The sequence below is a fragment of the Dactylosporangium sp. NPDC051485 genome (genome assembly GCF_040682015.1).
Classification (GTDB): Bacteria; Actinomycetota; Actinomycetes; order Mycobacteriales; family Micromonosporaceae; genus Dactylosporangium.
In genome coordinates, this window is the sequence record NZ_JBFAZW010000006.1 from 35,489 (window position 1) to 93,159 (window position 57,671).

Consider the following 57,671-nt stretch of genomic DNA (forward strand, 5'->3'; position numbering starts at 1 on the left):
GGAGGACACCGGCGCCTGGTTCACCAGCCCCGAGAAGACCGTGACGGTCACGGACTTCGTGGCGCTGACCCGCCCGTCACGCGCCGGTGTAGGCGAACGCGGCCCAGTATCGGGGGGCGGCGTACGGGTTCGTCGTCGCCGGGTGGGCGGACGAATCCCCGAACAAGGTCCGAAGTCACCGACGAAGCCACGCCGGGGCATCGGCGGGGCATCGGCGGTGACCGGTCATGCCCTGGTGCTCGGCGCCGGTGCTGTGACACAACTGTAGGGTCGCAGCGATGTCACCGATCTGGAGGGGCCGTGATGTCACCGGCAGAGGACCAGCCACGGGTGCGGTACGCCAAGGATGGTCACGTCGCGACCGTCACCCTCGACCGGCCGCACGTGCTGAACGCGATGGACACGCGGATGCACCGCGAGCTGGCCGACATCTGGGACGATGTCGAACACGACGACGATGTGCGGGTCGTGGTGCTGACCGGCGCTGGCGGGCGCGCGTTCTCGGTCGGGCAGGACCTCAAGGAACTCGCCGGGCAGCTTGAAGCGGGCACCGCCGCACCCACCAGCTTTGGCAGCCGCGGACGGCCCGGGTGGCCCCGGCTGACGGAACGGTTCGAATTCAGCAAGCCTGTAGTGGCACAGGTGGACGGGTATGCGCTCGGCGGCGGTTTTGAGCTGGCGTTGGCGTGTGACGTGATCGTGGCGTCCGACCGCGCGCAGTTCGGTCTGCCTGAGGCCCGGCTGGGGCTCATCCCCGGAGCGGGTGGGGTGTTCCGGCTGTGCAGGCAGGTGCCGTCCCGGGCGGCACTGGGGCATCTGATCACCGGCCGGTCGATGAGCGCCGCGCGCGCCTACGAGCTCGGGCTGGTCAACGAGGTGGTGCCGGCGCAGAAGCTGGCGGCCTGCGTCGACGGCTGGGTGCAGGACATCCTGCGCTGCGCGCCGCTGTCGGTCCGGGCGATCAAGGAAGCCGCCGCCGAGGCGGGCACCACATCGCTGGCAGAGGCGTTCTCGGCCGCGTACACGTGGGAGGAGCGGCGTATGCGCAGTGCGGACGCCCGGGAAGGTCCGAGGGCGTTCGCGGAGGGACGGCCACCACGATGGACCGGGCGGTGACGGGACCTCACCGCCGCATGTTGGCCAGGTGTGCGCTCACGACGCCCCAAAGGGTGCCGATCGTCTCGAACGTCTCCACCGTCAGCGCCTCGTCGGGCAGGTCGGTGCCGAGCGCCTCCTCCAGGTGCACAACCAGCTGCACCAGCTGCAGCGAGTCGGTCAGCCCGTAGTCGGCCAGGCGGTCGGTCGGGTGCAGCGGCGGCGCCGCCGCGGGGAGTGCGTGCAGGAGTGCCCGCTCGAACTGCTCGAACCGATTTGCCGTCATGACATGCTGTCCTCTCGGTGTCGCCGGGCAGGCGCCGGCACGGGCGCGGGGCCCGCCAGGCCCCGGGCGGCCAGCGCGCCACGGTCGATCTTGCCGTTCTCCGTGAGCGGCAGCGCGGCGATGGCCTCGATGCGGCCCGGAACCATTGCCGACGGCAGCCGATCTCGCAGCCGCGCTTGGACAGCCGAGGCCAGGAGGGCGGGGTCCGCGCGGCTCTCCACGAACAGATGCAGCACTGGCGTGCCGCCGGACTGGTGCACCACGGCGACGGCGGTCCGCACACCGGCGACCGTACTGGCGACGGTTTCGATCTCGCCGAGCTCCACCCGATGCCCGTTGATCTTGACTTGCGTGTCGGTCCGCCGCCGGTACTCCAGTTCGCCGTCGATGAGCCGGGCGATGTCACCGGTCGCGTACATCGTCGCGCCGGCGGCACCGGCGAACGGGTCCGGGACGAAACGCTCGGCGGTGAGCCGGCCGCGGCCCCGGTAGCCGTGCGCCACCGCCGGTCCACCGATGTAGATCTCGCCCTCCTCCCCCGGTGGTACGGGGCGCAGGTCGCCGTCGAGCAGGTACACCCCGGCGTGCCCGAGTGGCCCGCCGATGCGCGGCGCGCCCGGGCGGACCGGCCACGCCGTCGCCCAGATCGTCGCTTCGGTCGGGCCGTAGACGTTGAACACGGTCGCGGGCAGTGCGGCGAGGCGGTCGGCCAGCGGCCGGGAGAGCACGTCGCCGCCGCACAGCACGGTCTGCGCGGCGGTGAAGCGCGCACCAGCGTCGAGCAGCAGCTGCAGCCCGACCGGGGTCGCCTGGACCAGTGACGGCGCGGCCTCATTGATCTGGCGGGCGACCCGCCGGGCACCGAGGACCCCCGTCTCCGGCGCGACCACACAGGTGCCTGCGCTGGTCAGCGGCAGCAGATACTCAAGAGTGGCGATGTCGAAGGACAGCCGGGTGCTGAACAGCACCCGGCTTGCCGCGGTCGCGGGCAGCAGGCCGGTCATCGCTTCCAGGAAGGCAAGAAGGCTGCGGTGGGCCACCTCGACGCCCTTCGGGTGCCCGGTTGAGCCCGACGTGTACATCACGTAGGCGATGTCGTCGGCAGCCGCCACCGGGCCGTGCCGGTGCGGAGGGTGCTCCTGCAACTGCTGCGGGGTGGTCACCGCGGTACCCGCCGCGGCCACTACGGCGACGTGCCGCGGCGTCGACACGACCAGTTCGGCGCGTGCGTCCCGAATCATGTACTCCAGCCGCAAGGGCGGGTGGCGGGGGTCGACCGGGACGTATGCGGCGCCGGCGCCGAGCAGGGCGAGCAGGACGACAATGAGGTCCGGCCCACGCTCGATGCTCACCGCGACGGTGCTGCCGCGCCGGACGCCGAGGCGGTGCAGTCCCGTCCGGGCCCGCGCAACCGCGTCGGCGAGTGCACGGTAGGTGAGCGGTGCCGCCGCGGCCTGTACCGCGACCCGATCCGGGGCGGCGTCCACGGCGGCGGCGAACAGTTCCGCCACGGACGCGGACCGCTGTCCCGGCCATGCGGCGATACTCGGCGCCGGACCCGGCCGGAGGACGGGATCGGGCTGCCCGGCGAGGTCCAGCGCGGCCGAGCGGTCACCGGCGGTGCCGAGGCGGTGCCAGCCGGCCGGCGGCGCTGTGTCGGCCGGCCACACCGACCGTCGGCCGTGCTCGTTGCGCACGGCCGTCCACCGCGCGGCGGACGGCCGGTTGGTCATGGCTGCGTCGGTCATGAGGTCGTCCCGGCGAACAGCGCCTCAATGCGTTCCTGTGCGCGCCAGACGTCGGTGATGCAGGCGGCGGCGAGGCAGTAGCGGACCGAGCCGTTGCTTGTGTTGTAGGGCGTCACCAGCACGGCGCCGAGTCCGGTTGCGGACGAGTAGGCCAGGCCGGACCGGTCGAGCGCGGCGACGGCCTCGGCGAACGACGGCACAGGCCATCCGTCGCGGTCGAAGAGAACCCGGTCGCGGCTGTACTGCGGCCCGATGACCTGTTCGCCGAATACTGCATATACGGGAGTCGACCCGGTGATTCGGCCGTTGTACTCGGTGAACAGGATCTGACCATCGTTAGTGAGGATGGCGTCGGCGCTGAGCGTCCCGCGGTAGCCCATCGCGTGCAGTGGCTCGCTCAGCGCGCGACCGCCGTCGAGCAGCGCCGTGACCGCAGCGTCGGCGACGTCGGGGGCGGGGATGATCTCCGCGGCCGCGAGTGGGGCGGAGATCAACTCGCCCTGCCCGCCGAAGTCGACGCCTTTGTCGGTGATCGAGTATTCGGCGAACAGCGCCCGGCTGCCCGGGTGGTAGCGCTCCACGACCAGCGGCGACTGCCCGTTGCTCGTGAGCCAGGACCAGCGCCGCTCGACATAGGCCTCGAACTCGGCGCGACTGCGCACGGTCACGGCACGCTGGGCGCCGACGGGGGTGATGCCCTCGTACGGCGTGACGATTTCATTGCCGCGGCCGCCGGCGCGGAACTCGTGCTTCAGGATGACGGGCAGGTCCCGGTCCAGCAGACGCCCGGCCGTCTCGACGAGCTGTGCCGGGGTCGTGCTGACACCACCCTCCGGGATCGCGACGCCGGCGCCTGCGGCGATCGCGCGGAAGGCGGCCTTGCTGTTGACCAGCCGGCCGCCCGCCTGGCTCAGGAAACTGTGTCCGGCTAGCGCGTGCTGCGCGCCGAGAGCGGTGGAGAGTTCCGCGATCGACGTGTCGGGGTGCAGGCTGATGACGGCGTCCGGGTGCCGACCGTGCAGCGCCGCCCGCAGCTCGGCCAGCAGTGCGGGCGCGGCGAGCCGGTCGGCGGTCAGGACCCCGACGCCGAGGCCGCCCGGCGGGGGCACCACGATCCTCAGCGTCGCGTGATCGGTGCCGGTCACACCGGTCACGTGCCGCAGGAACTCCTCATCGGGTGCGACGGCCATGACGAGGATGTCATCGTTGCGGGCGAACCACGCGAGCCGCTGGGTCCACCATGCGGTCTTCTTCTGCTTGGCGTCGATGATCCCGGCCCGGTCCTCGTTGAACTCGTTGCCGATCAGGATCCTGACCATTGCCGTGCTCCTCTGCATCCAGACCGGCGAAGTGTGCTTCGGCTGCGGCCAGCCAGTCGCCCGGCGCCTCCTCGTGCGGCGCGTGCGCCGTGCCGGGTACGGTGCGCACCACCGCCCGCGGCAGGAGCCGGGCGAGGTCGCCGGCCCGCCGGCGCGCCGCGGCGTTGTCCGCGGCGCAGATGACCGACGTTGCGACGTCGAGGGTGGACAGCGCCGCATCGATCGACGGCAGTGCCTGCAGCGCGGCGGTGAACCCGACGAACGCGGCCGGGTCCATCCGCGCAACGCCGTCGCGGAAGCGCGCCCGCTGCCGGGCCGAGCGCGTGCGCGGTGCGAAGTCGGCGAGGCGGTCCAGCAGTCCGGCGAGCCCGGCCATGCCGTGGGAGGCGACAGTCGCCAACAGCCGGTCGGAGACCGCCTGCGACACATCGTCGGGCGGCGCGGTGACCGGGTCGATGAGGATCAGCGAACTGACCCTCCCGGCGTGGGCGGCGGCGAACCGCAGCGCCACGGCACCGCCTAACGAGTGCCCGGCGACGTGTGCCCGGGTGAGGCCGTGGGCGGTGAGGAAATCGGCAAGGTCGGTGACCAGCGCATCGATGGTGTAGGCGGGACCGTGTCCGAGGTGCGGGCTCTCGCCGTGCCCACGGTGATCGTAGGCGTAGACCGCCCGCCGCCCGGCCAGCTCCGGTATGACGTCGTGCCAGACGGCCCTGGTGTTGGCGATGCCGTGCAGCAGCACCAGCGGCGGGGTGCCGTGTCCGTGCCGCTCGTAGGCCAGCCGTGGAGCCGGTCGATGATCCGGATCGGCGCGGGCGGCGGGCGAGCTCATGCCACGGTGCCCACGACGAGCCCGTGCTCATACGGCAGGCCGGTGAACGCCTTCACGCTCGCCACGCCCGCCTGCCACAGCCAGCGTTCGTAGTCGGCGGCCGGGTGGGCCAGACCGCCGGCCGCGACGAGCACGTTAAGGTACAACGATAGCCGGGCGGCGAGCAGGCCGCCGTCCTCATCGTCGAGTGCCGTGAGCCCGTAGGTGAAGATGCGGCCGCCGGACGGCAACGCCCGGACCGCTTTGCTGAGCAGTTCGACGTTGCTCTGCTCGTCGAACGGCTCCAGGACGTGGCTGAAGAGCACGGCGTCCACGTCGGTGGGGAACTCGTCCTTGAACAGGTCGCCCGGCCTGAGCCGGATTCGGCCGGTCAGGTCGTCCGGCACGATCAGCTCGGCCCGCTCCGCGACGGCCGGCATGTCGAAGATGGTGACCTCGGCCTCCGGGAACCGCCGCGCGAACCTGATCGCCGTGGTGCCGTCACCTCCGCCGACATCCAGCAGGTGCCGCACCGTGGACAGCTCCGGGTTGTCCAGCAGCCCGGTGACGAACAGATGCGTGAACGGGCCGATCGAGTCGTGGTAGGCGGCGACCAGGCGCGGGTCGTGGGCGAGCCGGGCATACAGGGTGTCACCCGGTCCTTCGTAGGCGTCAAGAGCGACGTTTCGGCCGGCCCGCAGCGCGTCGGTGGCGTAGGGGAACGCCGGGTACTGGAACCGCCGCCAGCCGATGAGGGTCTCCCGCCAGCTGTCGGGCCGGTCCTCGGCGAGGGCGTCATCGGCGACCGCGGAGTTGGTGTAGCGACCGTCCTTTTTGGATACCAGCTCGGTCGCGGTCAGCGCCAGCAGGAGCACCCGCAGGGAGTGCCGGGGCAGGCCGGTGAATGTGTGCAGGTCCTCGAAGCCGGCGCCCGGATGCTCCCGCAGGTACCGGAAGACGTCGAGCTCCAGGCCGGCCACGATGGCGTTGAACAGCGCCGGTCCGTTGACGATGAGCTGAAAGCGTTCGTAGACACGGTCGATCGATGATTCGGTCACTGTAGATCGTGCCCTTCCCTCGGAACGGTCGGCACAGCACAGCCACGACAGATCTGGGGCCTTCGATGGATAGGCCCGCCATCGCATCCTGACAGAGCACCGCCGCCTTGTCATGGCTGGGCAAGGCAGGTCCGGCAGCACGCACGGGGCGGCGTTTCCGTTGTGTGCCTTGACCTTCTCGCCTCTGCCGACAGATGTGGCTTAGCCTGCCCTGAACGCGCAGAGGCCGCACGGCCCGGCGCTGTCGTCACGACCGTGTCGCCGCCAGCCGGCACACGATGTCATTCGCGTCGCAGGCTCGCCACAGGTTCGCCGCAGATGTGGCTCCTCACCGGTTCGCACACCGGCGTGCCCGCGCGCATGTCGCGAGGGGAAACGATGACCTTCAACGCACATGGCGATCAGCAGTCCACGGTCTTCGTGGTCCAGCAGGGCGTATGGGACATGCCGCTGGAGTCGATGCCGCTCGCCGCCGGCTACCTCAAGGCCACGGCACTGGCCGACGACCGCATCCGGGCAAGCACCGACATCGTCATCCACAACTTCCGCGGCGGGGTGACCCACGTGGCGATGGCCAACGCGATGTTCACCGACGGCGCGCCGGACGTGCTGGCGTTCTCGGTGATGGGCTGGAACTTCCGGTCGTTCGGCTCGCTCGCGGCCACCTTCAAGCAGCTCAACCCACAGGGCTGGGTCGTGTTCGGCGGCCCCCATGTTGCGAACCAGGCCGAGCGGGTGTTCCGGCTGTTTCCCGAGATCGACGTCGTGGTGAACGGCGAAGGCGAGTTCACCTTCCGCGACCTGCTGCTGGCCAGGCTCGACGGGGCGACACCCGACGGCCTGCGCGAGGTCGCCGGCATCTCGTTCCGCGACCCGACCGGCGACGTGGTGACCACGCCGGAGCGCCCGCGGATCAGCAACCTCGACGAGATCCCGTCACCGTTTCTCACCAGCGCCCTGCAGCTGACGGACGCCGACGGCATCTTCCGTTACGACGTGGCACTGATGGAGACCAACCGGGGCTGCCCCTACAAGTGCGCGTTCTGCTACTGGGGCGGCGCGGTCGGACAGAAGGTCCGGGCGTTCTCCATTGAGCGGCTGCGCGCCGAACTCGACATCTTCGGCCGGCTGCAGGTGCACACCGTCGTGGCCTGCGACGCGAACTTCGGGCTGCTGCCCGGTGACGTCGAGTTCATCGAGGCGTTCATCGAGACCCGGGAGCGATGGGGCTTCCCGCGTGCGCTGGAAACGTCCTGGGCCAAAAACAAGTCGAAGACGTTCTACCGCATCGTGAAAATGATGAAGGACGCCGGGATGCGCAGCTCCTTCACACTGGCACTGCAGACGTTGAGCGATGCCGCGCTGGACAACATGCACCGGCGCAACATGAAGGTCAACGATTGGGAGGATCTCGCCGCCTGGCTGGATCGGGAGGGCCTGGACTGCTACGCCGAGCTGATCTGGGGCGCGCCGGGTGAGACCGTGGCATCGTTCATGGATGGCTACGACCGGCTGTCCCGGCGGGTCTCGCGCATCGCCGTGTATCCGATGCTGCTGCTGCCGAACACCGAGTATATGGAGAAGAAGGACCAGTTCGGCATCAGGTCCGTCCGGGGTGACAGCGACGACTTCGAGTACGTCCTGGCCCACGACAGCATGACCTTCGCCGAGAACCAGCAGATGCAGCGGTTCCTGTTCTGGGCCCGGGTGGTCGCGGAGAACGCCGTGCTGCGGTTCACCTGGCTGCCGCTTCGGGCACTGGGTGGCGTCACCCAGTCACAGGCGTTGCTCAACCTCGACCGGTGGGTCGCGCTGGTCGACGACCCGGCCGCGGAGCGCCTGCGCTCCTACGTGGACGGCGCCGCCGGCGGAACCGACGCGTACGGGGCCGCGATCGCCTACCTGTACACCGACCCGGACGCCAAGGGGCTGCTGCGGCGGTGGTGGACCGAGTCGGTGCGGCCGCTGGTGCCGCAGGAGGCCGCGGCGCTGCTGGACGAGGTGTTCCGCTACGACCTGCTGACGCAGCCGGCGTACCGCCCGGAGCAGTCTGACGATCCGCTGCCGGTCGTCGAGGTGGGTGGCGACGAGTACTACCTGCGGGCCGGGGTCGAGCTCAGCCATGACGTGCCGGCCATCGTAACGCGCCTGCGCAAGGATCTCCCGGTGGAGCTCGCTCCCGACCGGCAGGTGGTGGACCTCTACTACCGGGTCGGATCCGACTCCGCCGTGACCTCCACCAACCACGAGATCGTCATGCATTTCATGGGGCTGACGAGGTCGCAGATCGGGGGCCGCGGCGCCGCGGCGGAGCGGGACACCGAACCGGCGGACCCGGCCGATGAGCCGGCACCGCTCGCCCCGGCCGCGGGTCAGCCCGCGCTGCTGCAGATCGTGTCGCTGATCCCCGAACCGTAGGGCCCGGCCAGGGAGGTCATCCGCTCGTGCGGCGGCGTCCCGGGCCGGCGCCGTCGAGCTTGGCGAGCACGTCGGCGCTGTACAGCCGCTCGGCCTGTACGACGGCGAACTCGGACAGATAGCGGCGCAGCAGGTCGAAGGGCTCCTCGGCGAGGTGCAGCATCCGCCGGTTGGCCAGCACCGCCGCGGCGTCCAGGTTCCGCGCTGCCGAGGCGACCGCCGCGTCCATCGCGTCGGCGGGGACGACCGTGTCGATCAGCAGCGCCGCCGCCGGCTCGATGGCCGCGATCCGGCGCCCGGATAGCAGCAGCTGCCGGGCCAGCCGCGTGCCGACCGCGCGGGTCAGCCGCAGGTTGGCCACTCCCGGCACGATCCCTTCCTGCGCGGCCGGCAGGCTGAGGTAGGCGTTGTCCGCGGCGATCACATGGTCGAATACCAGCAGCAGCTGCGCGCCGCCGCCGATGGCGAATGAGTCCACCGCGGCGACCCACGGCTTCTGCACCGTCGTGGCCGCCCCGGTCCGCAGCCCATGCATGATCTTGCACAGGTAGGTCAGCTCGCGCCGCAACAGGAACCCGACGAGCGTGATCCGGCCCTCGCGCAGATCGACGAGGTTGAGCCCGGCGCTGAACACCCTGCGTCCCCGGTACCGCGGATGGTGCATCGGTGCGCCCCGCAGCACCCCGACCCGGCTGGCGTCGTCCAGGAGCACCAGGTCGACGGCCGTCTCCATGTCGTGCACGAGCGCCTCGTCCTCGGCGTTGAGACAGTGCTGATTATGGACGGTGAGTTCGGTAACGCCGTCGCGGCGGGCGAGCGACACGGTGGACAACTCGCCGACACCGGTGGCGCGGAAGCCGTCCAGCAGCCGCAGCGCGTGCGGGCTCGGGGCCCGCATCGTGTCCAGCAGGTGCCCGCCCGCCACGGCGTCGCCCAATATGGCACCGAAGAACAGCCCGAGGTCGATCTCCCATCCATCACGGACGCCCAGGGGCAGGCGCCGGTCGGCGTCCAGCGCCTGTTCGCTCGGCACCAGGCCGGGGAGGTCCCGCTGAGCGGCGCCGACCAGCTCGTCCAGCCGCGGCCGGAGGGTGCGCCCGGCCGTGAGCGTGGCGTAGAGCGTCCCGGCATGCCGGTCCAGCAGCAGCCGCCGGCTCGTGCCCAGCGCCGCCAGGGCGTCTCGTGCCGCGCGGTCCTGCTCGGCGGTGCGCGACGCCCGCGCCGGCAGGCTCAGGACCCGCCGCTCGACGTCCTCGGCAAGGCGGCGCAGCGCCGCCACGCCGGTCCCCAGGTCCGGCGCGGCGGTCGCGACGGCGCCCATGTCACTGCCCGCCCGCAGCGGAGCGCAGCCGGCGCAGCTCCCGGTCGCAGGCGGCCAGATGGGCACCCAGCGCGTCGTCGTGGCCGGTGTGCCCGGCGTCGTGCAGCAGCGCTCGGCGGACCGCCAGCTCCGGCGCGGCGGTCCGGCCGAGCCACACCACGGCCACCGCGGCCGCGTCGTCCAGGTCGGCCGCGATCTCGTCGACGAGCCCGTCGCGCAGCGCCGTCTCCGCGGTCAGGTCGGTGCCCCACAGCACGAGCTGCCGGGCCCGCGCGAGGCCCAGCTGCTGCGCGAGGCGGTGCAGCGCCATACCGGGCCACATCTGCCCGTCGTTGACCGGCAGCAGCAGTCGCAGGTCCGCGGCGCAGATACGGTAGTCGGCGACCAGCAGTAGGTCGAGGGCGGGACCGACGCAGGTGCCGCCGGCGACCGCGAGACTCACCGCGCCGCAGCGCTCCAGGCCGCGCAGCGCCCGCTCCCAGCGATTGATGTCCTGGATGCCGACGGGGCCGGGCCAGCCGCGCCCGGACTGGCCCGTGGTGTTCAGCCGCAGCGTAAGCACCGGCGCGGCGGTCTGCTGCTCGGCGCGGCGGCGCAGGTCGTTCACCGCGGTGGTGAGGGCCGGCAAGGACTGTCCGCCGGCGACGGTGAGCTGCAGGCCGAGTGCGCCCGGTTCCGTACCGGGACGAAGTTCGGTGTCCATGATGTCTTCCTTCGGTGCGGTGTGCTGTGGTGCCGCTGTCGTGTGCCGCCTCATGACGAGGACTCCCGCGGGAACACGATTCCCGCGGCGGAATCCAAGATCACCTCCTCGCCGTACGGGACTGTCCACGATGGACTGAGGTGGCTGATGTCGGCATTGACAACCACCGGGTAGCCGGCGTCGGGAATGAGCTCGTCGAGCAGGTCACCGACGGTGGCGGCCCATTGGACCGGTGCGATCCTGGGGTGTGCCCCCACGATCATGCCGGCCAGCCGGGTCAGGTCCACGTGGCCGGCGAGCCGGTACAGCGACTCATACGGCTGCGACCCGTTGAACGCGTTGTGCCAGAACAACACCGCCGCGTCCAGGTTCAGGTCGAAGTCGCCGATGAGCTGCGGCAACAGGGTGATCTCCCCGCCGAGCAGCCGGCCGCGCGCCCGGCCGGGTGAGACCCACGTCCAGCCGCCGCGCACTCCCCGGTATCTGGGTGCGCCGGTGTCGTCCGCCGCGTACCAGTTGACCCGTTCGCCGGTCCGGGTCGGCACCGGGTCGCAGACCAGCCGACGGGTACTGTCCAACGCCTCGCCGAGGTACCGCGACGTCTCCGGGAAGGCGTCGTGCGGCTCACCGAGCGACGGGATCAGCGCGCAGCCGTACAGGGAGCTCAGCCCGCCGGCGGAGGCGAGGAACTGGTTGATGAACACGTTGTCGCAGAAGCCCACGAACGGCTTCGGGTGGCGCCGGAACACCGCCGGGTCAAGATGTGCGACCAGATCACGGCTGAACGCGCCGGCGTCGGCAGCGAGCACGGCATCGACCGCCGGGTCCTCGAAAGCCTCGGTGAGGTCGGCGGCCCGGCGCCGGGGATCACCGGCCCGGGTGCCGTCGTCAGGGATGTCACGGGCGTAACGCCCGTAGGTGACGGTGTAGCCGAGGGCTCGCAGCGCCTCCTCGCCGCGGCGGGCGCGCTGCGGCAGATCGACGACGCTGGGCCCGGTCGGGCTCACCACCCGGATCGTCCCACCGGGACGCACGGGCGCGGGGACGCGAAGTCGGATGCCGGACATCGCTCACCTCGATCCCTTCGCGGTGGCCGCCGCCAGATGGCCGGTGAGACTGGCGATTGTCGAGTGGGCGTAAAGGTCGTCGATGCGCACCTCGACCCCGGCGATCCGCCGCCGCAGCAGGGCGCGGATCTCGAGCAGGTGCAGTGACGTGCCACCGACATCGAAGAACTCCTCCTCGGCGTCGAAGTCGGCGTGGCCGAGCACGGTCTGCCAGATGGATCGCACGATCTGCTCGATGCCGGCCGCGCGCGACGGCGCAACGGGCACTGATGTGGTGGGTGCCGCGGACCTGTCTCGGTGCCGCGCGAGTCGCCGAACCGGGTCCGTGGCGGTGGCGAGGTCGACCAGCCGGCGGGCATCGACCGGCCCGCCCGCGGTGCGGGGCACCTCGGCGAGCGCCACCCACAGGGCGGGCACCGCGCCGGCTGGCAGCCGCTCCGCGGCGAACGCGCGCACGGCGCCGATGTCGTGGGGGTCGTCGCCGTCCGCGAGAACGACCCCGGCCAGCAGCCGATCACCTGGTGCGCTCACCACGGCGGCCGCCCGCACCAGCGGGTGCCGCCGCAGCACATCGGCGACGTGCTCGGTGTCCACGATCACGTCCTGGACCACGACCCGGCTGCGATGGTGTTCCTGGTTTGCCTGCTCCGGTTCGGCCGGGCGCGGATCGGTAACCTCCGCGACGTCGTGCAGGTGGCTGACCGTCAGTTCCGCGGCGGGCTCGTCGAGGCCATACACCGTGGTCACGCACAGCTGCGGTGCCTCTCGCAGCAGCCGGCGAACCACCTCCGCGGCGATTGGGACACCTCCGGTGAACACCTGCACAGCACCCCGCAGGGCGGCCGGCTGGAATTCGGCGGTCTGCCGGAACACCCCGGGTGCCAGCCACAGCGCGGTGATGCCACGCTGCTCGATGATCGCCGCGAGGGCATCCGGCGTGCCGGCCGTGGCGGGGAGCACCTCGACGACGCCGCCGGCCAGCAGCGCTGCGAAGATCTCCGCGGCGGTGAACGGCTCGGCCAGCCCGCCGATCCGCGCCACCCGCCGCGCGGCGGCCGGATGGGCCAGGGCGGCAAGCCGGACGAGCGTTCCCCGGCTGACAGGGATCGCCTCGACCGGGCCGGCCGCCCCGGACGTGCAGATGACGTAGGCGGCGGCCGAGTCGTCCGGCTCGGCCGGCGGCGGGGCCGCGGCGATGGGGTCCGGGCCGGGGACAACGGCCGGGATCACCAGCCGGCCCCGGACCGCGTCGGTAAACGCGGCCAGCCGGCCGGCGTCGCCGAGCACCACGCCGACCCCGGACCGCTCGAGGGTCTCGGCCGCCAGTAGCGGTGGCGTCTGCGGATCCAGGCCGGTGAACGCGGCGCCGAGGCGAAGGACGGCGAGGACCGCCACGATCTCGCGCGGTGACCGGCGCATCGTCACGGCCACGACGTCCCCGGCGGTGACCCCGGCGGCGGCGAGGGCCGCGGACTGCGCGGCGGCGGCGTCGAACAGCGCCCGGTATGTCAGTGTGCGGGCGGGGTCAGTGTCCCGGACGGCCACCGCGTCCGGGTGGGTGTGCGCCGCCGTCTCCAGCAGCGACCACAGCCGGCCACTCATGCCGTCACCTCCGCTGCACTCCGGCGAGCCCGTGCGGGCACCCGAGCCCGCCACGCCGCGCGGATCCGGTCCAGGATCACGTGTGCTTCGTCGTCGGTCAGGATGTGTGACCCTTCGATGTGTTCGTTGGTGAACGCTGCAGTGGTATGACTGCGCCACATCGCGACACCGGCCGGATCGGTGAGCGTGTCGCCGCGGGAGGTGAACGCGGTGATCGGCACGTCCAGCGGCTCGCCCGGCACGGGTGTGTAGGTGTCGCAGACGCGCAGGTCCGCGCGGATGGCGGTGAGGACCAGCGCGGCCAGGTCCGGCTCGGCGCGCACCGCCGCGGGGAGCATGTCGTGCACCGTGAGGAATTGCGCCAGTGCGGCGTCATTCATGGACTCAACTCGAAGCGGTGTCCGCACGTGCGGCGCGACCTGACCGGACACGAACAGCTGCACCGGGCGGCATTTGCCGGCCCGGTGCAGGTGCACCGCCAGGGCGTGCGCGCACAACGCGCCCATGCTGTGACCGTAGAGCGCGAATGGCTGATCGAACACCGGCGCCAGCGCCTCGGCGACGTCGTCGATTAGGGGCTTCATGCTCGTGTACGCCGGTTCCCGGACCCGCCGGCCGCGTCCGGGCAGCGACACGACGTGCACGGACGGTCCGGTGGGCGGGGCCGGGGTCAAATACCAGGACCGCAGGCTCGAATACGGGGCGCCGGCGACCGGGAAGCAGATCAGCGCCGGGCCGGGTTCATGCTGTGGCGGGTGCAACCATCGCACATCGGACATCAATGGCTCCTGTGACCGAGTCGGATGCGCACGACCTCGGCGAGTTCGTCAAGGGTCGGTGCGCTGAACAGATCGAGCGGGTCGACCTCGACGCCGAGCCGGTCCTCGAGCAGGTGCTGGACCTGCGACAGGCGGACCGAGTCGCCGCCGAGGTCGAAGAAGTCGTCCTGCCCCGCGGGCGGGTCGACGCCTAGCACCTCCGACCAGATCAGCGCGATGTGGCGGGTGGTCGGGTCGTAGCCGGCGGGGCCGCGCTGCGCCGCGCCCGATCGGCCGTCCCGCTCGGACGCCGCGAGACGGTCGGCGACGAGCGCGGCGACACCCTCGCGGTCGATCTTGCCGGTGGTGGTTGTCGGGATCTCCGGGACCGCCTCGATATGCAACGGGACCATGGCGGCCGGCAGTTCGGCCGCGAGCTCCGCGCGCAATGCCATGCACCGGTGCACGACTTCGGCGCCGGGACGCGGGGTGAGCCGGACAGCGGCGACCAGCCGGGTGGCCGGGGTGTGCAGCACCGCGGCGGCCGCCGCCAGGACGTCGGGCCTGACCCGCAGGCGGGCGTCGACCTCGGCGAGCTCGATCCGGACACCGTGGATCTTCACCTGGGTGTCGCGGCGGCCGAGGTGCTCCACGGCCCCGTCGAGGTTGACGACGCCGAGGTCGCCGGTCCAGAACGGCTGGCCGGACTGCGCGTCCAGCACCGTAGTGCCGGGCGGGGGCAGGTATCCGTGCGCACGCAGCGGGGTCTCGATAACGATCTCACCGATCTCACCGGCGGCGCAGGTGCGTCCCCCCGCGCGCATGATCCGCGCGGCGGCGCCAGGAATCGGCCGGCCAACCGGGATCGGTCCGGACACGTCGCCGACGACCTGGAACAGCTTGGCCAGTGTCGTCTCCGAAGGACCGTAGAGGTTGACCACGCGGGCGTGCGGAGCCAGCTCGCGCCACTGGCGCACCACCGCGGCGGTGAGCTGCTCGCCGGCGAACAGGACCGCCCGCAACGCCGGCAGACGCCGCCGGTCGGCCGCCGCCCAGTGCGCGGCCCGTGACGGCACCGCGTGCAGGATGGTCACCGCGTGCCGGTCGAGGAGTTCCAGCACAGTGTCCGGCGGGTTGGCGGTGGTCTCCGGCAGGCAAAGGGTCGCACCGGCGGTCAGCGGCAGCAGCAGATCGCGGAACGCGACGTCGAAGTGCGGCGGGGTGAGCAGGGCGCACCGGTCATCGGGCCCCGCCTGCAGCAGACGTGCCTCCCAGTCGAGGAACGCGGCCAGGCCGCGGCCGCTGCCGAGGACCGCCTTGGGCCGGCCGGTGCTGCCGGACGTCGTGACGATGTACGCCGCGTCGCGGGCGGGCTCGCCCGTGAGCGTCAGCCCCTGTGCCATGGCCGCAGTCACCACCTGCCAGCCGTTGACGTCGACCGGCGGCCGCTTCCCCCACGATGTCAGCCACGCCGCCGCCCCACCGGTCGTGATCACATGGGTGGCGTGTGCCGTGCCGACCAGCTCGGCGAGCCTCGGGGAGGGAAGCGTCGCGTCTAGCGGCACGATGACCGCCTCCAGCCGCAGGACGGCCAGGAACATCGCCACCCATCCCGAGGTCGGACGCCCGAGGAGCACGACCCGCGAGCCTGCGCGTATCCCGGCTGCGGCAAGGCTCGCCGCGGCGTCGGTCACCTGCGCCGCCAGCTCGGCGTAGGTGACCCGGTTCCGGTCAGTGCGCACCGCCACGGACCCGGCGAACACCGTGCCGTTATGCAGGACGGTGTCCACGACCGGCCGATGTGCGACCGGTGGCAGCGCAGCGTCCAGCCGCACCCCGCGCCCCTCACCGACTCCCGCCACCGGATCGTTGCTCCCGGCCGCCGCCAGGTCGGCGACGAGCCCGGCCAGGAGGGCACCGATCAGCCGGGCTCGGCCCGGGCTGTGGCGGCCGGTCGAGTACTGCACGACGACGTGCGGCGTGGCGTCCAGTCGCGCATGCAGCACCAGCGCGGCGCCGACCGGTACCGATGCCACCCTGGTCGTGATGAGCACCGTGGCCGGGAGCACCGCTGCGGTCTGCGTCGCCGCACGGTGGCGGGCAACAGCGCGCAGCCACGCTTCGACGGTCTCGGCGCCGTCGACGGCAACGGTGGCGACCTGCGCGCCAGCCGCTGTGACGAGCCCGAATCGCACCGGGCTGCGCAGCGTGGTCCGGGCCAGCAGCAGCGCCCAGGCGGCCACCAAGAGGGTCTCAGCGTCCGCGCGGGGGCGGGTCCGTCGCTCGGTCAGCGCCGGCAGCGGCACGGTCAGTCGCGCCGACGGGCCGGTGCGGCTGTTCCGGTCGGACAGCGGCGCCTCACCGTCCAGCGCGGGGTTCACCGTGCTCACCTGCCGACGGTGTCGAGCTGGGCGACGGCCCGGCGGTCCACCTTGCCGCTCAGGGTCCGCGGCAGCTGGCCGGTCAGCACGACACGGGACGGCACGAGATACGCGGGCAGCGTGCCGCGCAGCGCCGCGAGCACATCCCGGCCACGCGTCTGCGGCCCGGCCGGCACCACGTACGCCTGCAGGTAGCGGGTCGCCGGGTCGTCACCCATGACGACCACGACGGACTCGAGCACATCCGGCAGAGCGTTCAGGTTCGCTTCGACCTCGCCGAGCTCGATCCGAAAGCCGCGGACCTTGACCTGGCTGTCCATTCTGCCGAGGAACTCTAGGTCGCCGTTTGCCCCGACCCTGCCCAGGTCGCCGGTGCGGTACGCGGGGACCTGGGGGGCGAGCGGATCGGGCAGGAACCCGGTGCCAGGGCGTCCGGCCGCGCCGAGGTATCCGCGGCCGACGCAGCTGCCGGTCACCCACAGCTCGCCGACCTCGCCGTCGGGCAGCATGCGGCCGTGCTCGTCCCGCACGGTCACGGCCGAGTCACGGATCGCGGTGCCTATCGATGGCAACAGCGGCCAGTCCGACACCCGCTCCGGCAGGGTGTTGCTGGTCGTCACGTGAGTCTCCGTCGTACCCCACTGGTTGACCAGACGGCATCGGTCGAGACGGTGGAACAGGCCGCGGATGTGCTCGCCGCACTGGACCTGCTCGCCGGCGGTGATGATCTCGCGTAGCGGATGCCGGTCCGGGGTGAGCTCCTCGGCGTACCGAGCCAGCGCTTGGATGGCGACGAACGGCATGTACAGCCGGTTGAGCCGTTCCCGGGCGATCACGTCCACGAGCAGCTCGGGGTCGAGCCGTTCGCCCTCCGTCAGGCACACCAGGGTGCCGCCCGCGCCGAGGGTGCTGAACACCTCCTGGAACACGATGTCGAACGACGCCGGGGAGAACTGGGCGGTCCTGGTGTCGTGCCCGCAGCCGCTGTCGGCGATCTGCCAGGTGATGAGGTTGGCGAGGTTGCGGTGCTCGTACATGACGCCTTTCGGCCGCCCGGTGGAGCCGGACGTGTAGACGATGTACGCGAGGCTGCCCGGGTCCAGCACCGCCGGCGCCGGTATGCGGACCGCACCGGTGTCGTGCCGGCTGACGGTCAGGGCGCCGATCTCGGCGACCGGTGCCGGAGCGCCGACCCGGTGCAGCAGCTCCGCGTGCCCGAGCCACACCCGAACGTCGGCGGTCGCGCACATGTACCGCAGCCGCTGCGCGGGGTAGCCGGCATCCAGCGGGACGCAGGCGGCTCCGGCGCGGAAGACGCCGAGGATACCCACGACCAGGTCCGTCGAGCGACGCGCGAGGAGACCGACGGTGTCCCCCGGCCCCACGCCCTGCTCGGCGAGCGTGGCGGCGACCGCGAGCGAGCGGGCCCGCAGCTGCGCGTATGTCGTCGACCCGCCGTCCCAGCGCACCGCGGTCCGGTCCGGACTCGCGGCGACCTGAGTGTCGAACAGGGCCAGCACGGTCCCTGTGACCTGAGGCTCGATCATCAGTTTCCCTTTCTCAGCCGGGTGCGATCACTTGTGCCACTCGACCGCGGTGGCGGTGTGGACCTCGATGCTGTCCGGTTGTTCCGCGCGCAGCAGTACCCTGCGCAGGTCGCGCCGGATGTCCTCGGCCGTGGGCGCGGTGCGGCCCGCGACGAACACTGACAGCGCGAACCGGGTGCCGTCCGCGGCGCGGTGCACCCTCGTCGTGGCGCGCACGACCCCCGGCAGGCGTTCCGCAGTCGCCCGGACCGATGGCAGGGCCACCTTCTCGCCGTGCACGACGATGAAGTCGGTCAGCCGGCCCCGGAAGTAGAGGTATTCGTCAGGGTCGATCTCGAACAGGTCGCCGGTGCGGATGCCGCCCGGCACGCGCTCACCGCGGTCGCTGCCGGTGCCCACCCGGCACAGCAACGCAGTGTCGGTGTCGATCACCAGCTCCCCGACTCGATCGCCGGGGTCCTCCCGGCGCAGCGAGACCTCGACGCCCGGCAGCGGTCGTCCGACGGAGGCGGCGCGGTCCGGTTCCTCATGCGCCGCGAGCGTCGAGACCCGGGGCCCGGCCTCGGTCAGCCCGTAGGTCAGGTACAGCTCAAGCCCGGGATTGTCCCGCAGGATCCGGGCGGTGTCCTCAGGTGGCAGCGCCTCACCGCCGACCGTGAGCGTCCGCAGCGTCGACGGCAGGCGCGGTCCGCCGTCAGTTCCAAGCGCCCGCACCAGTACGGGGGTCAGCGACGAGACCGTGACACCGTGCACGCGGACGGTGTCACGGTAGGCCGGGGCCGTGAACGGCGGGCCGCTCAGCACCAGCGTGGCGTCCTGCTGCAGCGCGGCGAACGCCTGGGCGACCAGCGCGTAAGAATAGTGCAGCGGCAGGTTGACCAGCACCCGGTCACCGGGGCGCTGCCCGATCGCGGCGGCGTGCCGGGCCGCGTTGCGCAGCAGCGAATCGACGACGTGCAGGCACCCGGTGGCGATCCCGGAGGTGCCGGAGGTCATGAGGATGAGCTGGCCGGGCTGGTAGCGGCCGGGGCGATCCAGCGCAGCGGGCAACGTGTGCAGGTGGACGCGCGGGCCGAGCGAGCGGCCGGACCTCGCGTAGGCCGCCGTCGTCGACCGGGGGACGGCGAGGGCGACGGCACCGATGCGGTGGGCGATGTCCTGGATGCGGGCCGGCGGCGCCGACGCCGAGATCGGGACGGGGACGGCACCGGCCTGCAGCGCCGCGAAGAGCACGGCGAGGAGATCCGCGCCGTTCGGCAGCGCGATGAGCACCGCACCGCCGGGCGGCAGGTGGCGCATCGCCCAGGCGAGGTCCGCGACCGGCGTGGGTACCGGGTGCGGCTGGGGCCCGGCATGCACCGCGTCGGCGAGGAGCCTGTCGACCCTGGCGAGGGCCAGCGGCCCGGCGTGGGTCATCACGCGGTGCTCCGCGGCGCGCGCACGACGGCGGCGGTGACGACGTGCACGCCGGCCTCAACGGTGTGCGCGGCGATGGCGGCGCGGTCGGCATGCCCGTCCTCCAGCCACGACCGGGCGACGATCAGCGCGACCGATAGCGCGTCGGACGGGCTCATCGACAGCGTGAGGCTCGGACCGCGGAAGCCCAGCAGCAGGCCGGGCAGGGCGCTGACCACACCCGGATTCGCGCCGGCGAAGCGCAGTGGCGACACCCGTCCCGCCTGGACCTCGGCGGCGAGAGTACGAATGGTGTCCAGGGTGCAGTGCTCGCTCATCGTGATCACGGCCACGGTGTCCCGCTGCGCGGGTGTGGCCAGGTCCCGCGTGCCGGCCTGCTCGGCGGCCTGCCCGATGGCGTCGGCGACCAGCCACGAGACCGGGTCAGCGTAGAACGACGGCCGACCCGGCCTTGAGCCCTGCTCGTCGCTGCGGGCCTGACCGCGGCCGAGAACCTCGACGCCGTCGACCTCGCCGAGGCTGTTCACCGGTCGGCCCCGGCGAATGCCAGACAGGTCGTGAAGCCGCCGAACCCGAGCGTCACGCTGAGGCCGAGGCCAGCACCGATCGGGGTCGGCGCGCCGACCGCGATCGGCAGCCGCAGCTGCGGCAGCACCCGGTCCAGTCCAGTGATCGGGGGGACCTGCCGATGCCGCAGTGCCTGGAGCGTGGCGATGGCTTCCAGCGCGCCGGTCGCGCCGAGGGTGTGACCGAACGCTCCCTTCGTGGCGAAGATGACCGGTCGGACCTCGGACTCGCCGAACAGCGCCGAGTATGTGGTGGCCTCGACCATGTCGTTGAGCGGCGTGCCGGAGCCGTGCGCATTGATCACGCTGACGTCGCGCGGGGTTGTGCCGTCGCCGCGCAGTGCACGGTGGACGGCGAGGCTCAGGCTGTGACCGGTCGGGTCTGGGGCGACGCCGCCGGCGGCCTCGTTCGCCGATCCCGCGCCGGTCAGGTAGCCGTGGATCCGGGCGTTGCGCCGGCGCGCCGACCCGGACGTTTCCAGCACGAGGAAGCCGGCCCCCTCGCCCAAGACGGTGCCGTTGTGGGAGATGTCGAATGCTCGTAGACCATCCGGGGAGATGGTGCCCAGCGCGGAGTGTCCGAGCCGTTTGCCGGTGGTCAGGATGTCGGCGCCGCCGCACAGACAGATCTCCGCAGCGCCGGCGCGGATAAGCGATCGGGCCAGCAGAATGGCGTCCGAACCGGAGGAGCAGGCGGTCGTCACCACCGTCGGCCGGTGCTGCAGGCCGGCCCAGGCCGTCGCGCGGGTCGCCCACGAGGACAGCTCCGCCGTGTCCGGCTCGTCGAGGTGGGCGCCGTAGCTGGTGCCGAGGACCGCTCGGATCCGTCTGTCGCCGGGGTCGAGACCGGCGTCCTGGAGGCAGGACACCATGGTCCGTGCGGTCAGGGCGATCTGACGGTCCGCCGGTGCCGAGTCCGCCGGCAGGTCGGGCACGACCGTGGCGAGGTCGCTGCGCAGGGTCCGGGTGGAGGGCACCGGCCGGACACCGGTGCCGCCCTCGGTGAGGCTGCGCCACACCGGCTCCTGCCCGCAGCCCAGACCGGTCGCCCAGGCGACACCGGTGACCGCGACGGCGTCGGTACTCACCACAACTGCCGGCCGAGGTCTTCGATCGCCATGCGCACCAGCGTCCCGCGGAAGTGGGCCACGTTCGCGCCTTCAACGCTGACGTTCGCCGAGAACGTAAAGAGGTTATGGCGCAGCGACTCAGCGGTGACGTTGAAGCGCACGACGTCGCCAGGCACGACGATCTTGACAAACCGGGACTGGATCGCGCCGATCAACGTCAATTCGTCCTCGGTCAGTGCCGTGGTGCTCAGTTGGAACAACACGATGCCTGACTGTGCGAACGCCTGCGTCAGGTGACTGGCCGGGAAGATCGCCCGCTCCGGAAAGTGGCCGGCGATCGCGTCGGTCTGTCCGGAGACGAGCAGCAGGCTGTGCAGGAACTCGCCGGGCTCATAGTCCAGCACCCGGTCCAGGTAGATCATCGGATGCCGGTGCCGAAGCCACTGCTTCAGATCGGTGAAGCCGAGCGTGCGTGGGGTTCGTTGCGGGGCGGTCAAGGTGACCGGCGCGCCGTTCGTGACGCTCATATCGAGAACCTCCATCGGATGTGACGGCGGTGAGGATCCTGCTGATCGGACCCGGCATCGGTGCGGGACGACGGTCCACAATGGACACCACCCCAACCACCAGGCTGACCTCGCTCAGTGCGATCGGTACCCCGCCGGTCGACTCGCGCGCCACCGTCCCCTCGATGTGGCTGCGGTAGACACCGACCCGCGGGATGCGTGCGGTAACGATGAGATCCTCGAGGAACCGGGCGGAGCCGAGGTAGCGGGCCGTCGCCTCGGTGCACACGAGGTCGACCCCGGCCGAGCGCAGCTCGGGCAGTCCCACGCCGATCACGGCCAGGCCGCGCAGCAGCGTGAACTCCACCAGCGTCTGGTACCGGCTGAAGTGCATCACGCCGGAGTCGTCCACGTCGACGTGCTGCACGATGTGCCTGTACAGAAACGGGTTGTGCGCGATAGTCGTCACAGGTCGGCCCGGGCCCGCCTCGAGCCGGCGACAATCCGCTCGACGATCTGCTCGACATCCTTCGGCCCCGCAATCAGCGGTGGGGTGAGGCGCAACGTCGGATGCACGTAGCGCCGGCCGTTGGACCGCCGGCCGGCACCGGCCATGAACTCGACGTAGACGCCGGCGCGGATGAGGTGGGCGCGTAGCAGGGGCAGCCGGGCGGCGGCCGCCTCGGTCAGTTCGACGCCGCGCAGCAGGCCGACGCCACGCGCCTGCCGGTACAGGTCGGGGAAGGCCTCGACCAGCTCATTGACCAAGAGTTCGTGCAGCACCCGGCCCGTGGACGAGGACTGTGCGAGCAGACCTTCGGTGACGATGTGCCGCAGCCCGTCGCCGATCACCGCACAGGTCAGCGGGCGGAGATCCGACGTCGAGATCGCGCCGGTCGGCCGGGGCGCCAAGCCTCGCCGGGCGATCACCAGTGCGGTCGACAGGACTCCCATGCCGAGACTCTTGCCGATCACCGTGACGTCGGTCGGGATCGGGCCGTCGTCGTCGACCATGGCGAAGAACCGCCCGGTTTTGGCGAAGGTCAGCACCTCGTCGGCCACGAGCAACGCACCACTGGCACGGGTGGCGCGGGCCAGGCAGCGCAGGTAGCCGTCATGGGGCACCTGGATGCCGGCGTCGCCCTGCACCGGCTCCACGATCACGGCCAGCAGCTGCTCGCCGTGTTCGGCGAGGTACCCGTCCAGCGCCTCGGCATCGGCGAAGGGGATGTGATCCACCCGCAGCCCGTACGGCCCGTCCGGGGCGGGACCGGGTAGCCCGAACCGATAGTGTCGCCGGTTGAGCAGTGGCACCAGGCCCGCGGTCCAGCCGTGCCAGGCACCCTCGAAGGCAAGAATCCGGTCGCGATGGCCGAGTTCCGGGGACGGCCGCAGCCGCCGCCGGTCGATCCGTGCCTCCAGCACCAGCCGTAGCGCCAGCTCCATCCCTTCGGAGCCGGAGTTGCGCCCGCTCACGTGGTACTCCCCGGCCGGGAAGTGCTCGGTGAACAGACCCCCGTCGTCGAACAGCTCGACGAGCAGCCTGGAGCGTTCCAGCGCGGCGAGCTCATCGGTGGCGTGACCGCAGGCGCGTACCGCACGGCGCAACGCGTGCTCGGCCACGTCATGGCCGGCGCCCAGGCTGGCACTGGCGTAACCGCCGCTCGCGTCCAGTACATCGAGCGCCCGGCCGCGGTTCGGGCCCTCGAGCTCGACGAACTGGTGAACCAGGTCGGCGGCGCCGGTGGCGGCGAACGGCAGTCCGGTCTCGCCGTAATGATTGAGGTGCAGCGCACGGCCCCGAAGCAGCAGGTCCAGCTCGTGCTCCGGCACGAGCGCACCGTCGATGTCCAACAGCTCCTCCATCGCGTCGAGTTGGCGTCCCGCAGGGCGCGACACCGGTTCAGGCGCCGGTGACCAGCGAGGCGGCGCGCAGCCGGTGCACGAGTCCTGCCAATCGGCCGACGGTTGCGAAGTTGTCCTGGGTGAAGTCGTCGGTGTCGATCGTCACGCCGAATCGGTTCTCGCATTGCACCCGCAGCTCCAGGAAGCCCAGCGAGTCCAGCCCGAGCACGTCCCGGAGGCTTGCGTCGGCCCCGATGTGCTGCTCCGGGACCTGGACGAAAAGGTCCGTCACCAGAAGCCTTTTGATCTCGGCTTCGACGTCCATGCGTGCCTCGCCTTCGAACGATTTCTCAAACGGCATTTGCCCAGCAACCGTCCTATGGAGACAGACCGGCGGTGGGAGGGACGTCGGCGAAATCGCTGGGCCGTAAGCCCTTCAACGTCGACATCGACGCTACTGCATCTGTTCGGCGAAGACGAGGCGCTGCCGCTGACCGGCTGGTCACCCGCGCACCAGCGCGGCCTGGACCGTCTCACCACCGCAGCAGTGCGGCCTCGATCGTCGAGCCTGGTCCCATCGTCATCGCCACGGCGTGCTCGCCGGGTTCGGGTGCCCGCTCGCGGACCAGGTTGCGGTACGAGAACAGAAAGGAGCCGCTGGAGAGGTTGCCGTAGTCGCGCAACACGTCGAGGGTGTGGCGCAGGTCGTGCCGGGTGAGGCCGAGGTTGACCCGGACCGCGTCGATGACCTTCCGGCCGCCGGAGTGCACCACCCAGTGCGCGATGTCGGAGCGGTGCAGTCCGGTGCCGTGCAGCAGTGCCTGGATAGCACCCTCGGCGTGGGCACCGATCACGTACGGGATGTCAGGATCGAGATAGAAGCTGAACCTGCCGAAGTGCTCGTCCCAGTCGTACCGCATCGCGTCCACCGCCTCCGGAATGATCCGGCTCGCGGACCGCAGCACAACCGGGCCGGCACCGTCCTCACCGGCGACCACGGCCAGCGCGGCCGCCCCGTCACCGAAAAGGCTGTTGACCACCGCCGAGCGCATCGTGCCGTCGAACACGTAGGTCGCCGAGCAGACCTCGACGCACAACATCACGGCCAGCGACCCCGGGTGCGTCCCGGTCCACCCGGCGACGGCAGCGAGGCCGTTGAGCCCCGCGTTGCACCCCATGCCGACGACGTCCAGGCGGGCACAATCGGTGGCCAGCCCGAGCTCCTTGATCAACAACGCACTGAGGCCCGGCGTGATGAAGCCGGTCGACGACACGCAGCACAGGTACCGAACGTCGGCGCGGGTGGCGCCGGCCTCGGCGAGGCACGCATCCAAGGCGGCCCGGCCGATCTCGACGCCGACCGCGACATGTTTGCGAAGCAGATCTCCCTGGCTTTCCGGACCGGGCCGGCCGTCCGCGCCGGCGGGGGCAAGGCTCAGGTGGCGGCGCCGGATCCCGCCGTTCATGAAGACACCGCGAACCTTCGCATCGGCGATGCCGAAGATGTCCAGCAGCCTGTCCTGCGTGTAGGAGACCGGCGGAACCGCGGTCCCGACGCCAATGAGCCGCGGCCGGACCGGGTCAGTCGATGACATGGCGCAGGTCCCGTCCCTTCCGGGTTTCAGTCGAGGTAGTCCTCGGGTCCGCCCTCGCGGACGGTGTCCAGGGTGAAGCAGTGAAACCCTCCGCCGAACAGTCGCCGGTGGCGGTGCCGGACCGGCACCACGGTGAACCGATGCTGTTCAAGCGTGCGGATCAGCTCCGGGCACGCCTCGTTGACCAGCACTGTGTCCGGGCTGACCGACAACACGTTGAGGTCGATGAAGAGACTGGTGAGCAGCAGGTCGTCCTGCCCGTACTGCGGGAAGTTGTTGCGTTCCGGCGGTGGCGGGACGATGAGGTCCCACTTGCGAAGCCCGGCCGGTAGCTGATCGAGCACCTTCGGCGACCGCACCAGCAACGTCCCCGGCCGCAGCGCGAGCACCATGCTGTCGATGTGGCTGTCACTGAGGCGGTGCACCCGGTGGATCCGGAATCGTCCCTCGAGGTGACGCTCGAGCCAGTCAACGGCCAGGGCATGGTTCTGCGTGGAGATGTTCACCACGAGGTCGCGGCCGAGACGCAGCACCTGTGCGCCGTCGAACAGCATTTCGAAGCCGACGTCGTACGGTGACTCCCGCGGCTCCTGGATGGGTTCGGTCGGTCCGCCGGCCGACGCCGAGGACCGGGCGTAGGACAGGTCGAACGACGCATCGGTCATGAACGGCCGCGGCATGACCGTCCACCGGGCGCCGCGGCGGAAGTACTCGGCGAACACCGGCTTCAGGAACTGCGTCTCGAAGTACCGCGACCGGATCATCGGTGGCGTCTCGATGATCTCGTCGCCGACGATGAGCGTGTTGTCACGGACGTTGAGCGGCGGCACGACCGAGGCACTCCAGGCCGGCGTGCGGACCTCGGCGGTGGACGCGTCGACGTCCAACGGCCGGTGCACCTTCACCGACAGCGACTCCAGCGTCTTGGCGATCCCGTCGACATCCTCGACGAGCTCGTCGACGTACCGCTGGTTGATCGGGGACCGGGTCAGATCGGCCGCGACTGGCGCCCCGGCCGTTGTCAGGCGCGGGTAGTACCACTCCGACCGGACCAGGTTGTCGTGGAAGAACAGCTCGAATGACAGCTCCCGTTCGTGCGACGTGTAGTTGACTGCCGAACCGACGATGACCTCTTTGAGGGGGCTCCACTCGTCATAGCTGTTCAAGCGCATTGCCGAACATTCCTCTCTGTCGATGTAGTCACGATTGCCAGGCCGGTGGTCGCTCACCACACGACGGGAAGCCGAGCGGCCCCGTACACCGCGCCGTGCCGGGTAATAGGCACCTCGTCGACCGGGACGGCAAGCCGTAGTGTGGGGAACCGCCGGAAGACGGCCGGATATCCGACGCTCAGTTCGAGGCGGGCCAGGTGCGCGCCGACACACTGGTGCACACCGAAGCCGAACGCCAGGTGCCCGGCGGTGCGCCGCTGCGGGTTGCAGACGGCTGGTTGCGGGAAGCGTGCGGCATCCCGATTCCCGGCGGGAAGGGAGATCGTGACGCTTTGCCCGGCGCGGATCAGCTTGCCGCCGACGGTCACGTCCTGCTGCGCCCCGCGCGGGACACCCAGGTGCAGGATCGACAGATGGCGCAGCAGTTCCTCGACGAAGGCACCGACGGTATCGGGGTGCAGGGCGTCGCGGAGTTCGGGGCGGTCAAGCAGGGTGAGGACACCGAGGCCGAGCATGCTCGCCACCGTCTCGTGCCCCGCGGTGAGCAGCAGCACGCCCGCACCCGCGGCCTCGTCGTGACGCAGGTTCGCCGCGAGAGCGCTGAGCACGTCATCGCCGGGGTGTCGGCGTTTGCGGGCGACGACGTCGGCGACGAGCTCCGTCAGCGCCCGCATCGCCGCTGTACCGTCGGCGGCCGAGGACTCCAGGCTGAACAGCGTGTTGCTGTGCCGGCGTAGCAGCTCGTGGCTCGAGTTGGGCACGCCGAGCACATGGCAGATCACGGCCAGCGGCACCGGGAAGGCGAACGCCTCCACCAGGTCGACCGGCTGCGGCAGACGAGCGATGGCGTCGAGGTGCTCCTCGACGACCCGTTCGACAACGGAGCGAAACCGCTCAATACGACGCATGGTGAACCAGGCCATGAGTGCGCGCCGGAACCTGGTGTGCTCTGGCGGGTCGAGGTCGATGAACCAGCCCGGCGGGGGCTGCTGCCCGATGAACGGCTCGGCACCGGGCCGGTGGACCGGCACCCGCTTGCTCTCGGCCCGGGAGCTGAACCGGGTGTCGGCCAGCACCGTCCGAGCCTCGGCGTAGCCGGTGACCAGCCAGCCGATGTGCCCGTCCGGATACCGGTACGCCCGGACCGGCTCGCCTGGCGTGTCACCGCCAATCCCCTCGGCGGGTGCGAACCGGTGACCCGTCCGGCCGCTCACGCCGACGCCTTGTCACGCTGTCGGATCACGTCGGCGACCCGCTGCCAGGCGACGGCGTAGCCGGCCGCGACGTCGGCGACCAGCCCGGCGCAGTGCGGTGGAACGGCCTCGATGAACGCCTGCGGTCCGGCGGCGATGACCGCGTGCGCTCCCAGCACCCGCAGTACGGCCCGTCCCGATTCCTTGAGGCGCAGCGACGGGTCCCGGCGAAGGCTTTCCAGCACAGACATGATCCGGGCCGACTGAACGCTGTCGAAGGGATGTTCGGCGGTCACGGCCCGCCGGCTGCCGCCGGCGCGCTGCCGGTTGGGTACCGGGTCCTCACCGCGGGCGAGGCGGTCACGGACGTCACGGGCGGTGCCGGGCGAGATGCCGGCGATCCGGGCGACTTGCCGCAGGGACGCGGACGGATCATCGCGCAGCACGTCACTGGCGATGCGCCGGCCATTGGTGCTGTCCAGCGGACGCACCCGGCCGTCGCGGCCGACGCGGGTGTGCAACTGGTCGGAGTCTCCATTTGCACGGCCCCTGATGTGCCCGACGGTCTGGTGGGACAACCCGGTCGCGACCGCGACGGCCCGGTCGGACCACTCCGGGTGCGAACCGATGATGCGCTCGGCGGAGGCCGTCCGGTCCGCCAGCGACAAGGGCAGCCCGTGCGCGACGTTGGCGTGGACGGCCAGCACGAAGGCGTCCTTCTCGGAGCCGGAGAAGTATCGCACCGGAATCTCCCGCCGGCCGATCAGGGCGGCCGCCCGTAGCCGGTGCATGCCGTCGATGACCCGCATCGTGGGCCTGTGCACCAGGATCGGCGGCAATTCGACCGCCGACTCGGCGAGTCCCCGCACATGTTCGTCGTTGACCCCGCCGAGACGCGGTGAGACGGAGTCGATCAGCTGGTCGATCGGCACCTGAAACGGGTCACCGTCGTCGAGGTCGAAGGTAAGAACAGCATCGAATCGGTCGGCGTCTCGCAGGTCATCGAACACCGCCATGCTCTCCCTCAATTCCGCGCCATCCTCGGCCGAATAACCAGCATTTCGTTGAAGGCCAGCCCTGCGCCAACAACCGGCCGCCAGGCGACAAACCAGGCCGACATTCCGGCGGCCACCGCAAGGCCATCACCGCTCTTCCGGCATGCAGAGCGTAGCTCCTGAACAGCTCAGGTGACCAGATTGATCGAGCACCGTCGAATAAACAATCGCCTAGAATAAGGCCTTGCCGCCACACCGGACCCGATTTCCGGTACGGCGGCAGGAATATGTACGCCGCCGCTTCGAAAAGCACGGATCGGCGACGGAACGAGCGATTGTCGAAACGCAGCAGCAGCCTCAGTCGATATATTCAGGCTCATCGGCGGTTGCCCGCGCCGCCCAGAGCTGTGGTGTCATGGCGGCGATCAACGCGACGGCGGCGAGACTGGTCAGCCCGCCGATGACCAGCGCCGCACCGCCCGAGGTCCCGGCGGCCAGCAGACCGGCACGGGCCCCGCCGAGCTGCGGTCCGGCGACGCCGACCACGTGCTCGACCGCGGAGATCCGGCCCCGGTGCGACTCCGGCGTCGCGGACTGCACCACGGTGCCGCGGCACACCACCGCCCAGGTGTCGGCGCCGCCGGCCACCGCGAGCGCCACCAGCACGATCAGCAACTGCGGCGCCGCCCCGGCGATCGCCAGCGCCACCGCCCAGGTCACACCGCAGACCAGCAGGACACGGCCCGGCCGGTCGAACCTCGTCACAACCCCGGAGAACGCCGAGGCGGCCACCCCACCGGCGGCGACCGCGGCGGTCAACAGCCCCAGCACCTGCGGCGACCCGCCGAACCGCTGATCGTTGATGACCGGGAACAGCGCCATCGGCATCGACAGCACCGTGGCAGCCAGATCGGCGAGCAGCGCACCCCGCACGGCCGGGGTCCGCGCGACGAACCGCAGTCCTTCCGCGACCGCCGCGATCCCGGGCCGGCTCGTCGTCGTCGCCCTACCAGTGGCCGGCAGACCGGCGATGCCGACCAGCGCGACGAGGAAGCTCACCACGTCGATCACGAAACACCACGTGATCCCCCATACCGCGGTCACCACACCCGCGAGCACCGGCCCGGCGAGCAGCGTCACCTGGAAGGAGAGGTGATTCAGGGCCAACCCGGCGGCCAGCCGCTCCGCGGGCAGCAATCCCGGCACGATGCTGCGCAGCACCGGGTTCCCGAGACCGGAACACGCGGAGGCGACCGCGGTGAGCGCGAGCATCACCCACACCCCGTCCCGGCTGGCGGTGGCCGCGACGAGCGCCATCAACGCGCTCGTGACGGCCTGAGCGCTCGTCACAAGCAGGGCGAGACGCCGGCGGTCGATGTGGTCGATGAAGGCACTGCCGAGCAGGGCAATGGAGATCAGCGGCACCGCCGCGAACAACCCGGACAGCCCGACGATCGCTGCGTTGTGCGTCTGCGTCCACAGGTAGTAGACGACGGCGAAGGACGTGAAGTGGCTGCCCAAACCCGATGCGGTCGACCCGAGCCACAGCCTGCGGAAGGCGGCAGATTCCCGGAGCGGACGAACGTCAACCAGCGACTTCAGCACCCGCTACCCCCGTTGGCTCCCAACGTACCGTCGCCGTTAAATCCTACTGTGTCGACGGGTTAGATGTACATTTACGTGCCTTGTTCTTCACGGATGGTTAACTAGCGGAACCCCGCACAACGGCTGCGCCCGCCCGTCCGGCGGGCGCAGCCCAACAACCACGGCTGGGCTGTCCATCCTGCACGGCGAGATCCTGGCCCGCCCCTGATCGGGTTCCGGTGTGCGCGGGCGTCCGCGCACACCGGCCGGGGTCAGGCGATTCGGCGCACGCGGCGGATCGCGAGCCAGACGAGCAGCGTGGCGGCCGCGACGAAGATGCCGGTCTCGATCCACTGGAAGGTCCAGAACCGGCCCGCGGGCTGATACACCTGGTAGTTGTAGGCCCCCGGGCGCAGGCCCATCTCCCGGGCCGCGGCGCACAGACCACCGTCGCCCTCCGGCCGGCAGAGCATCATGCCGCCGGTGACGCGGGTGCCGTCCGCCTGGCGTACCTCCGTCGACATCAGCCAGGTGCCGGTCATCAGGTCGATGTGGTCGTCGATCGCGAGGCTGCGGGTGAGCGGCGCCATGAAGCGGGGCGGGCGTACATGCCGACGGCGAGCCGCGCGGCGATGTAGGCCGGCAGGGTGACCGCCATCGCGGACATGACCTTCGGCAGCAGGGTGCCGGCGTACAGGCCGAGGGCGACCGCGAACAGCGTGTAGCCGACCGGGACGACGCCCTGGACGTCGAAGAAGACCTCGGTGAAGCGGCTCTCGCGGATCTGCAGGGGCGCGTACCACCACGAAATGCCCCAGCCGTAGCCGGCGGCGAGGACGGCGACCGCGCCGCCGAGGAGGCCGGTCTTGGTCCAGGCCCAGTGCCGGCGGCTGATGCCCTGGGTCCAGATCATGCGGTGGGTGTCCTGCTCGATCTCGCGGGCGACGAGCGGCGCGCCCCAGAACAGACCGAAGAGCAGCGGCACGGCCAGGAGCAGCACCGAAACGTGGAGCAGTGGGCTGTAGGTGTCGATGAACTGGTTGACGCCGCGGTCGCACAGCTCGCCGCCGGTCGCGCAGCGCTGCCCGACGAGCCGGTCGAGGTCGCGGCGCATCGCCAGGCCGGTCGGCACGATGAACGCGGCGAGGGCCACCAGCCCGAGCAGTGTGTAGAGGCCCTGCTTGCGGTGCTGCCGCCAGGTCAGCCAGATCATGCCGCGACTCCCCATGCCTCGTGGGTGGCCTCCGTGACGCCGTCGGACAGGTAGGCCAGGATCAGGTCTTCCAGGGTCAGCTCGTGCACCGTCCACGCCGGGTCGGTGACCCGGCCGGTGACGCGCACCAGCAGCGTCGACTGCCGGCCGGTGTGGCGGGCCCGGACGACGGCGGCCACGCCGCCGATCGGCTCGCCGTGGTGCCGCGGGCCGACCAGGCGCCGGTGCTCGCCGACGATGTCCTCGACGGCGCCGGACAGCTGCACGGCGCCGGAGCTGAGCACGACGAGGTGGTCGCAGGAGTGCTCGAGGTCGGCGAGGATGTGCGAAGAGAGCAGCACGGTCGTGCCGGACTCGGCGACGCCGCCCATCAGGGTCCGCAGGAACTCGTGCCGCGCGACGGGGTCGAGGCTGGCGACGGGCTCGTCGAGCAGCAGCAGCCGGGGCCGCTTGGCGAGGGCCAGGGCGAGGGCGACCTGGGCGCGCTGGCCGCCGGAGAGCTTGCCGACCGGGATCCGGGGCGGGATGCCGGCCTGGGCAAGCCGGGTCCGGGCGAGCGTGGCGTCCCACCGCCGATTGACCTTGCCGCCCATGGTGACGAGGTCGTCGGCGGTGAAGTCGCGGTAGAGCGGGGTGTCCTGGGCGACGAAGCCGATGTCGGCGAGGGCGGCGGTGTTCTCATACGGCGTGTTGCCGAAGACCCGCACCGCGCCGGCGTCGGGGGCGCAGCAGGCCGACGGCCAGGTGCAGCAGCGTGGACTTGCCGGATCCGTTGGGCCCGACCAGCGCGGCGACCCGGCCGGCCGGCAGCCGCAGGGTGCAGTCCCGCAGCGCCCAGCGTGCCCCGTACCGCTTGCCGAGCCCGTCGGCCTCCAGCACGTGCTCGATCTCGTGTCCTCTCATGCCAGCTCCTCCAGCAGGGCGTCGGCCTGCCGCGCGGCGCGGATCGTGGTGTCGACGAGCGCGGTGACGTCCTCGTCGCTCAGGCCCGCCGCCTGGGCCCGGCGCAGCCAGTCGAGCAGCTCGGTGCGCAGGTCGGCCTGGTTGGCGAGGGAGTCGCCGGCCAGGGTGCCGGTGACGAACGTGCCGACCCCCGGCCGCCCCTCGGCGAGCCCCTCGAGCTCCAGCTCCCGGTAGGCCTTCAGCACCGTGTTCGGGTTGATGGCCAGGGACTGCGCGACGTTGCGGACCTTGGGCAGCCGGTCACCGGGCACCAGCAGCCCGACCCGCAGGGCCTGTTTGACCTGTTGGACGAGCTGCACATAGGTGTTGACCTTCGACCGGCCGTCCAGCACGAACTCGATCACGCCGGCCCGCCTCTCTCTTGTCCTACGACAGTAGGACTATAGGACAACAGGAGCGCTGGCATAGGCTCGGGAAATGGATCAACCGCTGGTGACCGTGTGCCGGGACTGCTGCTGCGGCTCGCCCCGCAAGCACCCGGACGTGGACCACGCCGGGCAGGTAGCCCGGCTACGGGCGGCGCTCGGGCAGGCGGGGGTGCGGGTCAGCGGGTGCCTCGACGCGTGCGAGCGGTCCAACATCGTCGTCGTGCACCCCACGCCCGCCGCCAGGCGGGCCGGCGCCCGGCCCGTCTGGCTCGGCTACCTGCTCGACGACGCCGTCATCGGCGACCTGACCGCATGGGTCGAGGCCGGCGGGCCGGGGGCCGCGCCGCTGCCGGAGATCCTGTCGCTGTACCTGACGAAGTCGCCGGCCGGTCAGGGGTAGCGGCGCGGCGTGTAGACGACCGGGACGCCGTCGCCGCGGTCCACGGCACGGGTCTGCAAGGAGCCGACGATGAGCAACGTCCGCATGTCGACCTCGACGGGGTCGAGGTCGGCGAGGCACACGACCCTGACCCGCTCCCCCGCGCCGCCGACGTCGCGGCCGAGCACCACCGGGGTGTCCGCAGCCCGGTGCCGCAGCAGCACCTCCTTGGCCGCCTCGACCTGCCAGGTGCGGCGCTGCGTGCCGAGCTCGGCTACGCCCGGTTGCGCGACCCGGTCGTCTTCGCCGGCGCCGCCTCCGGGACTGCTTCAGGTCGAATGAGATACCAGGTCGAGCGCGGCCTCGACGGCGACCTCTTCCATCCCGTACAGGAACGCCTCCGCTGCGCCGCGCCCACCTCGGCGGCCGGCTGGCCGACGAGGACGGCGTCGTGGAGTGGTCGACCGAGACCAACACCAAGGCCCTGGAACTGATCACCTCGCGGGCCACCGACGCGGTGCGGGCGTTCCTCGACGCAGACTACCGGGACTGCGCAGGCCAAAAGAGAGCCACACCGAAGTGGGCAGCCGATGTGAGAGCGACAGCCCGGACGTCTAGACAGAAGCCTGGCCGGGCCTCGGTCTTACCGCAATGAAACAAGAAGCCGATGAGAGGGCGTTGCGCTCGCTGTCGTACCGATGTGAGTTCGCCGAGAAGTGGCCGTGGGCGCCGGCCTGGTCGCGCAAGTCTTGCATGGCGACCGTACTTCTCGGCGATGTGCGGGCCTGCTCGCAGACGCTGATTGTAGGCGGGCTACAGGTTGTTGATTCGGGCCAGCAGCTCTGCCTCGGTCAGGTTTTCCAGGACCGCGTCCTGCTTGCGGCCCAGGACTGCCAGCAGCTTTTCCTTCTCCAGTTTCTTGGCTGCCGCCGCCTTTGCCGCCTGGTCCTCCGTGAGGCGGATGGCGATGACGTGCTTGACGACCTCCAACTTGGTCTCCAAGGTCGCCTTGGCCGGATTGGTCTCGGTGGCCACGAACGACTCGGTGTCGATGGCCTTGAGTTCGGCGTTGACCGCCTTGGCCACGTCATCGAGGCTGAAGCCGGACTTGGCGGTCAGCGGAAGCTCCCACAGCTGTTCCGTGGTCAGCAGCCCCTTGGCCGACGGGTAGCGGAATTTCTCCCGCGTGGCCTTTTCAAAAATGGTCACGATGGTCTCTCTCCGATTTTCTGGGGTAGGAAATCAGAACTGGATACTGATGAGGTGGCGCCGGCCGCCGGTCATGGTCACCTTGGCGACCACAGAGCTGCGGACCGTGGAGCTGAAGCCGAGGCCGGACAGCTGTTCCGGGGACGGCTCGCACTTGGTGCGATCGCCGAGAACCTCGAACACCTTGCGGTGCGGTTGCAGGTCGCCGCGGAGGAACTCGTTGTAGATTCCCCGGGTCGGCTGGTCGTTCACGCACCCTTTCAGGATGAAGAAGTAGTGGCGGTTGCCGACCTCGCCGTCGTCGAAGTAGTTCGGCGAGTACATGATGGTGGACACCGGCACGAACTGTTCGGTGGTGATTCCCCACAGGTCCTTGCCTGCGCTGCCCGGCTGCATGTCCTTACCCGGCCGGAAAGCGGTGATCACCTCGTCGGTGACCGTCATCCGGCCCACCTCGACGGTCTCCTTGTGGCCGACCGCCCGCTCGTGGCTGTAATGCTCGATTTTCCCGTTGCTCTCGGTCTCGATCACGAAGCCGACCTCGGTGCTTTCCCGCTTGTTGAACTGGTTCACCTCGATCCGGTACTCGCCGTCGGGGACGTTGTCGGTCCAGGTGACGTTCTCCACCGGCTCGCGCGAGAACGTGCCGCCCGCGTTCATGTCGACGTCCAGCTTGTTGCGCTTGTCCTTGTACCAGATGTGGTCGCCGTTGGGTTCGAACACGTGCAGGTCGAGGTCGTCGTGGTTGAACCAGGACAGGCTCACCCGCAGCTTGCCGGTGACGTTGCCGCCGGCCCGCTTGACCTTCTCCTTGATCGAGTCGGTGACGTTGCCGTTGTAGGACCAGCCGAAATCGTTGTCCCAGGTGAACAGCCGCGGGGCGGCCGGGTGCCGGCCGGTGGTGAGACTGACGAAGTGCGGTTCGTGGCTGTTGGCGACCCACAGCTCGATGGTCGCGGCGCCGGGCAGGATGTCTTTCATGAAGGTGACCACGGGAGTCTCCTCCGGCTTCGCGTCACGAAGGCGCGCACCTGCCGACCTCATGGTGGCTGCCTGCATGAGCAGCCCTTCGATGCCGTCCTTCATCCGCGACTGTGTGTCGTTGTCGACCCATAGCACGTTGGTGACCGACACGTCGGACAGCCGGGCGAACCGTCGCTGCAACGACTCCTCGATGCCCAACTCGTCGATGGTCTTCATGGCAGCCTTGACCATGGCCGGGGTGATCAACGCCGTGGGGCGCTGGTAATTCTGCGGTGCCACCTTCGTCTCGAACGACCGGACCGCCTGCTCCAGGTCGACGCCCGCGGAGAGATCCTGGACGAGGGTGCCGATCACCGTGTTGCGGAACCGGGCCGCCGGGTTCATGGCGTTGGCGAAAATGAAGGCCTGTCCGTCGGTCGCCTTCGTCCACCGGTTCTGCAGTGACCGGAACTCGGTCACCGCCCGACGATGCTCCGTGCCGCGGTAGAGGGCGTTGTCGTCGATGAGGTCGACGACGGTGTCCAGAGCGTGCTGGGTCAGCTCGGCCAGGCCACGCTGGAACACCTGCACCGCGGCGTCGAAGGTGCCCCGTGCCGCGCCGACGTCTTTGATGCGATGCCGCTTCTCCACCCGGCCGTGCAGGTGGTGCCACACCTCGACCTGGCCGTCGCGCAGCGTCCGGGTCGTCCTTGTCCCGTACTGCGCCTCGGTGGACCGGAAAATGGTGGACAACGGCAGCGTGCCGACGAATTCGTCCATTGCGGCGGCGACGACGGAGAAGACCGGGTCGGATGCAGACACCCCGGACCAGACGGAGCGGACCTGTCCATTGTGGATCTCGACGATGTTACCGAAGTTCTTGATGAACCCGCGGCAGGTCGAGCAGTCGTACTCGGACCGCTCGCGGAACCGGAGATTGGTGCCGGCAGGGAAGGAATCGAGAAAGGTGAGCCAGAGTGAGTCCCGGTCGAGACCGTCGCCGGCGACGTACAACTCGCCCTTGGACATCGCGGACAGACGTATAGTCACGTCCGTCACGAACTGCTGGAAATCGCCCACTGCGTCATCCTCCTTGATCACCGGAGATCCTATGGAGTGCCTGCAATCGGAGAAACGCATTTCCGGCTGGCCGCACGGTCACGGACGGGCGCCGGTGGCCGGCGGTCAGTCGACCGGATTCGCGTACGGCGGTAGGGTGCCGAGCCGGCGGTCAGCAGTTCCGCCAGTTGGCCGGTGGCGCCGTTGAGCAGATCCCGGCTCACGCCGTGGTTGCCTCCCCGGGCACCGGCAGGCCTGGGAGCTGGCCGTCGCCCAAGCCACACAAGCGGCGGCGGCGAGCGGCGATCCGACGCGCCCGAAGGCGGTCGCCCGCGCCGCGCTCGGGCCGTACTGGCAGACGCAGGCCCTCGCGTCCATCGCCGCCGACGCCCCGCAGCGTGCCGGAGACCTGCTGCGCGATGCCGAACAGCAGGCCGGTACCGACGCCGAATCCCTGGCCGCCGTCGCCGTCGCCTACGCGTCCGCCGGTGACATCGCCCGGGCCCGGACACTCCTTGACCGGATCGAGATCGACGGCTTGGAATTGGATGACGAGCGCGTCACGGTGGTCAGAACGTTCGCCGCCGTCGGCGACCTCGACCGCGCCACCAGCCTGGTCTCCACCATCGAGGAGGACCAGCATCGGTGCGTGGGCGCTGTCGGAGATCGCGCTGGCGGCCGTCGAACGTGGTGACACGCCCCGCGCGGAATGCCTCGCCGTTGACATCACCGGCCTGGCCGTTGCGACGCAGGAGCCCTACTGGCCGGCTCAGGCGCACCTGATGGCGGCCGAAATCCACAAGCGGTGTGGCGCGGAGGACCGGTTGCACATGTCGGCCGCGCTGGCGGAAGCCTTCGCCCACGGCATTGCCAACGACCACGCCCGCTCCAACGCGCTCGTGGCCGTCGCCCGCTTCGCGATCGCGACCGGAAGACCGGGTCACGCCGAGGCGCTCAGCCGCGCGATCCCAGACCCCGGCCGGTCGGCGCAGGTGCTGGTCGCCCTTGCGGACGCGGCGCCACCGGACCGGACCCCGCACCTCTGAGGAGCCGCGACGGGCCGAGGAGAGCGCGGGCGCTAGTTACACCAGATCCCCCGCTTGCGCGGAGGTTCCCGATTCGAACGGAAATAGTAGGAAGCGCCTGCATGGCCTCGGCCGTCGCCGCTTACTCAGGGATCAGCTCACTGAGCCGATCCAAGCTATATGCCTCCGATCCCTCCGGCAACGCCTCGGGGGCCTCGAGGCCGATGAACACGACCGGCTCGTCCGGCGGGCGGCCGTCCCAGGCCCGTACCTCGGTCCGCTCCCGCCACCGATCGACCAGGTAGGACATGGTCAGGTAGCGGCGCTCGACCAGGGCCCGCACGCGGTCGGCCACGGTGAGCTTGTTGGTCTCCACCCGGTTGAACGACGGGCGGCCCTGCAGGTACAGGTGCAGCCACACGGCCTGCCAGCCGTGCTCGCCCCGGGCGAAGACCATCGGCAGGGCGATGCGGCCCTGGCCGCGCATCTGCGAGCGGGCTCGCACGGTGCGGGGCTCGAACGGGGCGCCACGCTGTTCCTGCGTGCGGGTCTGGTAGCCGAACATCGACTCGGCGACGTCGTCGAACGACTCCCCCGCGTAGATGTAGACCTGCGGGACCACGTAGTGGCCGCGGACTGCAAGGGGTACGTCGATGAACTCGGTCGCGCCGTCCTTCGCGTCGGTGATGTCGCCGGAGTGCACGATGCCGTCGTGCTGGTAGTTCGTCCAGGACACCTGGCCGGCGGTGTGGAAGTCCTCGTCGAGCAGCAGCACCGACAGGTCGTAGTCGGTGCGGCGGCTGGTCTGGCGCCAGTACGTGAAGAAGCGCAGCAGCTCGCCGTTGACCGTGGCCCGCGAACCACGAGGCAGCACGGCGAAGCCGCCCTCGGCCGCCTTGCCGGACAGCGGCAGCGCGACGTCGAGGACCGCCGGGTCCACCAGTAGCGGCCGGTCGAACTCGGGCAGCCGGGCGCCGATCTCCGCGTCGAGCCGGGCCGACAGGTCGGCGACCAGGTCGGCGGGCAGCGGTGGCCGGCGGTCCGGGCCGATGTACGCGCGCCGGGCGCGGTTGGCGAACATGCGGGCGGAGGCGGGGCGCAGCCGGTTGTCGAGGTGTTCCCGCAGCGAGCAGAGGACCCGGCCCGACGCCGAGCCGAGCGCGCCGGTGACGGCCTCGACCACGGCGGTCCGGTCCGCCGCCGGGGCCAGCCGCAGCAGGCGGTCGGCGGAGCGCAGGAGCATGCCCGGGGCGGCCGACAGCGTCGCGGCGGCCGGGGCGATGGCTCCGGCGCGGATCGCCGCCTCGGCGCGGCCGGCGAGGGTGGGCACCCGGCGCTCGCCGCGGGCGACCGCGAACACCTGCTGGGCGTGCGGCCACTGGGCGTGCTCGTGCGGGTGCAGCCGCTCGCCGAGCCGCTTCCACCGCTCCGCGTAGCGCGGGACGTCGCCGAGCTTCGCCGGGCTCGCGCTGATGACGTCGTTGAGCGCGCCGAGCAGGACCCGCCGCTCCCTGCGCCGGAAGGCGCGGAATCGGGTGGGTGTCGCGAGGGAGACGTCGCCGGCGGAGGCCTGGCAGGCCAGGCGCAGTACGTCGGTCGTGGTGTCCACGGCGAGCAGCGGCCGGCCGAGGAGGAGCCGGATGTCGTTGAGCACGGCGCGGTTCTCCCGCACCGGGATCTCGGTCGGCTGCGGCCCGTCGGCGCAGACGACGGCGAGCTCGTCGAGCAGGTCGAGGTCTGCCTCGCCGAGCGGCGTCGTGCTGCCGGCCAGGGCCAGGTACAGCCGCTGCGCTTCGGCCTCGGCGGTGTCGCCGAGGTGCAGCAGGGTGACCCGGTCGCCGGCCGAGGCGATCAGCGCGTCGTGGGCGGCCAGGAGATCGGCGTAGGTGTGCTGGTAGGTGCCGTAGCCCGGCAGGTCGAGCAGGTTGACGAGGCCCGCGGTGACCGCGTCGCGCAGCTGCCCGTCCGTCGCGGTGCCGCCGCCGGTGAGCACGGCCGCGCGCAGGCAGTCGATCCAGAACTCGACGGTGTCCGGTACGTCGTCGGGGAAGCCGATGAAGTAGGCGTTGTGCTGGACGTGGTCGCCGACGAGCTCGCGCACGGCGGACACGACCGTGGCGGCGAGGTCCATCGCGGGGCCGGTGGCCAGGGCGCCGATGTGCTCGAGGAGGGCGCGGGAGGCCGAGAACCCGACGTCGAGCAGCGTGACGTCGAGCTGCCGGGCGATCGCGGTGCCGTCGCCGGCCGGGCCCGTGCTGGCGGGTACGCGCAGCGTCTTGTGGATGATGAGCTTCTCGAGCACGCGCGGCCCTCCGTTTCCGCTGGTGGTGACCTCGGCAGTGCGGCCGGCGGGCCGCGGCAAGGATGAGCCGAGGTTGATGCGGCGGCCGATGGGCCGCGACGCAGCGGAGCCGAGGTTACGGCATCGGCACGCAAGGATCATGCGATAAACAGTGGCGGTGCCGTCCATCGAAACGCCCAACGGGGCTTACCGCTGGACCTCGGGGTCGCCACGGAACACCAGCACGTCGGCGGCGTCCGCGACGGTAGGCTCGCGGAGCACGAGCCGTTCCGTCCGGATCGGCGCAAGGGCCACGACCGGCACCCTGGAGCACGGCCGGCCGGGCGACGGGGAGGGGTCGTTTGCGGATCGGCCTGCTGGGACCGCTCGAGGTGCGCACCGGCGACGGCGCGCCCGTCGAGGTCGGCGGCTCGCGCCTGCGCGTGCTCGTCACGCTGCTGGCGCTGGAGCCGGGGCGGGTCGTGCCCGCCGCCCAGCTGGTCGACGGCGTCTGGGGCGAGCACCCTCCGGCGGGCGCCGGCAACGCGCTGCAGTCGCTGGTGTCGCGGCTGCGCCGGGCGCTGCCCGACGGGGTGCTGCAGGCCCGCCCGAGCGGGTACCTCCTCGACGTCGCCCCGGCCGGTGTCGACCACGTGCGGTTCGAGGATCTCGTGCGGGCGGCCCGGGCCGAGGGCGAGCCGGCGGCCGCGGCCGAGCTGTTCCGGCGGGCCGAGGAGCTGTGGCGCGGCCCGGCGCTGGCCGACGCCGGGGACGCCGCGTTCGCCCGGCCCTGGCGGGCCCGCCTCGATGAGCTGCGGCTCGCCGCGACCGAGGACCGGCTGCACGCGCAGCTGAGCGTCGGGGAGCGGGTGGTGGCCGAGCTGGAGGCGCTCGTGGCCGCGCACCCGCTGCGCGAGCGGCTCGTTGCGCTGCTCATGCGAGCCCTCGCCGACGCCGGGCGCGGGGCCGAGGCCCTCGCCGCGTTCGAGCGGCTGCGGGCCCGGCTCGCCGACGAGCTCGGCGCCGACCCGTCGGCTCAGCTCATGGACGTACACCTCGGGATCCTTCGCGGCGAGGCGGAGCGGGAACGCCGGGCGCCCGTCGCCGGGAACCTGCGGGCCGCGCTCACCAGCTTCGTCGGGCGGGACGCCGACATCGGCGCGGTCCGCCGCCTCGTCGGCGCCGGGCGGCTCGTCACCCTGGCCGGGCCGGGCGGCGCGGGCAAGACGCGGCTGTCCGTCGAGACCGGCCGCACGCTCGGTGAGGAGTTCCCCGACGGGGTGTGGCTGGCGGAGCTGGCCCCGGTCACCGGGCCGGCCGAGGTCATCCAGGCCGTCTGGGCCGCCCTCGGGCTGCGTGACCCGGCCGGCACCACCGGGCCGGGGCGGCGCGGTGGCGGCGTGGCCGAGCACGACGGCACCGACGCGCCCGGCCGGCTGGCCAACGCCCTCGCGCAGCGGCGGCTGCTGCTCGTGCTCGACAACTGCGAGCACGTCATCGCCGCCGCCGCGACACTCGCCGAACGGCTGCTCGGCGAATGCCCGCACCTGCGTATCCTCGCCACCAGCCGGGAGCCGCTCGGCATCACCGGCGAGGCGCTGTACGGCGTCGAACCCCTCCCCCTGCCCCCGCCCGGCGCCGACCGGGAAGAGGCCGAGCGGTACCCGTCGGTGCGGCTGTTCCGGGACCGGGCGGCGGCGGTGCGGCCCGGGTTGGTCCTCGACGCCGGCACCGTCGAGGCGGCCGTGCGCACCTGCCGGGCGCTGGACGGCATGCCGCTGGCGATCGAGCTGGCCGCGGCCCGCTGCCGCACCCTCGCCCCGGCCCAGATCGCCGACCGGCTCGACGACCGGTTCCGGCTGCTGACCCGCGGCAGCCGCACCGCGCTGCCCCGCCACCAGACGCTGCGGGCCGTCGTCGACTGGAGCTGGGACCTGCTCGACGAGCCGGAACGGGCGCTGCTGTGCCGGCTGGCCATCTTCCCCGGCGGGGCCACCGCCGCGTCGGCCGCCGCCGTCTGCGACCCCGACGGGCAGCTCGGCGACGCCGAGGAGCTCCTCGCCACCCTCGTGGAGAAGTCGCTGCTGCTGGGCGGGGACGACGGGCGGTACCGCATGCTGGAGACCATCCGCGCCTACGGCCTGGAACGCCTCGACGAGCGCGGCGAGACCGACCGGCTGCGCCGCCGCCACGGCGCCTGGTTCCTGGCCCTCGCCGAGCGCCTCGAGCCCGACCTGCGCACCAGCCGCCAGCTGCGGGCCCTCGCCGTGTTCGAGGCCGAGCACGACAACCTGCACGGGGCGCTGCGCCGGGCCATCGACGCCGGCGACGCCGACCTGGCCGTGCGCCTCACCGCGACCGTCGGCTCGTACTGGTGGCTCGGCGGGCACCGGGTCGAGGGCGCGCTGCTGGCCGCCGACGCCCTCGCGCTGCCCGGCCCGGTCGACGCCGAGGCCTACGCCATGGCCTGCGGCACCGCCGCCGTCAACGGCTTCGACGGGCTCGGCGACACCGAACTGCTCGACGAATGGTTCCGCGCCGCCATCGGCTATGCCGGCAACCACCCCATGTTCCGGCTCTTCCAGGTCGTCGCCGGACTCTACCGGGAGGGGCCGGTGCCGCAGGTCATCGACCGCATCGGGGCCCTCGCCAACGACCCGGACCCGTGGATCGCCGGTGTGGGCCGGCTGCTGGTCGGCCACACGGTGCTCAACGTCGGGGCCCGCGTCGACGACGCCCTGGCCTCGTTCGAGTCGTCGCTGGCCTGCTTCCGGGGTCTCGGCGAGCGCTGGGGCATGTCCTTCGCGCTGTCCGCCCTGGCCGAGGTCGTCGCCCGCCGCGGCCGCCACGCCGAGGCCATCGCCTACTACGAGGACGCCCTGGCCTACCTGCGGGCGCTGGGGTCCACCGAGGACCGGCCGGTGACCGAGGTGCGCCTGGCCCAGGAGTACTACCTCGTCGGCGACCCCGACAAGGGCGACGCCATGTTCGAGGAGGCCCGCCGCACCGCCCTGCGCTCCGGGGTGCCCGACAGCATCGCCTTCGTGGAGTACGCATGGGCACACCGTGCGTTGCGGGCCGGCGAGCTCGACCGGGCCCGCGCCCGCTTCGCCCAGGCCGAACGGCTCGTCGTCGGCAACCGCATCTCCCCGCAGATGAAGGGCATGCTCGACAGCGGCCGGGCCCTGGTCCTGGCCCACGACGGCGACCACGCCGCGGCCCGGGCGGTGACCCGCACCGCGATCCGGCACGGCCGCGCCGCGTTCGACGCGCCGATGATCGGCGCGGTCGTCGACGACGCCGCGGAGGCCGCCCTCCTCGCCGGCGAGCCGCGGCGGGCCGCCACCCTGCTGGCCGCGGCCGAGGTGCTGCGGGGCGGGCCGGACGAGACCCGGCCGTGGACGGCCGGCGTGGCCGCGCAGGTCCGGGCCGCGCTCGGCACGGACGATCTCGCCGCGGCCGCCGCCGAGGGGCGCAACGCCACGTTTGACAACATTCTGGACTTCTTCCCGGAGGATCCGGCCTGATCGGCACCCTGCTGAGCGGCCCGGTCGGCGACGGCACGCTGTTCGCGCTCACCGCCGGATGGGGCCCCCGAGGGGCCGGTCCCCAGCAGCGGCAAGGTGCTAGGCGTCTCACGGTAAATGCGTTGAGTGACCCCGGGGTGAAGGGCAGGCTAGGAGCACCGCTGCGCTTCACCCCGGGGGACTCACCATGCGCCTCATCCGTGACCTATGGGCCACATCACCGCGCCGAACGGCGCTCGTGGCCCTCCTCGTCGTCCTCGGCGCGGCCGGGCAGGCCGCCGCGTCGGCCGTCGGCGGCGCGGTCCTCATCCACCGGTCCTGGGCCATGTTCGCGGTCCTCGCCGCCGCCCTCGCCGCAGCCGTGCTCACCGACCTCGCCGTCGGGCTCGTCATGGCCCGGCTCACCGCCGACTGGGCCGCCGACGTGCGCCGCCGCCTGTGCCGGGTCGCCTTCGGCCAGGACCTGCCGACGCTGGAGACCACCCCGGTCGGCGAGCTGCTCGACCGCATCGACGGCGATGTCTACCAGGTCGGCGCCGAGCTGCGCAACGCCGGCGTGCGCATCGCCCAGGCGGCCTGTTACACGGTGCTGTCGGTGGCGACCACGCTGTTCGTGTGGTGGCCGGCCGGCCTCGCGATGATCGTCATCGCCGTCGTGCTGACCCTCTCCCTGCGCGCGCCGACCGCGAAGATCGCCACCGCCCGCATGCGGGAAGAAGAGGCCTGGTCCGATCTGGCGGCCGTCATGGAGGAAAGCATCCATGGGCAGGACGACGTCCGCACCACGCTCGCCCGCCCCTACGTCCTTCGCCTCTACGCCCGCCGGGCCGCCACCGTGCTGTCCCGCGGCCGCAAGGTCTGGGTCCGTTCCTCCGCCGTCACCTCCATCGCCTCCGGCTTCGTCCGGTTCGGCATCGCCCTCGTCGTCCTCGGCGGCGTGTGGGGCCTGGCCACCGGCCGCATCGACGTCGCCCGGCTCAGCGCCGTGTGGCTGCTCGCGCTCGGCTTCGGCGCGACCGTCGAGCACACCAGCCGGATGGTGCCGGAGCTGCAGTACGCGCTGGGCGCCTGGGCCCGGGTACAGCTGCTGCGGGAGTCCGAACAGGAGCCGATAGGCGGGCTCTCCCCCGCCAGCGGCGATCTCGAGGTACGCGGCCTCACGTTCCGCTACTCCCCCTCCGCCCACCGCCCGGCCCTGCGCGACGTGACCCTCACGTTCGCCCGGGGCCGTTCCTATGCGCTCATCGGCCGCACCGGCTCGGGCAAGTCGACGCTCGCCAAGGTCCTCACCCGGGCCGTGCAGCTGCCCCGCGGCACCGTCTTCCTCGGCGGGACCGACCTGCTGGACCTCGACGTGGAGCGGCTGCGGCGGTGGATCGCCGTGGTACCGCAACGCACCGAGATCCTGGCCGGCACCCTGGCCGAGAACATCGCGCTGTTCGATCCCGAACTGCTCGGCGCGGCCGCCCGGGCGATCGACGAGCTCGGCCTGGCCGGCTGGGTCGCGGAGCTGCCCGACGGGCTGCAGACCCGCCTCGGCGAGGGCGGGCACGTGCTGTCGGCCGGGCAGGAGCAGCTCGTCGCCTTCGCCCGCATCGTCGTGCGCGACCCGCAGGTGGTCATCCTCGACGAGGCCACCGCCCGGCTGGACCCGGTGACCGAGACACAGGTGCAGCGGGCCACCGCACGGCTGCTCACCGGGCGGATCGGCATCATCGTGGCGCACCGGCTGTCCTCGGTACAACAGTGCGATGAAGTCGTCGTGATGGCCGACGGCGCCGTGCTCGAGGCCGGCCCCCTCGCGGCGTCGGCGCGCTTCGCCGAGCTGCTCGCCGCGTCCAACGCCGAGACCGCCGACTCCCCCGCGCCGCCGGTCGCGCGGACCGTCGTGAGCACCGCCGCCGCCAAGGCCGACCCGCCGCCGCTGCCCGAGCGGCCGAAGGCGCGCACCCTCTGGAACATCTTCCGGCTGGCGACGAACGACTGGCGTTTCGGGCTCGTCTCCGTCGTGCTGTTCGCCCTCATGACCGTCGTCGGCCTCGACGGCTCCGTGCTGCCGTGGCTGTGGGCGGACCTCGTCGACGGCAGCGGGGGCGTGTGGTGGCCGGCCCTGGCCATCGCGGGCACCCTGCTGATCGCGATGCCGCTGCCGTACTTCACCGGCCGCCTCTTCCCCGAGTGGTGGGTCCGCCAGCTGCTGCGCATCAGCCTGCGCCTCGTGCACGGCCAGACCGGCGCCCGCCGGGTCAGCAAGCACACCCCGGCCGAGGTGGTGGCCCAGGGCGGCGACACCGAGCGGGTGGTCGTGCTGGCCGACAACCTCATCGATCAGTGGATCTGCGTGTGGGTGCTCGCGGCGATGACCATCGTGTCCGGCTCGTTCGTGCCGGCCCTGTTCATGGCGGCCACGATCGTGCTCTCCGGCCTCGCCGCGACCCTGTTCGGCCCGGCGCTGAAGGCCTCGGCGCAGAAGACGGTGGCGGCCCGGGCCGCGTTCGCCACGGCGCTCGTGTCCTGCATTTCCGCCGCCCGTACGGTGAAGCTCTCCGGCGCCACCGCACCGGTCCTCACCCACCTCGCCCGCCTCGACGGGGCGCGCAGCGAGCGCCAGCGCCGCGAGATCGCGGTGCAGGTGTGGGCCCGCTCCACCCCGGCGCTCGCCAGCGGCCTGCTGCCGATCGGCGCCTGGGCCCTGCTGCTGTCCGGCGAGATCTCGGCCGGCGCCGCCCTCGTCGCCGTGTCGACCCTCGGCTCGGCGCGCTGGTTCGCCTGGACGACGGCGTCGCTCGTCTCGCAGCTGCCGTCGGCCCGGGTGTGGACCCAGCGCACGGTGGACATGGCGGGCGTGGCCGAGTACGCCGCCGCCGTCCCCGGCGTCGACCTCTCGGCGGGCACCGCCCCGGCCCCGGCGGCCGCGCCCCGGCACCCGCTGCGCCGGCTCGAGCTCGACGGGTTCACCGCCGTGCACGAGGACGGCACCGTCGCCGTGCGCGACCTCGACCTGTCGATCGAGCGCGGCCAGCTGGTGCTCGTCATCGGCCCGGTCGGGTCGGGCAAGTCGTCGCTGCTGCGGGCCCTGGCCGGGATCGTGCACCACACCGGGCGGCTGCGCTGGAACGGCGAGCCGGTCACCGAGCCGGAGATGTTCCTGCGCCCCAATCAGATCGGCTACGTGGCCCAGCTGCCGCGGGTGCTGTCCGGCACGGTCGCGGACAACATCGCGCTGGGCCACGAGGTCGACGCCCACAGCGCCGTGTCCACCGCGCAGCTGGAGCACGACCTCGACGCCGCCGGCGCCGGCCTGGGCCTGCTCATCGGCCACAAGGGCACCCGGCTGTCCGGCGGGCAGCTGCAGCGCCTGGCCCTGGCCCGCGCCCTGGCCCCGCGCACGGAGCTGCTCATCGCCGACGACGTGTCCTCGGCCCTGGACGTGACCACGGAGCTGGCCCTGTGGCGGGCGCTGCGCGAGCACGGCGTCACGGTGATCGGCTCGACCTCCAAGCGGGCCGCGCTCACCCAGGCGGACCGGGTGGTGGTCCTGCAGCACGGCGCCGCCGCGGCCCAGGGCACCTGGCGCGAGCTCGAGTCCCGCTGGGGTCACCTGGCGGGATAGCGGCGACTACGCGGGTGCTCGGCGCTGTTCCTGCCGCGCCGCGCCCCCGCGCGGGACTACTGGCCGCCGCCGCTGGATCCGCTGCGCAGCCGGACCTCGGCGCCGTTCTGGGCGTAACTCTGCTGCGAGACCTGCACGAGGACCGCGTCGCGGTGGAAGTCCGGCAGGCTGGTCGCGCCGCAGCTGACCATGGTGGCGCGCAGTTTCGCCGTGGTGCGCGCGACGTTGGCGTACAGGCTGCCGGCGTAGGGGACGTAGCCGTCCACGCCTTCCTCGAACGGCAGCTCGGTCTCGCCCTGGTCGTAGCGGGCGACGTTGCGGGCGCGCTGGGAGCCTTCGCCCCAGTACTCCTTGAACAGCTGCCCGTCGAGGTTCACGAGGTTGGACGGGCTTTCGTCGAAGCGGGCGAAGTAGCGGCCGAGCATGATGAAGTCCGCGCCGAGGGCGAGGGCGATGGCCATGTGGTAGTCGGCGAGCAGGCCGCCGTCGCAGCAGATCGGCACGTAGACGCCGGTTTCTTCGGCGTAGCGGTCGCGTTCGGCGACGACGTCGATGAGGGCCGAGGCCTGGCCACGGCCGATGCCCTTCTGGTCGCGGGTGATACAGATCGACCCGCCGCCGATGCCGACCTTCACGAACGCGGCGCCCGCGTCGGCGAGGTACCGAAACGCGCGGCCGTCCACGACGTTGCCGGCGCCGACCGGGATGATCCCGCCGAGCTCTTCGACGGCGTACCGCAACGTCTTGTGCTGCCAGACGGAGTAGCCGTCGGAGGAGTCGATGCACAGCACATCCGCGCCGGCCTCGATCAGGGCGGGAATACGGTCGCGGTAGTCGCGGGTGTTGATGCCGGCGCCGACCCGGAACCGCTTGTCGGCGTCGATGGACTCGTTGCGGAACTGCTTATGCAGCTCGTAGTCGCGGCGCAGCACGATCGAGGCGAGCCGCCCGTCGTCGGTGACGATGGGCAGCAGGTCGAGCCGGCGGTCCCAGATCAGGGTGTTCGCGTCCGACAGCGAGATCGTGGTTGGTGCGGTGACCAGCGTGCCCGCGGGGCGCATGCGGGACTCGACACTGTCGTTGAGGTCGTGCCGCTGCGGGTGGAAGTCGCTGGTGGAGATCAGTCCGACGAAGACACCGGTGGGGGTGCCGTCGTCGGTGACGACGGCGATGTCGCGTTCGGCGGCGTTCAGCAGCCGGCTGACCTCGCCGAGCGTCGCGGTGGGCTTGGTGTTGATGTCGGAGTGGCGGAAGCCGGCCTTGTGCCGCTTCACGGCGCCGACCATCGCGGCCTGCTCCTCGACGGGCTGGTTCTGGTGGGCGAAGCTCAGCCCGCCGGTCTGGGCAAGGGCGATCGCGAGGCGCGGCGAGGAGACCGCCTGCATGATCGCGCTGACGAGCGGGACCGCGATCCGCAGCGGGGATGTCTCCGCGACGGGGTGCCGGACGATCGGGGCGGACAGGTCGACGATGTCGGGTGTGCAGTCCTCGGTGGTGAGGTTCGGCACGAGCAGGTACTCGTTGAGGGTGCGGGAGACCTCGGAGAGGATGACGGCCACGCGGTGCTCCTAAGACACTCCGCCGCTGCGGGCTGGCTGGCTGGAATGCAGCCATACGCTACCAGCGCGGTCACGTCGGGTTGACCCGGTGGCACCGCCACGACGCCTGTGACCGGTCCAGCCCGCGTTCGGTCGGCGCCACCGGGTGCGGGACGTGGCGGCGATCAGGAGAAGTAGTCCTCCAGCCGCGCCGGTGTCAGCCCGGCCGCTTTGATGCCCCGCAGCGCGGCGATGAAGTCCTCGACGAACTGGTCCCGGAAGTGCATGAGGATGATGTCGCCCGGCTGGACGACCTTGACCTCCTGGTACCAGACGTTGCCCTGATTGACCGACTCCTTCCAGAAGAACGCGGCCTTCATCCCGCAGTCGCGTGCGGCGCGCAGCGTCGTCGCGTCCTTCTCGCCGAATGGTGGCCGGAACAACGTCGGCCGCTGGCCGTAGAGTTCGCCGAGCTGGTCGGCGGAGCCGCAGATCTCGCGCCGCTGCGCGTCGTACGACAGGCCGGTCAGCTTGTTGTGGGTGATCGTGTGCGCCTCGATCACGGCGCCGAGGTCCTGCAGCGTCCGGAAGTACCCCGGATTGTCGCTGATGGCGTTGATCGTGAGGAACAGCGTCACCGGCACGTGCGCCTCCCGCAGCAGCTCGGCCGCCTCGGGATGCTTGACCCAGCCGTCGTCGATGGTGATGAACGCGACCCGCTGGTCGGTCGGCACCCGCGCGACCCACGGCAGCCCGCCGTCCTCGACGGCCCCGGCCGTGCGGACGGCGGGCGGGGCCTTGTCGAACCGCGGCAAGCGGTCGGCGTACACGCCGGGGGACGGCGAGGCGCTCGGCGAACTCGTCGCGCTCGGGCCGGCGCCCGGCAATGCCGACGGATGGGCACCGGCAGAGCGCGCACGCCCGCCTCTGGGGGTGCCGTCACAGTCCGCCACGAGGGGCGTGGCCAGCAACAACGCGACCGCCAGCAGGCGTATCCAGCGCATCTTGACGACGCGGACCAACATGCGGCGAGCGTAGCCAGAAGCGGGCGGGCCCCGAGCGAGGTCGGGGGCGATACCGCGGGCGAACGGCGCCCGGTCACAGATTGGCGAGGAGCGCCTCTCGGACACGCCCGGGTGCCCGCGGCGTGACTGTCAGCCGTGACGCACCCGCCACCGCTACGGCAGGGTCCATCGTTGCGTGTCGGACTGGTTGCAGGCGGCCATGCGCTGCGCGGCCCTGCTGTCCTCGTCGTCGTCCGGCCCGCCAAGACACAGCCCCGACGCCGAACTGACCAGCGAGCCCGCGACTCCCGACCGCCATCGCTGGGCGGGGCCACCATCGCAGGTCTGCAGGGTGACCTGGCCGCCTGATGCCTGCAGGCATCGGCCCTGGGTCTGCATGGTGCCGTCGCCCGCCACGGTCCACGTCTGGCCCGGGCTGCCGTCGCAGTTCCACCTGCGGACCTTGTCGGCGTGCGGGCCGGCGCCACCGTCAAGGCACAGTCCGGAGGCGCCGGTGATCCGGCCCGTGCGAGCACCGGCCGGTGGTGGTGGTGGTGGCGGTGGTGGCCCCGGCGCGGGCTGCTCATCGACGGCAGGGGAACCGCTCGGCTGGGTGTTGTCCGATGGACGGGGTGGCCGCGTGGATGCGGGCGGTGGCCCGGACAACGACGACGCGGTGGCCGCCGACGGCGTATCCGATGTCGGCGACGGCAGCGGGGCCTGCGCGGCGCCTGTGGTGACGTGACCGCCCTCCGGTGTCGCGGACCCGACCGCATCGACAGCCGGAGATGCCGGCCGGTCGCCGACGGCGAGCACCAGTGCGGTGATGCCCAGCAGCAGGACCAGCGCGCCCGAACTGACGGACAGCAGGCGACGCCGGCGGCGCTGTAGCGCCGAGGTGTGCCCCGCCAGGGCCGAACCGATCCTGCCGGGTGAGCGGGCGGGGCCGGTACGGTCGGGCGGCGCCGCGGGCCGGTCGTCCGATGGCGGGCCGCCCTTGACTTCGTCTGCGGGTTCTTCCGCGACGTCGTTGGCGGGACCTTCCGGGTGCTGACGAATGCGGACGTAGGGACGTACGAGAATCGGTTCTTCGTCGATCTCCGGCTCGGCCGTGCCCAACTCCGTCTGGTCGGAGTACGTCATGCGCCGGCCGCCTTGTCCACCGTGGGCCGTCGGCTCGGGTGCTGGACGTCATCGCGGCTGGGCGTCCGGGCCGGCACGCGTGTTGTTGACATCGGGAGCCGCACCGCGCAACGGCTGGTCGGAGCCCGGTTCGCCACGAGGGGCAGCCGTACCGCCGATACGACGAGCATCGTCAACGGGGTGTCGGGGGACATGCACCGACGGTAAGGGACATTGCCGTACGCCAATGAGATCGCAAGAGGGTGATATGCAAATTCACCCTCTCTCTCACCCTGCGCGGGCGAGCGCCCAAGGTCGGCACAAAAGGATCTGACGGCTTTCCGATATTTCCGCCGCTGCGAGTAACCCGAGCGAGCCGATCCACGCTCATTCACCCGGACACATATACCACGTGGCTGGACGCGGTGAGCGGCGCCGCGATCCCGCCCCCTGTGACTGATCTTCAGCATCCTCATCAAGGACGGTCATGAAGGATTACAGGGCACCCGAATCCCGGAGTGAGGCCCTCGCGTTCCTCGAAAATCACATTGAGCGCGATGGAATTTGCGAAGGCTGCCTGGCGTCTTGGGCGCGGCTGGTCGACTTCCCCTGCTCGTACGCACAGGCGGCCCGCCGCATCCTCGCCGAGGATCCTGCCGGGGGCGACCCGGCCGATCCGGCCACCCACCGGTGACCGCACCGGCACGTGGCTGCACCCGACCGCCGCGCGGCTCCCGGGTTGCGCGTGCCTGGCGGTTCAGGCTACGAGCAGGCGAAGGCCGAGCTCTGCCGCGTCGAGGGCGAGGAGCTCGCGGTTGCGCTCCGCCCACCGCCCGGAGGCAAGGTCGTCGCGGAGCCTGTGCACTGCCCGCTGCTCGGCTTGCGGCCCGACTCTGGTCCATATCGATATCGCGCGGCGCACATGGTCCTCCAGGTACGCTTCGGGTCGGCGCCAGTAGGCCTCGAAGAAGCCGTCAGCGCAGTCCCACGGCACGAGCACCGGCTCCATGCGGGCCCCGATCGCACCGGCCAGCTGGTCCACCGTGGGCCGACCGGCGACCAGGCCGGCGACCTCAGGCAGGTAGTCGCGGCTCAGCCAGAACCGCTGACGCCAGCCGACGTCACTGGCGTCGTGGGTGAACACCACCACGCGGCGGGCCACCCGCCGCATCTCGCGCAGTCCGGCGATCGGATCGTGCCAATGATGCACGGTACTGAAGGCCATCGCGGCGTCGAAGGACTGGTCCTCGAACGGAAGGCTCTCCGCACTGGCCGCCACGCACGGCGCCGCGCCTTCGAGACGCTGCGCCCGCATGACCGCGGACGGTTCCACCGCCGTGACATCCCGGTCGGGGGGCTCGTAGGAGCCGGTGCCGGCCCCGACGTTGAGCACCGTCCGCGCGTCACCGAGCGCATCCCAGACCCTCGCGGCGATTCGCGGCTCGGTGCGCCGCGTCGCCGGGTACGCGGACCCGATGGCTTCGTACAACTGTGCGCCGAACACGCTGAGCTGTTCCTCCGGCGTCGTGCTGAACCCCATGGAACGCGCCTCCAGTTCCGCGTCGATGGACCTCACCATGGCAGCGGCGCGGTCGCGTTGCTCCAGCAGCAGGCCGCGCAGCCGATGCAGCTGTGCGACCGCGTCGACGGCCGGGTCGTCAACCAGATCCGCGATCTCGCGCAACCCGAAGCCCAGCCGCCGGTAGGCGAGCACCTCCCGCAGTCGTTCCACGTCAGCCGGCGAATAGGCCCGGTACCCGGCCACGGTCCGCGCGGACGGCTGTACGAGGCCTATCTCGTCATAGTGGTGCAGCGTGCGGACGCTCACGCCGGCCAGCTCGGCCACGCGCCCCACGGTCAGGTGCTCTTCCACGCCACCGACTATGTGGCATGACGCCACGTGAGGGGCAAGAGCTTCTTCACGTGAACGCCGCCCCAGTCGTGGAAAGGCGGTGGAACCGAGATTGGTTCTACAACGGGCACTGAACCGTCCACGAATACCCTATTGCCGTAGAACGCCAGATCCGCCAGCATCTCGGATCATGAATGGATCGACGTGGGAGCTGTTTGATCGCGTCGCGGCCGACTATGACGAAGTCGTTCCCTACTTCGCCTCGTTCGGCACGGCCATCATGGCCACGATCGATCCGCCGCCGGGCTGCCGCTTCCTGGATCTCGGCGCCGGAAGAGGCGCGCTGACGGCACCCGCGCTCGCCCGAGGTTGTGAAGTCACCGCGGTCGACGCCGCCCCCGGCATGGTGCGGCATCTTGCCGCCACCTATCCGGCCGCCGCGGTGTACGGCATGGACGCCCAGGCGCTCACGTTGGCGGACAACAGCTTCGACGTGGTCGCTTCATCGTTCGTCATCCACGTTCTCGATGATCCCGCAGCCGGCGTCGCCGAGGCGTACCGCGTCCTGAAACCCGGCGGCCGGTTCGCTCTCACGGGCGGCAGCGCGCGAAGCAAGGGTGGCCCGGCGGTGTCGGCCGCCGATGAGCTGGGCGTGCGCCTCAACGAACTGTTCGAGGAGTTCGCCGCGTATCTGCCCCCCAACGGCAGCATGGGTACGCCGGTCGACGCGGCGGACCTGCTGGACGAGGCGGGCTTCGTCGACCTGCGCGAGGACTTCGCCGAGGTCGCCATTGCGTTCCCGGACACCGAGACCCTCTGGTGCTGGTCGATGACGCACGGGTACCGGGCCTTCATCGAGGATCTGCCCGACGGCCGCCGTGCCGAATTCCACGACCGAGTGCTGGCGCTACGCGCGAAGGATCTCATCCTGCGTCGGGTCAGCGCAGTGTGGTCGGGCCGCAAGCCTGGCATCTGGAGACCCCGGGGTTAGCGCCACCCCACATCGCCGACGCGAGCCAATGGTGCGGTTGGTGGGTCGCCGGGGACTCGAACCCCGAACACTTCGATAAAAGGAGAAGGAAGCGCCTCCATGCCCGCACAGGCGGAGAGCGGACGCGCTACGCAGCCGAATGCTCTACCAATTGAGCTAGCGACCCGCCGTTGATGGTGGCACGGCGCGCCTCGGCGGTGCTATCGAGTTTGTGTCGCGGATGGGCGGCGGCACGTTCGCCGGGCACGTGTTTGTGCGGTGGGCGAGCTGAGCGGGGCGTCGGAGTCGGGCCTAACGTTCCAGGCCCTCCCAGCAGGCGTCGTCGCTCCAGCAGAAGTAGTTGCGGTGCACAAGATCGGCGGCCCACCTTGGTATCGGGGGTCCCCACGCTGCTGGCAGGCCGCAGTGCACTCACGATGAAGCGGTCGATCGGGCGGGCGAAGAGTGCTGGTGGTCAACGATCGCGGCGCGGGGCCGGCCCGGTGGGGTGTGGCCGCCGGGGCTTCCGCTGGTGTCGGCGCGGCGAGGCGGCGTGGCGTCGGGCGGTGTCGGCGCCGGGCGGTGGAAGGGAAAGGCGAGTGTGGCGCGGATGGTGGTGCCGGTCAGCAGCATGACGAGCCGGTCGACGCCCAGCCCGAGGCCGCCGGTGGGCGGCATGGCGTACTCGAGCGCGCCGAGGAACGCCTCGTCCAGCTGCATGGCCTCGGGGTCACCGGCGGCGGCCTTGAGTGACTGGGCGGTGAGGCGGGCGCGCTGCTCGGTGGGGTCGATGAGTTCGGAGTAGGCGGTGCCCAGCTCCATGCCGTAGGCGACGAGGTCCCACCGTTCGGCGAGGCGGGGGTCGTCGCGGTGGGCGCGGGTCAGCGGCGAGGTCTCGGTCGGGAAGTCGAGGTAGAAGGTGGGGTAGGTGGTCTGTTTCTCGACGAGCGCCTCGTAGAGCTCCAGGACGAGCTCGCCGGCCGTGGCGCCGACCGGCGCGTGGACGTCGCGGGCGGCGCAGATGGCGCGCAGGGCGGCGACCGGGGTGTCGGGCGTGATGGCTGTGTCGCAGGCCCGGCTGACCGCGGCGTGGACGGTCACGACCGGCCAGGGGGCGCTCAGGTCGACGAGCCGGGGCGCGCCGTCGTCGCCCGGGCGCAGGGCGGACGGGGTGCCGTGGACCGCGGTGGCGACCTCGAGGATCAGCTCGCGGGTGAGCTCGCGCATGGTGTGGTAGTCGGCGTAGGCCTGGTATGCCTCGACCGACGTGAACTCCGGGTTGTGGGTGGCGTCGGCGCCTTCGTTGCGGAAGTTCCGGTTGAGTTCGAACACCTTCTCCATGCCGGCCACGCAGAGGCGCTTGAGGTGCAGCTCGGGGGCGATGCGCAGATAGAGGTCCATGTCGTAGGCGTTGATGTGGGTGCGGAACGGCCGGGCGGTCGCGCCGCCGTGGACCGGCTGCAGCATGGGGGTCTCGACCTCGGTGAACCCGCGGGCCGCGAAGCCGTCGCGCAGGGCCTTGACCGCGGCGCTGCGCCGGCGCAGGACCAGCATCGAGTCGGCGTTGACGAGCAGGTCGAGGTGGCGCCGGCTGACGCGGGCCTCGGGGTCGGTGAACCCGGCGTGCCGGCCGGGCAGGGGGCGCAGGCATTTCGCGGCCATCGTCCATGCCGAGACCAGGACCGACAGTTCGCCCCGCCGGGAGGTGACCACCTCACCGGTGACGCTGACGTGATCGCCGAGGTCCACGGTGCTCTTCCACCAGGCCCTCGCCTCGGCCGGGGTGCCGTCGGCGGTGAGCATGGCCTGCAGGGTCGCCCCCGTGCCGTCCTGCAGCACGCCGAACGTGACGCCGCCGAAATCACGCAGCGCCCGGACGCGGCCGGCCACCGAGACCTGGACACCGGTGCGGTGGTCCGGGGCGAGACCGGGGTGGGCCTGCCGGACGTCGGCCAGGGTGGTGGTCCGGGGCACGCTCACCGGATAAGGCTGGCGGCCGGCCCGGGCCAGCCGCTCGGCCTTGGCCAGGCGGGTGAGTTGCTGCTCGCCGACGCGGCGCACGGGCCCCATGAGGGCGAGCCGCTCCTGCTCCTGCCGGTGTACGGCGACCGGGAAGGGGACGGTCTCGCCGGTCTCCAGCCGGATCTGCTCGTGGTCCTGCACGCGTTCGGCGGGGTTGAAGGCCGGCAGGAACCCCTCGGCCATGCCGGCGGCGATGGCGGCCCGGGTCAGGGTCAGCGACGAGTCGTAGCACAGGAACCGCGGCAGCCAGACTGGGCGGTACTTCGCGTTGGCGCGGTACAGCGACTCGAGCTGCCAGAACCGCGACGCCACCGACAGGGCCGTGTCGGTGAGGCGGACGACCGGGCCGGCGCCGACCCGCTCGGCCGAGCTGAACACCGCCCGGAACATCGCGAAGTTCAGCGAGATCTGCCGCACGCGCAGCTCCCGGCAGGACTCGATCAGCCCGGCGATCATGAACTCGTTGACGCCGTTCTCGGCCGTGCGGTCGGCGCGCATGAGGTCGAGCGACAGACCGTTGGCGCCCCAGGGCACGAACGACAGCAGCGCGCGGACGCGGCCTTCGGCGTCGCGGGCGACGACCATGACGCATCGCGAGTCGGCGAGGTCGCCGAGCCGGCCGAGGGCCATGGAGAACCCGCGTTCGGGTGCGTCGCCGAGCCAGGCCTCAGCCAGGCGCGCGAGGTCGGCGAGCGTGGCGGGGTCGAGGTCGCCGTGGCGCCGGACCTCGACCGCGTAGCCGGCGCGGCGGACCCGGGTGACCGCCTGCCGGACGGGCCGCATCGTGCGGCCCTCCAGGCTGAAGTCCGCGACGTTGAGGATCGCCTCGTCGCCGAGGCTGAGCGCCTTCAGCCCGGCCGCGACATAGGCGCCCGCGCCGGCCTCGCTGGCCGACAGTACGGCCGGGAACCAGGCGTACCGGCGCGCCTCGGCCAGCCACGCCTCGATCGCGGCCGGCCAGGAGGCGGGGTGCCCGATCGGGTCGGCGCTGGCCAGGCTGACGGAGGCGACCACCCGGTAGGTGATCGCGGCCCGCCCGTCGGGCGAGAAGACGACGGACTTGTCGCGCCGGGTGCCGAAGTACCCCAGCGAGTCCCGCTCGCCGCTGTCCAGCAGCAGCCGCCGGATCCGCAGCTCGTCGTTGGCGCCGAGGAACTGCTTGGCCCGGGCCGAGCGCAGGAACACCCCGACCGCCGCGAACAGCGCCGCCGCCGAGGCCGTGCCGGACAGTACCGCGATCCAGTGGTGGCCCCGATGCCCGTGCAGGCCGGCCTTGTCCTCGGGCGCGGTCAGCCCGAACGCCGACCGGGTGGCCCACACCAGCGACTCGCCCAGGCCGCGCAGCGTGTGCGGGAACAGCTCGGTCAGCCCGAGCGCGAGCAGCCACGACAGCGCCAGCCCGGCAGCGAGGACGAGCAGCGCCGCGCGGCGGCTGCCGGGGCTCAGCCGGGCCGGGAAGCGGCCGCGGGCCCGCCACAGCAGGACGATCAGGATCACACCGATCGGCAACGACGCCACGATGGATACCAGCTCCCACTTGTGGGGGCGCTCCGCGGCCTCCAAACCGTCCCAGAAGACCGCCAGCGCAACGATGGCCGCCGCGTCGAACAGCGTGACCAGCACCTGGTACACCAGCAGCAGGATCAGTGCGACCCTCAGCCGGCGACGCAGTGCGCTGCCCAGCAACAGCAGCGAGGCGGCGATGAACAGGTTCGGCGCGACCGGCAGATTGAGCAGACCGAACACGTCGTCGACCCACCACGCCCACGCGAAGTGCCGAAACGGCAGGCTGACCACGACCCACAGACCGGCGATGGTCACGACCCGCCCGGACCAGGCCGCGACGCGGTCCAGCCGCCCCTCGGCGCGTGCGGGCACCGGCGGGGGCGATGCCGCGGTTCGGCCTTCGAGCAGTCTGATCATGCAAACATCTTCACATTCCGTGGGTCGCGGCAAGCCCGGTATCGCGCCTGCCCAGGCGCTGGAACGGAGCCGTCCGGCAACCGGCCGGGTCCTCGAGATGCCGTGTGTACTGTCCGGTGTAGCTCGGACGTTACAGGGACCGCAGGACGACGGCGCGCAGACGGGTCGCGGGAATCGGGCCCTCCTGGCGGGAGTCGTAGCTCTCGTCCGGGTTGTCGCCGGTCACGACCAGGAATCCCGGCGGGACTGTGGGGTGGGCGGCGAGGGACGCCCACCCCGCAAGGCCGGGCGGGACGGGCTCGCCGGCCGTGGCGACCAGCCGCTTGACGAACCACAGCCGGCCGGGGTCGGATTGGCGTACGGCGCCGGGCTGCGCCGGCGGGGCCAGCAGCACCAGCCGGCCGGTGGCGGCGTGGCGGGTGCGGCGGGCCAGCACCTGGGCGCCGTCGGCCAGGGTGGGCAGCATGCTCGGGCCCTCGACGCGCACCAGCACGAGGTTGCGCCGGGCCCACCAGAGCGCGGCCAGCACGACCGCCGCGGCGGCAACCAGGACCACGGTCCACATACCACGCGCGCAGGTCGGC

Annotated in this window: 47 protein-coding genes, 1 tRNA gene and 1 pseudogene; 9 read left to right on the forward strand and 40 right to left on the reverse strand. The window is 71.6% G+C overall.

What is annotated here, in order from left to right; genetic code table 11:
• Both AB0M46_RS04765 and dpgD read left to right on the forward strand, forming a co-directional pair.
• A partial coding sequence (locus tag AB0M46_RS04765; RefSeq protein WP_363332947.1) for a hypothetical protein occupies positions 1-268 on the forward strand: 268 nt, incomplete at its 5' end.
• 62 nt (positions 269-330) lie between these two features.
• Complete coding sequence (dpgD, locus tag AB0M46_RS04770; RefSeq protein WP_363332948.1) at positions 331-1,116, forward strand: enoyl-CoA-hydratase DpgD; 786 nt, start codon at positions 331-333, stop codon at positions 1,114-1,116.
• A 7-nt stretch (positions 1,117-1,123) separates the two neighbouring features.
• Here dpgD and AB0M46_RS04775 read toward each other — a convergent pair whose 3' ends face one another.
• Genes AB0M46_RS04775 through AB0M46_RS04795 form a run of 5 tightly spaced genes read right to left on the reverse strand, consistent with a single transcriptional unit; the run spans position 1,124 to position 6,317 of the window.
• The gene (locus tag AB0M46_RS04775) at positions 1,124-1,381 is read right to left on the reverse strand and encodes an acyl carrier protein (RefSeq protein WP_363332949.1); all 258 of its coding nucleotides are present in this window, start codon (positions 1,379-1,381) and stop codon (positions 1,124-1,126) included.
• On the reverse strand, positions 1,378-3,129 hold the full coding sequence (locus AB0M46_RS04780) for an amino acid adenylation domain-containing protein (protein ID WP_363332950.1): 1,752 nt from the start codon (positions 3,127-3,129) through the stop codon (positions 1,378-1,380). The genes AB0M46_RS04775 and AB0M46_RS04780 overlap by 4 nt, the downstream gene beginning before the upstream one ends.
• Positions 3,126-4,448 carry a peptide ligase PGM1-related protein gene (locus AB0M46_RS04785; protein WP_363332951.1) on the reverse strand — a complete coding sequence of 441 codons (1,323 nt, stop codon included), beginning with the start codon at positions 4,446-4,448 and terminating at the stop codon, positions 3,126-3,128. The genes AB0M46_RS04780 and AB0M46_RS04785 overlap by 4 nt, the downstream gene beginning before the upstream one ends.
• Positions 4,330-5,280, reverse strand: coding sequence for an alpha/beta hydrolase (locus AB0M46_RS04790; RefSeq protein WP_363332952.1), 951 nt, complete (start codon positions 5,278-5,280; stop codon positions 4,330-4,332). The genes AB0M46_RS04785 and AB0M46_RS04790 overlap by 119 nt, the downstream gene beginning before the upstream one ends.
• A complete protein-coding gene (locus AB0M46_RS04795; RefSeq protein ID WP_363332953.1) occupies positions 5,277-6,317 on the reverse strand; it encodes a methyltransferase in 1,041 nt (346 codons plus the stop codon). Before AB0M46_RS04795 ends, AB0M46_RS04790 begins: the two co-directional genes overlap by 4 nt.
• A 378-nt stretch (positions 6,318-6,695) precedes the next feature.
• On the opposite strand from AB0M46_RS04795, the gene AB0M46_RS04800 reads away from it, so the two are divergent.
• A complete protein-coding gene (locus tag AB0M46_RS04800) occupies positions 6,696-8,735 on the forward strand; it encodes a KedN5 family methylcobalamin-dependent radical SAM C-methyltransferase (RefSeq protein ID WP_363332954.1) in 2,040 nt (679 codons plus the stop codon).
• Positions 8,736-8,751: 16 nt separating this feature from the next.
• Here the strand turns inward: AB0M46_RS04800 and AB0M46_RS04805 are convergent, their stop codons facing one another.
• The 23 genes and pseudogenes from AB0M46_RS04805 to AB0M46_RS04915 all read right to left on the reverse strand — a co-directional run bounded on the left by AB0M46_RS04805 (position 8,752) and on the right by AB0M46_RS04915 (position 32,576).
• The gene (locus tag AB0M46_RS04805; protein ID WP_363332955.1) at positions 8,752-10,056 is read right to left on the reverse strand and encodes an enoyl-CoA hydratase/isomerase family protein; all 1,305 of its coding nucleotides are present in this window, start codon (positions 10,054-10,056) and stop codon (positions 8,752-8,754) included.
• 1 nt (position 10,057) lies between these two features.
• Positions 10,058-10,759, reverse strand: a complete 702-nt coding sequence (dpgB, locus tag AB0M46_RS04810) for an enoyl-CoA-hydratase DpgB (RefSeq protein ID WP_363332956.1) — start codon at positions 10,757-10,759, stop codon at positions 10,058-10,060.
• A gap of 50 nt (positions 10,760-10,809) precedes the next feature.
• Complete coding sequence (locus AB0M46_RS04815) at positions 10,810-11,766, reverse strand: LD-carboxypeptidase (protein WP_363332957.1); 957 nt, start codon at positions 11,764-11,766, stop codon at positions 10,810-10,812.
• Positions 11,767-11,829: 63 nt separating this feature from the next.
• A complete protein-coding gene (locus AB0M46_RS04820; RefSeq protein WP_363332958.1) occupies positions 11,830-13,428 on the reverse strand; it encodes a non-ribosomal peptide synthetase in 1,599 nt (532 codons plus the stop codon).
• Entirely contained in the window at positions 13,425-14,207 is a 783-nt protein-coding gene (locus tag AB0M46_RS04825) for an alpha/beta fold hydrolase (RefSeq protein WP_363332959.1), read from the reverse strand. The genes AB0M46_RS04820 and AB0M46_RS04825 overlap by 4 nt, the downstream gene beginning before the upstream one ends.
• A complete protein-coding gene (locus AB0M46_RS04830; RefSeq protein WP_363332960.1) occupies positions 14,207-16,576 on the reverse strand; it encodes a non-ribosomal peptide synthetase in 2,370 nt (789 codons plus the stop codon). The genes AB0M46_RS04825 and AB0M46_RS04830 overlap by 1 nt, the downstream gene beginning before the upstream one ends.
• Positions 16,573-18,114, reverse strand: coding sequence for an amino acid adenylation domain-containing protein (locus AB0M46_RS04835; protein WP_363332961.1), 1,542 nt, complete (start codon positions 18,112-18,114; stop codon positions 16,573-16,575). Before AB0M46_RS04835 ends, AB0M46_RS04830 begins: the two co-directional genes overlap by 4 nt.
• Positions 18,115-18,141: 27 nt before the next feature.
• Positions 18,142-19,530, reverse strand: coding sequence for a class I adenylate-forming enzyme family protein (locus AB0M46_RS04840; protein WP_363333060.1), 1,389 nt, complete (start codon positions 19,528-19,530; stop codon positions 18,142-18,144).
• Positions 19,530-20,057, reverse strand: coding sequence for a beta-ketoacyl synthase N-terminal-like domain-containing protein (locus AB0M46_RS04845; RefSeq protein ID WP_363332962.1), 528 nt, complete (start codon positions 20,055-20,057; stop codon positions 19,530-19,532). The genes AB0M46_RS04840 and AB0M46_RS04845 overlap by 1 nt, the downstream gene beginning before the upstream one ends.
• On the reverse strand, positions 20,054-21,184 hold the full coding sequence (locus AB0M46_RS04850; RefSeq protein ID WP_363332963.1) for a beta-ketoacyl-[acyl-carrier-protein] synthase family protein: 1,131 nt from the start codon (positions 21,182-21,184) through the stop codon (positions 20,054-20,056). Before AB0M46_RS04850 ends, AB0M46_RS04845 begins: the two co-directional genes overlap by 4 nt.
• Positions 21,181-21,588: a hypothetical protein gene (locus AB0M46_RS04855; protein WP_363332964.1), complete on the reverse strand. Its 408-nt coding sequence runs from the start codon at positions 21,586-21,588 to the stop codon at positions 21,181-21,183. Before AB0M46_RS04855 ends, AB0M46_RS04850 begins: the two co-directional genes overlap by 4 nt.
• On the reverse strand, positions 21,557-22,099 hold the full coding sequence (locus tag AB0M46_RS04860) for a thioesterase family protein (protein ID WP_363332965.1): 543 nt from the start codon (positions 22,097-22,099) through the stop codon (positions 21,557-21,559). The genes AB0M46_RS04855 and AB0M46_RS04860 overlap by 32 nt, the downstream gene beginning before the upstream one ends.
• Positions 22,100-22,137: 38 nt before the next feature.
• Positions 22,138-23,538 carry an aminotransferase class III-fold pyridoxal phosphate-dependent enzyme gene (locus tag AB0M46_RS04865; RefSeq protein ID WP_363332966.1) on the reverse strand — a complete coding sequence of 467 codons (1,401 nt, stop codon included), beginning with the start codon at positions 23,536-23,538 and terminating at the stop codon, positions 22,138-22,140.
• A gap of 37 nt (positions 23,539-23,575) precedes the next feature.
• Positions 23,576-23,842, reverse strand: a complete 267-nt coding sequence (locus AB0M46_RS04870; RefSeq protein WP_363332967.1) for an acyl carrier protein — start codon at positions 23,840-23,842, stop codon at positions 23,576-23,578.
• Positions 23,843-24,050: 208 nt separating this feature from the next.
• The gene (dpgA, locus tag AB0M46_RS04875) at positions 24,051-25,112 is read right to left on the reverse strand and encodes a 3,5-dihydroxyphenylacetyl-CoA synthase DpgA (protein WP_363332968.1); all 1,062 of its coding nucleotides are present in this window, start codon (positions 25,110-25,112) and stop codon (positions 24,051-24,053) included.
• Between the two features lie 26 nt (positions 25,113-25,138).
• The gene (locus tag AB0M46_RS04880) at positions 25,139-26,284 is read right to left on the reverse strand and encodes a glycine amidinotransferase (protein ID WP_363332970.1); all 1,146 of its coding nucleotides are present in this window, start codon (positions 26,282-26,284) and stop codon (positions 25,139-25,141) included.
• Positions 26,285-26,337: 53 nt separating this feature from the next.
• A complete protein-coding gene (locus AB0M46_RS04885; protein WP_363332971.1) occupies positions 26,338-27,498 on the reverse strand; it encodes a cytochrome P450 in 1,161 nt (386 codons plus the stop codon).
• Entirely contained in the window at positions 27,495-28,493 is a 999-nt protein-coding gene (locus tag AB0M46_RS04890) for a ParB/RepB/Spo0J family partition protein (protein WP_363332973.1), read from the reverse strand. Before AB0M46_RS04890 ends, AB0M46_RS04885 begins: the two co-directional genes overlap by 4 nt.
• Positions 28,494-28,829: 336 nt before the next feature.
• Positions 28,830-30,077 (reverse strand): MFS transporter, encoded by a 1,248-nt coding sequence (locus tag AB0M46_RS04895; RefSeq protein WP_363332975.1) that lies wholly within the window; start codon positions 30,075-30,077, stop codon positions 28,830-28,832.
• A gap of 251 nt (positions 30,078-30,328) precedes the next feature.
• On the reverse strand, positions 30,329-30,598 hold the full coding sequence (locus AB0M46_RS04900) for a hypothetical protein (protein WP_363332976.1): 270 nt from the start codon (positions 30,596-30,598) through the stop codon (positions 30,329-30,331).
• Positions 30,598-31,269: a hypothetical protein gene (locus AB0M46_RS04905; protein WP_363332977.1), complete on the reverse strand. Its 672-nt coding sequence runs from the start codon at positions 31,267-31,269 to the stop codon at positions 30,598-30,600. Before AB0M46_RS04905 ends, AB0M46_RS04900 begins: the two co-directional genes overlap by 1 nt.
• Positions 31,266-32,157: pseudogene (locus AB0M46_RS04910) on the reverse strand (ABC transporter ATP-binding protein). The gene AB0M46_RS04905 and the pseudogene AB0M46_RS04910 overlap by 4 nt, the downstream one beginning before the upstream one ends.
• 11 nt (positions 32,158-32,168) lie before the next feature.
• Positions 32,169-32,576 carry a GntR family transcriptional regulator gene (locus AB0M46_RS04915; RefSeq protein ID WP_363332979.1) on the reverse strand — a complete coding sequence of 136 codons (408 nt, stop codon included), beginning with the start codon at positions 32,574-32,576 and terminating at the stop codon, positions 32,169-32,171.
• Positions 32,577-32,664: 88 nt separating this feature from the next.
• Here AB0M46_RS04915 and AB0M46_RS04920 point away from each other — a divergent pair, with 88 nt between their 5' ends.
• Positions 32,665-33,000 carry a hypothetical protein gene (locus AB0M46_RS04920; protein ID WP_363333062.1) on the forward strand — a complete coding sequence of 112 codons (336 nt, stop codon included), beginning with the start codon at positions 32,665-32,667 and terminating at the stop codon, positions 32,998-33,000.
• On the opposite strand, the gene AB0M46_RS04925 is transcribed toward AB0M46_RS04920, so the two are convergent.
• From AB0M46_RS04925 to AB0M46_RS04940, 4 genes are all read right to left on the reverse strand, one after another.
• Complete coding sequence (locus AB0M46_RS04925) at positions 32,991-33,203, reverse strand: hypothetical protein (RefSeq protein WP_363332980.1); 213 nt, start codon at positions 33,201-33,203, stop codon at positions 32,991-32,993. The two genes, AB0M46_RS04920 and AB0M46_RS04925, sit on opposite strands and share 10 nt — an antisense overlap.
• Positions 33,204-33,792: 589 nt before the next feature.
• Positions 33,793-34,188, reverse strand: coding sequence for a hypothetical protein (locus AB0M46_RS04930; RefSeq protein WP_363332981.1), 396 nt, complete (start codon positions 34,186-34,188; stop codon positions 33,793-33,795).
• A gap of 33 nt (positions 34,189-34,221) precedes the next feature.
• A complete protein-coding gene (locus AB0M46_RS04935) occupies positions 34,222-36,231 on the reverse strand; it encodes a hypothetical protein (RefSeq protein ID WP_363333063.1) in 2,010 nt (669 codons plus the stop codon).
• A 199-nt stretch (positions 36,232-36,430) separates the two neighbouring features.
• Entirely contained in the window at positions 36,431-36,853 is a 423-nt protein-coding gene (locus tag AB0M46_RS04940) for a hypothetical protein (RefSeq protein WP_363332982.1), read from the reverse strand.
• A gap of 139 nt (positions 36,854-36,992) precedes the next feature.
• On the opposite strand from AB0M46_RS04940, the gene AB0M46_RS04945 reads away from it, so the two are divergent.
• Positions 36,993-37,256 carry a hypothetical protein gene (locus tag AB0M46_RS04945; protein ID WP_363332983.1) on the forward strand — a complete coding sequence of 88 codons (264 nt, stop codon included), beginning with the start codon at positions 36,993-36,995 and terminating at the stop codon, positions 37,254-37,256.
• Between the two features lie 121 nt (positions 37,257-37,377).
• Here AB0M46_RS04945 and AB0M46_RS04950 read toward each other — a convergent pair whose 3' ends face one another.
• Entirely contained in the window at positions 37,378-39,537 is a 2,160-nt protein-coding gene (locus AB0M46_RS04950; protein WP_363332984.1) for a hypothetical protein, read from the reverse strand.
• 341 nt (positions 39,538-39,878) lie between these two features.
• Between AB0M46_RS04950 and AB0M46_RS04955 the strand changes: the two genes are divergently transcribed.
• Entirely contained in the window at positions 39,879-43,043 is a 3,165-nt protein-coding gene (locus AB0M46_RS04955) for a BTAD domain-containing putative transcriptional regulator (protein WP_363332985.1), read from the forward strand.
• A gap of 187 nt (positions 43,044-43,230) precedes the next feature.
• The gene (locus AB0M46_RS04960) at positions 43,231-46,656 is read left to right on the forward strand and encodes an ABC transporter ATP-binding protein (RefSeq protein ID WP_363332986.1); all 3,426 of its coding nucleotides are present in this window, start codon (positions 43,231-43,233) and stop codon (positions 46,654-46,656) included.
• A gap of 56 nt (positions 46,657-46,712) precedes the next feature.
• On the opposite strand, the gene AB0M46_RS04965 is transcribed toward AB0M46_RS04960, so the two are convergent.
• The 3 genes from AB0M46_RS04965 to AB0M46_RS04975 form a co-directional block, all read right to left on the reverse strand.
• A complete protein-coding gene (locus AB0M46_RS04965; protein ID WP_363332987.1) occupies positions 46,713-48,215 on the reverse strand; it encodes an IMP dehydrogenase in 1,503 nt (500 codons plus the stop codon).
• Between the two features lie 164 nt (positions 48,216-48,379).
• Positions 48,380-49,219 (reverse strand): polysaccharide deacetylase family protein, encoded by an 840-nt coding sequence (locus AB0M46_RS04970; RefSeq protein WP_363332989.1) that lies wholly within the window; start codon positions 49,217-49,219, stop codon positions 48,380-48,382.
• A 153-nt stretch (positions 49,220-49,372) separates the two neighbouring features.
• The gene (locus AB0M46_RS04975) at positions 49,373-50,341 is read right to left on the reverse strand and encodes a ricin-type beta-trefoil lectin domain protein (RefSeq protein ID WP_363332990.1); all 969 of its coding nucleotides are present in this window, start codon (positions 50,339-50,341) and stop codon (positions 49,373-49,375) included.
• 466 nt (positions 50,342-50,807) lie between these two features.
• Here AB0M46_RS04975 and AB0M46_RS04980 point away from each other — a divergent pair, with 466 nt between their 5' ends.
• Positions 50,808-51,014: a hypothetical protein gene (locus AB0M46_RS04980; protein WP_363332992.1), complete on the forward strand. Its 207-nt coding sequence runs from the start codon at positions 50,808-50,810 to the stop codon at positions 51,012-51,014.
• A gap of 63 nt (positions 51,015-51,077) precedes the next feature.
• Here AB0M46_RS04980 and AB0M46_RS04985 read toward each other — a convergent pair whose 3' ends face one another.
• Positions 51,078-52,193: a MerR family transcriptional regulator gene (locus tag AB0M46_RS04985; protein ID WP_363332993.1), complete on the reverse strand. Its 1,116-nt coding sequence runs from the start codon at positions 52,191-52,193 to the stop codon at positions 51,078-51,080.
• 169 nt (positions 52,194-52,362) lie between these two features.
• Between AB0M46_RS04985 and AB0M46_RS04990 the strand changes: the two genes are divergently transcribed.
• A complete protein-coding gene (locus tag AB0M46_RS04990) occupies positions 52,363-53,163 on the forward strand; it encodes a class I SAM-dependent methyltransferase (protein ID WP_363332994.1) in 801 nt (266 codons plus the stop codon).
• 38 nt (positions 53,164-53,201) lie between these two features.
• Here AB0M46_RS04990 and AB0M46_RS04995 read toward each other — a convergent pair.
• The 3 genes from AB0M46_RS04995 to AB0M46_RS05005 all read right to left on the reverse strand — a co-directional run bounded on the left by AB0M46_RS04995 (position 53,202) and on the right by AB0M46_RS05005 (position 57,652).
• A tRNA-OTHER gene (locus AB0M46_RS04995) sits at positions 53,202-53,329 on the reverse strand.
• 245 nt (positions 53,330-53,574) lie between these two features.
• Positions 53,575-57,087: a bifunctional lysylphosphatidylglycerol synthetase/lysine--tRNA ligase LysX gene (gene lysX / locus AB0M46_RS05000; RefSeq protein WP_363332995.1), complete on the reverse strand. Its 3,513-nt coding sequence runs from the start codon at positions 57,085-57,087 to the stop codon at positions 53,575-53,577.
• A 130-nt stretch (positions 57,088-57,217) separates the two neighbouring features.
• On the reverse strand, positions 57,218-57,652 hold the full coding sequence (locus AB0M46_RS05005) for a S26 family signal peptidase (protein WP_363333064.1): 435 nt from the start codon (positions 57,650-57,652) through the stop codon (positions 57,218-57,220).
• Between the last annotated feature and the right edge of the window lie 19 nt (positions 57,653-57,671).

Bases quoted from the DNA above. Each gene is read 5' to 3' on its own strand.
- AB0M46_RS04905 (WP_363332977.1), bottom strand. From the start codon at position 31,269: ATGATCTGGCTGACCTGGCGGCAGCACCGCAAGCAGGGCCTCTACACA.
- dpgB (WP_363332956.1), bottom strand. From the start codon at position 10,759: ATGGACACCGAACTTCGTCCCGGTACGGAACCGGGCGCACTCGGCCTG.
- AB0M46_RS04800 (WP_363332954.1), top strand. From the start codon at position 6,696: ATGACCTTCAACGCACATGGCGATCAGCAGTCCACGGTCTTCGTGGTC.
- AB0M46_RS04975 (WP_363332990.1), bottom strand. From the start codon at position 50,341: ATGACGTACTCCGACCAGACGGAGTTGGGCACGGCCGAGCCGGAGATC.
- AB0M46_RS05005 (WP_363333064.1), bottom strand. From the start codon at position 57,652: ATGTGGACCGTGGTCCTGGTTGCCGCCGCGGCGGTCGTGCTGGCCGCG.
- AB0M46_RS04780 (WP_363332950.1), bottom strand. From the start codon at position 3,129: ATGACCGACGCAGCCATGACCAACCGGCCGTCCGCCGCGCGGTGGACG.
- dpgA (WP_363332968.1), bottom strand. From the start codon at position 25,112: ATGTCATCGACTGACCCGGTCCGGCCGCGGCTCATTGGCGTCGGGACC.
- AB0M46_RS04865 (WP_363332966.1), bottom strand. From the start codon at position 23,538: ATGGAGGAGCTGTTGGACATCGACGGTGCGCTCGTGCCGGAGCACGAG.
- AB0M46_RS04945 (WP_363332983.1), top strand. From the start codon at position 36,993: ATGGCGGCCGAAATCCACAAGCGGTGTGGCGCGGAGGACCGGTTGCAC.
- AB0M46_RS04890 (WP_363332973.1), bottom strand. From the start codon at position 28,493: ATGGCGGTGTTCGATGACCTGCGAGACGCCGACCGATTCGATGCTGTT.
- AB0M46_RS04980 (WP_363332992.1), top strand. From the start codon at position 50,808: ATGAAGGATTACAGGGCACCCGAATCCCGGAGTGAGGCCCTCGCGTTC.
- AB0M46_RS04825 (WP_363332959.1), bottom strand. From the start codon at position 14,207: ATGTCCGATGTGCGATGGTTGCACCCGCCACAGCATGAACCCGGCCCG.
- AB0M46_RS04940 (WP_363332982.1), bottom strand. From the start codon at position 36,853: ATGCTGGTCCTCCTCGATGGTGGAGACCAGGCTGGTGGCGCGGTCGAG.
- AB0M46_RS04820 (WP_363332958.1), bottom strand. From the start codon at position 13,428: ATGAGTGGCCGGCTGTGGTCGCTGCTGGAGACGGCGGCGCACACCCAC.
- AB0M46_RS04990 (WP_363332994.1), top strand. From the start codon at position 52,363: ATGAATGGATCGACGTGGGAGCTGTTTGATCGCGTCGCGGCCGACTAT.
- AB0M46_RS04835 (WP_363332961.1), bottom strand. From the start codon at position 18,114: ATGATCGAGCCTCAGGTCACAGGGACCGTGCTGGCCCTGTTCGACACT.
- AB0M46_RS04970 (WP_363332989.1), bottom strand. From the start codon at position 49,219: ATGTTGGTCCGCGTCGTCAAGATGCGCTGGATACGCCTGCTGGCGGTC.
- AB0M46_RS04960 (WP_363332986.1), top strand. From the start codon at position 43,231: ATGCGCCTCATCCGTGACCTATGGGCCACATCACCGCGCCGAACGGCG.
- lysX (WP_363332995.1), bottom strand. From the start codon at position 57,087: ATGATCAGACTGCTCGAAGGCCGAACCGCGGCATCGCCCCCGCCGGTG.
- AB0M46_RS04855 (WP_363332964.1), bottom strand. From the start codon at position 21,588: ATGATCTACCTGGACCGGGTGCTGGACTATGAGCCCGGCGAGTTCCTG.
- AB0M46_RS04775 (WP_363332949.1), bottom strand. From the start codon at position 1,381: ATGACGGCAAATCGGTTCGAGCAGTTCGAGCGGGCACTCCTGCACGCA.
- AB0M46_RS04900 (WP_363332976.1), bottom strand. From the start codon at position 30,598: ATGACCGGCACCTGGCTGATGTCGACGGAGGTACGCCAGGCGGACGGC.
- AB0M46_RS04870 (WP_363332967.1), bottom strand. From the start codon at position 23,842: ATGGACGTCGAAGCCGAGATCAAAAGGCTTCTGGTGACGGACCTTTTC.
- AB0M46_RS04840 (WP_363333060.1), bottom strand. From the start codon at position 19,530: ATGACCCACGCCGGGCCGCTGGCCCTCGCCAGGGTCGACAGGCTCCTC.
- AB0M46_RS04790 (WP_363332952.1), bottom strand. From the start codon at position 5,280: ATGAGCTCGCCCGCCGCCCGCGCCGATCCGGATCATCGACCGGCTCCA.
- AB0M46_RS04785 (WP_363332951.1), bottom strand. From the start codon at position 4,448: ATGGTCAGGATCCTGATCGGCAACGAGTTCAACGAGGACCGGGCCGGG.
- AB0M46_RS04805 (WP_363332955.1), bottom strand. From the start codon at position 10,056: ATGGGCGCCGTCGCGACCGCCGCGCCGGACCTGGGGACCGGCGTGGCG.
- AB0M46_RS04880 (WP_363332970.1), bottom strand. From the start codon at position 26,284: ATGCGCTTGAACAGCTATGACGAGTGGAGCCCCCTCAAAGAGGTCATC.